At 65.2% G+C, this 54,823-nt stretch carries 55 protein-coding genes (1 of these 55 only partly in view); 23 read left to right on the top strand and 32 right to left on the bottom strand.

Features of this window, described 5'->3' with window-relative positions:
• Nucleotides 1-67: 67 nt before the first annotated feature.
• A complete protein-coding gene (gene purM / locus ACYQ01_RS15875; RefSeq protein WP_459934831.1) occupies nt 68-1,141 on the top strand; it encodes a phosphoribosylformylglycinamidine cyclo-ligase in 1,074 nt (357 codons plus the stop codon).
• Nucleotides 1,142-1,209: 68 nt separating this feature from the next.
• On the opposite strand, the gene ACYQ01_RS15870 is transcribed toward purM, so the two are convergent.
• From ACYQ01_RS15870 to ACYQ01_RS15855, 4 genes are all read right to left on the bottom strand, one after another.
• Entirely contained in the window at nt 1,210-2,484 is a 1,275-nt protein-coding gene (locus ACYQ01_RS15870; protein WP_459934830.1) for a radical SAM family protein, read from the bottom strand.
• Nucleotides 2,485-2,845: 361 nt separating this feature from the next.
• Entirely contained in the window at nt 2,846-3,841 is a 996-nt protein-coding gene (gene trpS, locus ACYQ01_RS15865) for a tryptophan--tRNA ligase (RefSeq protein ID WP_459934829.1), read from the bottom strand.
• The gene (locus ACYQ01_RS15860) at nt 3,838-4,497 is read right to left on the bottom strand and encodes a site-2 protease family protein (RefSeq protein WP_459934867.1); all 660 of its coding nucleotides are present in this window, start codon (nt 4,495-4,497) and stop codon (nt 3,838-3,840) included. The genes trpS and ACYQ01_RS15860 overlap by 4 nt, the downstream gene beginning before the upstream one ends.
• Before the next feature lie 205 nt (nt 4,498-4,702).
• On the bottom strand, nt 4,703-5,317 hold the full coding sequence (locus ACYQ01_RS15855; RefSeq protein WP_459934828.1) for a TetR/AcrR family transcriptional regulator: 615 nt from the start codon (nt 5,315-5,317) through the stop codon (nt 4,703-4,705).
• Between the two features lie 399 nt (nt 5,318-5,716).
• Between ACYQ01_RS15855 and ACYQ01_RS15850 the strand changes: the two genes are divergently transcribed.
• From ACYQ01_RS15850 to ACYQ01_RS15840, 3 genes are read left to right on the top strand one after another with little or no spacing between them, the layout of a single operon-like run.
• A complete protein-coding gene (locus tag ACYQ01_RS15850) occupies nt 5,717-7,939 on the top strand; it encodes an FUSC family protein (protein ID WP_459934827.1) in 2,223 nt (740 codons plus the stop codon).
• A 22-nt stretch (nt 7,940-7,961) separates the two neighbouring features.
• A complete protein-coding gene (locus tag ACYQ01_RS15845; RefSeq protein ID WP_459934826.1) occupies nt 7,962-8,174 on the top strand; it encodes a DUF1656 domain-containing protein in 213 nt (70 codons plus the stop codon).
• A gap of 5 nt (nt 8,175-8,179) precedes the next feature.
• A complete protein-coding gene (locus tag ACYQ01_RS15840; protein ID WP_459934825.1) occupies nt 8,180-9,262 on the top strand; it encodes an efflux RND transporter periplasmic adaptor subunit in 1,083 nt (360 codons plus the stop codon).
• An 86-nt stretch (nt 9,263-9,348) separates the two neighbouring features.
• Here ACYQ01_RS15840 and ACYQ01_RS15835 read toward each other — a convergent pair whose 3' ends face one another.
• From ACYQ01_RS15835 to ACYQ01_RS15805, 7 genes are all read right to left on the bottom strand, one after another.
• A complete protein-coding gene (locus tag ACYQ01_RS15835; RefSeq protein WP_459934824.1) occupies nt 9,349-10,032 on the bottom strand; it encodes a hypothetical protein in 684 nt (227 codons plus the stop codon).
• 5 nt (nt 10,033-10,037) lie between these two features.
• Nucleotides 10,038-11,261: an HD-GYP domain-containing protein gene (locus ACYQ01_RS15830; protein ID WP_459934823.1), complete on the bottom strand. Its 1,224-nt coding sequence runs from the start codon at nt 11,259-11,261 to the stop codon at nt 10,038-10,040.
• A 97-nt stretch (nt 11,262-11,358) separates the two neighbouring features.
• A complete protein-coding gene (locus ACYQ01_RS15825; RefSeq protein WP_459934822.1) occupies nt 11,359-11,802 on the bottom strand; it encodes a 3D domain-containing protein in 444 nt (147 codons plus the stop codon).
• 357 nt (nt 11,803-12,159) lie between these two features.
• Nucleotides 12,160-13,203 (bottom strand): DHH family phosphoesterase, encoded by a 1,044-nt coding sequence (locus ACYQ01_RS15820; RefSeq protein WP_459934821.1) that lies wholly within the window; start codon nt 13,201-13,203, stop codon nt 12,160-12,162.
• On the bottom strand, nt 13,190-13,720 hold the full coding sequence (locus ACYQ01_RS15815) for a bifunctional adenosylcobinamide kinase/adenosylcobinamide-phosphate guanylyltransferase (protein WP_459934820.1): 531 nt from the start codon (nt 13,718-13,720) through the stop codon (nt 13,190-13,192). Before ACYQ01_RS15815 ends, ACYQ01_RS15820 begins: the two co-directional genes overlap by 14 nt.
• Nucleotides 13,717-14,463 carry a cobamide remodeling phosphodiesterase CbiR gene (cbiR, locus tag ACYQ01_RS15810; RefSeq protein WP_459934819.1) on the bottom strand — a complete coding sequence of 249 codons (747 nt, stop codon included), beginning with the start codon at nt 14,461-14,463 and terminating at the stop codon, nt 13,717-13,719. The genes ACYQ01_RS15815 and cbiR overlap by 4 nt, the downstream gene beginning before the upstream one ends.
• A 3-nt stretch (nt 14,464-14,466) precedes the next feature.
• Entirely contained in the window at nt 14,467-14,847 is a 381-nt protein-coding gene (locus tag ACYQ01_RS15805; RefSeq protein WP_459934818.1) for a hypothetical protein, read from the bottom strand.
• Between the two features lie 328 nt (nt 14,848-15,175).
• On the opposite strand from ACYQ01_RS15805, the gene gnd reads away from it, so the two are divergent.
• From gnd to ACYQ01_RS15785, 4 genes are all read left to right on the top strand, one after another.
• A complete protein-coding gene (gnd, locus tag ACYQ01_RS15800) occupies nt 15,176-16,084 on the top strand; it encodes a phosphogluconate dehydrogenase (NAD(+)-dependent, decarboxylating) (protein WP_459934817.1) in 909 nt (302 codons plus the stop codon).
• 4 nt (nt 16,085-16,088) lie between these two features.
• Nucleotides 16,089-17,651, top strand: a complete 1,563-nt coding sequence (gene zwf, locus ACYQ01_RS15795; protein WP_459934816.1) for a glucose-6-phosphate dehydrogenase — start codon at nt 16,089-16,091, stop codon at nt 17,649-17,651.
• Nucleotides 17,648-18,430 (top strand): 6-phosphogluconolactonase, encoded by a 783-nt coding sequence (pgl, locus tag ACYQ01_RS15790; protein ID WP_459934815.1) that lies wholly within the window; start codon nt 17,648-17,650, stop codon nt 18,428-18,430. The genes zwf and pgl overlap by 4 nt, the downstream gene beginning before the upstream one ends.
• 125 nt (nt 18,431-18,555) lie before the next feature.
• Nucleotides 18,556-20,826, top strand: coding sequence for an ATP-binding protein (locus tag ACYQ01_RS15785; protein ID WP_459934814.1), 2,271 nt, complete (start codon nt 18,556-18,558; stop codon nt 20,824-20,826).
• A 57-nt stretch (nt 20,827-20,883) separates the two neighbouring features.
• On the opposite strand, the gene ACYQ01_RS15780 is transcribed toward ACYQ01_RS15785, so the two are convergent.
• From ACYQ01_RS15780 to ACYQ01_RS15770, 3 genes are all read right to left on the bottom strand, one after another.
• Complete coding sequence (locus tag ACYQ01_RS15780) at nt 20,884-21,474, bottom strand: hypothetical protein (protein ID WP_459934813.1); 591 nt, start codon at nt 21,472-21,474, stop codon at nt 20,884-20,886.
• Nucleotides 21,464-22,384, bottom strand: coding sequence for a TIGR00269 family protein (locus tag ACYQ01_RS15775; RefSeq protein ID WP_459934812.1), 921 nt, complete (start codon nt 22,382-22,384; stop codon nt 21,464-21,466). The genes ACYQ01_RS15780 and ACYQ01_RS15775 overlap by 11 nt, the downstream gene beginning before the upstream one ends.
• A gap of 87 nt (nt 22,385-22,471) precedes the next feature.
• The gene (locus ACYQ01_RS15770; protein ID WP_459934811.1) at nt 22,472-22,669 is read right to left on the bottom strand and encodes a hypothetical protein; all 198 of its coding nucleotides are present in this window, start codon (nt 22,667-22,669) and stop codon (nt 22,472-22,474) included.
• A 129-nt stretch (nt 22,670-22,798) separates the two neighbouring features.
• On the opposite strand from ACYQ01_RS15770, the gene ACYQ01_RS15765 reads away from it, so the two are divergent.
• A complete protein-coding gene (locus ACYQ01_RS15765) occupies nt 22,799-23,173 on the top strand; it encodes a response regulator (RefSeq protein WP_459934810.1) in 375 nt (124 codons plus the stop codon).
• Nucleotides 23,174-23,329: 156 nt separating this feature from the next.
• Here ACYQ01_RS15765 and ACYQ01_RS15760 read toward each other — a convergent pair whose 3' ends face one another.
• Complete coding sequence (locus ACYQ01_RS15760) at nt 23,330-24,556, bottom strand: ABC transporter permease (protein WP_459934809.1); 1,227 nt, start codon at nt 24,554-24,556, stop codon at nt 23,330-23,332.
• 193 nt (nt 24,557-24,749) lie between these two features.
• Here ACYQ01_RS15760 and ACYQ01_RS15755 point away from each other — a divergent pair, with 193 nt between their 5' ends.
• The gene (locus tag ACYQ01_RS15755) at nt 24,750-26,174 is read left to right on the top strand and encodes a lytic transglycosylase domain-containing protein (protein WP_459934808.1); all 1,425 of its coding nucleotides are present in this window, start codon (nt 24,750-24,752) and stop codon (nt 26,172-26,174) included.
• 290 nt (nt 26,175-26,464) lie between these two features.
• On the opposite strand, the gene ACYQ01_RS15750 is transcribed toward ACYQ01_RS15755, so the two are convergent.
• From ACYQ01_RS15750 to ACYQ01_RS15710, 9 genes are all read right to left on the bottom strand, one after another.
• Entirely contained in the window at nt 26,465-26,731 is a 267-nt protein-coding gene (locus ACYQ01_RS15750) for a hypothetical protein (RefSeq protein WP_459934807.1), read from the bottom strand.
• Nucleotides 26,732-27,184: 453 nt separating this feature from the next.
• Nucleotides 27,185-28,204 carry an endolytic transglycosylase MltG gene (gene mltG / locus ACYQ01_RS15745; RefSeq protein WP_459934806.1) on the bottom strand — a complete coding sequence of 340 codons (1,020 nt, stop codon included), beginning with the start codon at nt 28,202-28,204 and terminating at the stop codon, nt 27,185-27,187.
• 2 nt (nt 28,205-28,206) lie between these two features.
• Nucleotides 28,207-28,638, bottom strand: coding sequence for a Holliday junction resolvase RuvX (gene ruvX, locus ACYQ01_RS15740; protein WP_459934805.1), 432 nt, complete (start codon nt 28,636-28,638; stop codon nt 28,207-28,209).
• On the bottom strand, nt 28,635-32,198 hold the full coding sequence (locus tag ACYQ01_RS15735) for an FAD-binding and (Fe-S)-binding domain-containing protein (protein WP_459934804.1): 3,564 nt from the start codon (nt 32,196-32,198) through the stop codon (nt 28,635-28,637). Before ACYQ01_RS15735 ends, ruvX begins: the two co-directional genes overlap by 4 nt.
• Before the next feature lie 198 nt (nt 32,199-32,396).
• Entirely contained in the window at nt 32,397-33,023 is a 627-nt protein-coding gene (locus tag ACYQ01_RS15730; protein ID WP_459934803.1) for a tetratricopeptide repeat protein, read from the bottom strand.
• Nucleotides 33,020-33,412: a hypothetical protein gene (locus tag ACYQ01_RS15725; protein ID WP_459934802.1), complete on the bottom strand. Its 393-nt coding sequence runs from the start codon at nt 33,410-33,412 to the stop codon at nt 33,020-33,022. The genes ACYQ01_RS15730 and ACYQ01_RS15725 overlap by 4 nt, the downstream gene beginning before the upstream one ends.
• A 2-nt stretch (nt 33,413-33,414) precedes the next feature.
• The gene (locus ACYQ01_RS15720) at nt 33,415-34,086 is read right to left on the bottom strand and encodes a YkgJ family cysteine cluster protein (RefSeq protein WP_459934801.1); all 672 of its coding nucleotides are present in this window, start codon (nt 34,084-34,086) and stop codon (nt 33,415-33,417) included.
• A gap of 134 nt (nt 34,087-34,220) precedes the next feature.
• Nucleotides 34,221-34,409 carry a ferredoxin gene (locus ACYQ01_RS15715; RefSeq protein ID WP_459934800.1) on the bottom strand — a complete coding sequence of 63 codons (189 nt, stop codon included), beginning with the start codon at nt 34,407-34,409 and terminating at the stop codon, nt 34,221-34,223.
• A gap of 174 nt (nt 34,410-34,583) precedes the next feature.
• Nucleotides 34,584-35,201 carry a hypothetical protein gene (locus tag ACYQ01_RS15710; protein ID WP_459934799.1) on the bottom strand — a complete coding sequence of 206 codons (618 nt, stop codon included), beginning with the start codon at nt 35,199-35,201 and terminating at the stop codon, nt 34,584-34,586.
• Between the two features lie 120 nt (nt 35,202-35,321).
• On the opposite strand from ACYQ01_RS15710, the gene ACYQ01_RS15705 reads away from it, so the two are divergent.
• The 6 genes from ACYQ01_RS15705 to ACYQ01_RS15680 all read left to right on the top strand — a co-directional run bounded on the left by ACYQ01_RS15705 (nt 35,322) and on the right by ACYQ01_RS15680 (nt 40,897).
• Complete coding sequence (locus tag ACYQ01_RS15705) at nt 35,322-36,305, top strand: glycosyltransferase (protein WP_459934798.1); 984 nt, start codon at nt 35,322-35,324, stop codon at nt 36,303-36,305.
• A 361-nt stretch (nt 36,306-36,666) separates the two neighbouring features.
• Complete coding sequence (locus ACYQ01_RS15700; protein WP_459934797.1) at nt 36,667-37,062, top strand: CBS domain-containing protein; 396 nt, start codon at nt 36,667-36,669, stop codon at nt 37,060-37,062.
• A 123-nt stretch (nt 37,063-37,185) separates the two neighbouring features.
• Nucleotides 37,186-37,605 carry an iron-sulfur cluster assembly scaffold protein gene (locus ACYQ01_RS15695; RefSeq protein ID WP_459934796.1) on the top strand — a complete coding sequence of 140 codons (420 nt, stop codon included), beginning with the start codon at nt 37,186-37,188 and terminating at the stop codon, nt 37,603-37,605.
• Between the two features lie 142 nt (nt 37,606-37,747).
• The gene (locus ACYQ01_RS15690; protein WP_459934795.1) at nt 37,748-38,191 is read left to right on the top strand and encodes a DMT family transporter; all 444 of its coding nucleotides are present in this window, start codon (nt 37,748-37,750) and stop codon (nt 38,189-38,191) included.
• Between the two features lie 398 nt (nt 38,192-38,589).
• Nucleotides 38,590-39,765, top strand: a complete 1,176-nt coding sequence (locus ACYQ01_RS15685; RefSeq protein WP_459934794.1) for an alpha/beta hydrolase family protein — start codon at nt 38,590-38,592, stop codon at nt 39,763-39,765.
• A 28-nt stretch (nt 39,766-39,793) separates the two neighbouring features.
• Nucleotides 39,794-40,897, top strand: a complete 1,104-nt coding sequence (locus ACYQ01_RS15680) for a hypothetical protein (protein ID WP_459934793.1) — start codon at nt 39,794-39,796, stop codon at nt 40,895-40,897.
• Nucleotides 40,898-41,039: 142 nt separating this feature from the next.
• On the opposite strand, the gene ACYQ01_RS15675 is transcribed toward ACYQ01_RS15680, so the two are convergent.
• A complete protein-coding gene (locus ACYQ01_RS15675) occupies nt 41,040-41,477 on the bottom strand; it encodes a putative zinc-binding protein (protein ID WP_459934792.1) in 438 nt (145 codons plus the stop codon).
• 136 nt (nt 41,478-41,613) lie between these two features.
• The gene (locus ACYQ01_RS15670; RefSeq protein ID WP_459934791.1) at nt 41,614-42,267 is read right to left on the bottom strand and encodes a flavodoxin family protein; all 654 of its coding nucleotides are present in this window, start codon (nt 42,265-42,267) and stop codon (nt 41,614-41,616) included.
• 220 nt (nt 42,268-42,487) lie between these two features.
• Between ACYQ01_RS15670 and aroL the strand changes: the two genes are divergently transcribed.
• A complete protein-coding gene (aroL, locus tag ACYQ01_RS15665) occupies nt 42,488-43,018 on the top strand; it encodes a shikimate kinase AroL (protein ID WP_459934790.1) in 531 nt (176 codons plus the stop codon).
• A 130-nt stretch (nt 43,019-43,148) separates the two neighbouring features.
• Here aroL and ACYQ01_RS15660 read toward each other — a convergent pair whose 3' ends face one another.
• Nucleotides 43,149-44,483 (bottom strand): ATP-dependent 6-phosphofructokinase, encoded by a 1,335-nt coding sequence (locus tag ACYQ01_RS15660; protein ID WP_459934789.1) that lies wholly within the window; start codon nt 44,481-44,483, stop codon nt 43,149-43,151.
• A 323-nt stretch (nt 44,484-44,806) separates the two neighbouring features.
• Nucleotides 44,807-45,010, bottom strand: coding sequence for a hypothetical protein (locus ACYQ01_RS15655; protein ID WP_459934788.1), 204 nt, complete (start codon nt 45,008-45,010; stop codon nt 44,807-44,809).
• 174 nt (nt 45,011-45,184) lie between these two features.
• On the opposite strand from ACYQ01_RS15655, the gene ACYQ01_RS15650 reads away from it, so the two are divergent.
• On the top strand, nt 45,185-45,805 hold the full coding sequence (locus ACYQ01_RS15650; RefSeq protein WP_459934787.1) for a hypothetical protein: 621 nt from the start codon (nt 45,185-45,187) through the stop codon (nt 45,803-45,805).
• A gap of 12 nt (nt 45,806-45,817) precedes the next feature.
• A complete protein-coding gene (locus ACYQ01_RS15645; RefSeq protein WP_459934786.1) occupies nt 45,818-46,342 on the top strand; it encodes a hypothetical protein in 525 nt (174 codons plus the stop codon).
• 96 nt (nt 46,343-46,438) lie between these two features.
• Here ACYQ01_RS15645 and hflC read toward each other — a convergent pair whose 3' ends face one another.
• The gene (gene hflC, locus ACYQ01_RS15640) at nt 46,439-47,284 is read right to left on the bottom strand and encodes a protease modulator HflC (protein WP_459934785.1); all 846 of its coding nucleotides are present in this window, start codon (nt 47,282-47,284) and stop codon (nt 46,439-46,441) included.
• 2 nt (nt 47,285-47,286) lie between these two features.
• Nucleotides 47,287-48,363, bottom strand: a complete 1,077-nt coding sequence (gene hflK, locus ACYQ01_RS15635) for an FtsH protease activity modulator HflK (RefSeq protein WP_459934784.1) — start codon at nt 48,361-48,363, stop codon at nt 47,287-47,289.
• Between the two features lie 37 nt (nt 48,364-48,400).
• On the opposite strand from hflK, the gene ACYQ01_RS15630 reads away from it, so the two are divergent.
• Genes ACYQ01_RS15630 through ACYQ01_RS15615 form a run of 4 tightly spaced genes read left to right on the top strand, consistent with a single transcriptional unit; the run spans nt 48,401 to nt 52,941 of the window.
• Nucleotides 48,401-49,768 carry a phosphomannomutase/phosphoglucomutase gene (locus tag ACYQ01_RS15630; protein WP_459934783.1) on the top strand — a complete coding sequence of 456 codons (1,368 nt, stop codon included), beginning with the start codon at nt 48,401-48,403 and terminating at the stop codon, nt 49,766-49,768.
• Between the two features lie 3 nt (nt 49,769-49,771).
• On the top strand, nt 49,772-51,016 hold the full coding sequence (locus tag ACYQ01_RS15625; protein WP_459934782.1) for an efflux RND transporter periplasmic adaptor subunit: 1,245 nt from the start codon (nt 49,772-49,774) through the stop codon (nt 51,014-51,016).
• 25 nt (nt 51,017-51,041) lie between these two features.
• On the top strand, nt 51,042-51,698 hold the full coding sequence (locus ACYQ01_RS15620; protein WP_459934866.1) for an ABC transporter ATP-binding protein: 657 nt from the start codon (nt 51,042-51,044) through the stop codon (nt 51,696-51,698).
• Entirely contained in the window at nt 51,655-52,941 is a 1,287-nt protein-coding gene (locus tag ACYQ01_RS15615; RefSeq protein WP_459934781.1) for an ABC transporter permease, read from the top strand. The genes ACYQ01_RS15620 and ACYQ01_RS15615 overlap by 44 nt, the downstream gene beginning before the upstream one ends.
• Before the next feature lie 86 nt (nt 52,942-53,027).
• Here ACYQ01_RS15615 and ACYQ01_RS15610 read toward each other — a convergent pair whose 3' ends face one another.
• Both ACYQ01_RS15610 and mbfA read right to left on the bottom strand, forming a co-directional pair.
• A complete protein-coding gene (locus tag ACYQ01_RS15610; RefSeq protein WP_459934865.1) occupies nt 53,028-53,810 on the bottom strand; it encodes a DUF169 domain-containing protein in 783 nt (260 codons plus the stop codon).
• Between the two features lie 193 nt (nt 53,811-54,003).
• Nucleotides 54,004-54,823, bottom strand: partial view of an iron exporter MbfA gene (gene mbfA, locus ACYQ01_RS15605; RefSeq protein WP_459934780.1) — the 3' portion only. The gene runs 137 nt beyond the window's last position; only the last 820 of its 957 coding nucleotides appear in the window; its start codon lies beyond the right edge, outside the window; it ends in the stop codon at nt 54,004-54,006.

The raw sequence follows: 54,823 nt of genomic DNA, 5'->3' as shown, positions 1-54,823 counted from the left end.
AGACCTCCTTGAATTTCACCCCCGGAAGGACTACAAGCCCCCTACCGACAGCAAGGAGTGGAGCAACATGAGCGACAGGGCCGACGCCTATCGCCGCGCGGGAGTCGACATCGCCGCGGCCCAGAACCTGGTGGATCGCATTAAGCCTCTGGCCCAAGCCACCTTCACCAAGGGTGTCCTCACCGACATAGGCGGATTCGGCGGCCTTTTCAAACCCGATCTCGCGAATATGGAAGAGCCGGTGCTGGTTTCCTCCACCGACGGGGTGGGAACCAAGCTCATGCTGGGTTTCGACTGGGACGGACACTCTACCATCGGCATCGACCTGGTGGCCATGAGTGCCAACGACATCCTCGTGCAGGGCGCGCGTCCCTTGTTTTTTCTCGACTATTTCGCCACCGGGAAGCTCGACGTGGATACCGCCGAACGCGTCATCGCGGGCGTGGCCAACGGCTGCTCCGAGGCGGGCTGCACCCTGCTCGGCGGCGAAACCGCCGAAATGCCCGATTTCTATCCGCCCGGGCACTACGACCTGGCCGGCTTCTGCGTGGGACTGGTGGACAACGCCAAGATCGTGGACGGCTCGTCCATCGGCATCGGGGACGTGTTCATCGGCATCAAGTCCAGCGGGCCGCACTCCAACGGCTATTCGCTCATTCGCAAGATCCTGGCCGAAAGCGGCCTTCGCCCACAAGATCCCCTGCCCGGCGACACCGTGACCGTGGCCGAAGCCCTGCTCGCGCCCACGCGCATCTACGTCAAGTCCGTGCTCAACCTGCTGCGCGACTTCACCATTCGGGGCATGGTGCATATCACCGGCGGCGGGTTCTACGAAAACATTCCCCGCATCCTGCCGCGCGGCGTGGCCGCCCACCTGCACATGGACTGCTGGCCCCTGCCTCCGGTGTTCGCCTGGCTCATGCGAGCGGGCAAGCTCTCCTGGCAGGAGATGCTCACCACCTTCAATTGCGGCATCGGCTACGTGCTGGTGGTGGACAAGGAACAAAGCGAAGACGTGTTGGCCCGCCTGGGGGCCATGCGCGAATCGGCCTGGATCATCGGCGAAGCCGTCAAGGCCGAGAAGGTGGAAGGCGAGGAACGCGTGATCGTCGACCCGCCCACCGCGCCGGTAGGCCTCTGAGCCGCCCCGAAGACATGAGCGCTTTCACCGCCGGACGACCCGTCCGGCGGTTTTTTTTCGTGTGTCGACTAGCTCTCTTCCCCCAGATACGGATTGAAATACCCGAACTTCAGCCACGGGCAGCGTTTGCGCAACCGTTTCATGAAGTTGCCAAGCGACATGGACGGGCCGTACCCCACCCCGCTCTCCCGCACCACGTCGGCGAACAGTTCCGGGTCGAGGTTCAGGTTGCGCAATTGCACGAAATCGGTGCGCGTGGACTCGATGAGCGATCCCAGAGCTTCGAATTCGTCCTCGGTGTCGCTCACGCCGGGGTGAAACAAAAAGTTCAGGCTCACAAAGAGGCCGGCTTCCTTGGCGTTGGCGATGGTGCGGGCCACGTCGGCGAAGGCGAACCCCTTGGGCCGGGTGTAGGCCTCGTACAGGGGAGCGCGCGCGCTCACCATGCTTATGCGCATGGAGCTGAATCCCGCCCGAACCAGGTCCTCCACCACTTCGGGGCGTGACCCGTTGGTGTTGACGTTCACGGTGCCAAGCCCCCCGGCCGCCCGGTAGCGCTTCGTGGACTCGGCCAAGAGCGCCGCCTCGGTGAGCGGCTCGCCCTCGCAGCCCTGGCCGAAAGAAAGCACGGGTCGGGCCTCGCGGCCCGAGTGCTCGATCATCACGTCCAGCACTTCGTCGGGCGTGGGGGTGAAGAGAATGCGGTTCTGGGTGGAGACGAAGCCGGACTCCGGCTCCTGAAGACTCAGACACCCGATACAGCGGGCGTTGCACGTCCGGGACGTGGGCAGCGGAGCCTCGAACCGGCCGAGGGCCAGGTTCCGGGCCGCCGGACAGCAATAGGTCAGGGCGCAGTGCGACAGATGGGAGACGAGCCGGTTTTTCGGATACTTCGCGAGCAGCGCCCTGGCGCCCTTGGCGATGCGGTTCTTGGGAATGTGGCAAAATATCTGGCGCGGGTCCTCGTCCACCTTTTTGGCGCAGACGTAGAAGCGCCCGTTGTGGAACCCCACGGCCCCATAGGCGAAAAGCGGCAACCTGGGCGCGCCGTCCAGGGTCTTGTAGGCCGTGGTGGCGGACAGCGTGTGCCCGGGACAGACAAAGGCGGCCACGGCCAGGTCGCCGGGCTCCTCCACCTGTCCGGTTTCGGGGTCCAGTCCCAGGGCGTGGCGGCCCGGCAGCAGAAAAAGCTCGCTCTCCTCGGGCAGCGCGATGAGCTCGTCCGGCCGGGGAGGCCCCAACTGGTCGCCGCGGCGCACCAGCATTTCGAGGTCCGGATGGTCGTAGACGTTGCCGCTTTCGTCGGCGAACACGAGCTTGGGGCGGATCTTGTCGCCTGCCATGGCGGCCTCCTGTCGGGTGGGATTGTGATGGGCGGTTGGGGGGGAGGGGGGAAAAAGGGCCTCCGGCGGCCAGGGGCTTCACCCCTGGACCACACCGGGGGCGAAGCTCGCCCCCGGACCCCCGCAATTTTGCGAAGGGCGACCGACTGGAGCAAGCTCCTGTCGGCCGCCCTTTGCAATTTCAGGCACAATAGGACAATACTTTCGTTAAGATACTATGAGGGCTTTGCAAAAACACCGCACGGCGGGCGCTAGCGCCGCAAAGCCCAAGGGGATCCCAAAAGGGCGCGCATTTCGTGGTCCCCCGTGGAAAACCAGGGGCTTCGTCCCTGGTCTTCACACGCCTCGGCCCGGCTGACGCCTACCCGATGAAGTTGATCTTCTCGCGCACCTCTTCCAGGGTGCGCCGCGAGGCCTCGCGGGCCTTGACGTTGCCGGCTTCCAGGATATCCCAGGCCAGACCCGGATTGCGGTCGAACTCGGCCCGGCGCTGTTGAAAAGGCTCCAGAAAGCCCATGAGGGCCTCGGACATCATCTTTTTGCACTCGCCACAGCCGATTTCGGCCTTGCGACAGGCCGCGTCGATCTCGGCGCACTTTTCCGGCGTGCTGAACAGCACATGGTACGGATACAGGTTGCATTCGTCCGGGTCGCCGGGGTCCTTGAGCCGAGCGCGCTTGACGCAGGTGAGCATGCCGGACACGGCCTTGCGCACTCCGTCCAGGTCGCCGCCAAGCGATATGGAGTTGCCGTAGCTCTTGGACATCTTGCGTCCGTCCAGTCCGGGCAGCTTGGCCTGGGTCGTGAGCACGGCCTCGGGTTCGGGGAACACCTCGCCCCACATGCCGTTGACCCGGCGGGCGATCTCCCGGGTGAGCTCCAGGTGAGGCAACTGATCCTGGCCCACGGGCACGCCGGAGGGTTTGTAGATCAGAATGTCGGACGCCATGAGCACGGGGTAGCCCAGGAATCCGTAGGTGGAGAGATCCTTGGCGTTGAGTTGCTCACGCATTTCCTTGTAGGTGGGGCAGCGTTCCAGCCAGCTCACCGGGGTGACCATGGAGAGCAGGATGTGCAGTTCCAGGTGCTCCTTGACCTGCGACTGCTGGAAAAGCACGCACTTTTCGGGATCGAGGCCGGCGGCCACCCAGTCCTTGACCAGTTCGGGGATGAACTCCTTGATGCGCCGGGGGTTGGCGTATTCGGTGGTCAGGGCGTGCCAGTCGGCCACGAAGAAATAGCACTGGTGGGTCTCTTGCAGGGCCACCCAGCTGTCGAGGACGCCGAAGTAGTGGCCCAGATGGAGCGGCCCGGTGGGCCGCATGCCGGAGGCGATGCGCTTGTTGGGTTCGGTCATAGCAGTTCCGCGATTTGCAGCAAGAGGTGATAGAGGGAGTCCATGGCCGGACCGATGAGCCCTCCCAGGAGCCCGGTGACGGCCAAGGCCAGAACGATGAAAAAGCCGAAGGGAGCCAGGCGCTCCAACTCGTAGCCGGCGCGCGGCGGCAGCAGGCCGGCCAGGATGTGTCCGCCGTCCAGGGGAGGGATGGGCAACAGGTTGAAGAGCCCGAGGGCCAGGTTCACCTGGATGCTGGCCACGCTCATGTAGGCCAAGGGCACGACCACCGAGGCGCTCCAGGGCGGCGGGACGAACTGGTGCAGCGTGTCGAGTCCTCCCAGCACCAGGGCCGAGGCCACGGCCAGGGCGAAGTTGGCCGCCGGTCCGGCCAGGCTGACCAGCATCATACCCGAGCGCGGGTTTGCGAAAAACCGGGGATCGATGGGCACGGGCTTGGCCCAGCCGATGATGCGGGTGAGCACGAAGGCCAGCGCCCCCAGGGGATCGAGGTGCTTGATGGGGTTGAGCGTCAGCCGCCCCGCGCGCTTGGCCGTGGGGTCGCCCAACAGGTAGGCCGCGTAACCGTGGGCCACTTCATGAAAGGTGATGGCGACCAGCATGGGGACGAGGGCGATGGCCAGTTGTTTGAACCACGAAACCGGATCGGAAAACATGGCCAAGCGGCTAGCATGAAGCCCCGGCCAGGGCAAGGCCGGGGGGGCGACGCGAGCCGGACCTGGAGCCGGTCGATCCCCGAGGCCTGTTCCCCTCGCGCGCCGAAAGGCGAAAACGGGCCTCGCGCCCCAGGCGGAGCGCGCGGCCGTCGCGGGTTTGACGGTGTTGCGGCGGGCGCACCCGCAAGGATTTTTCAAAAGGCTGTTAACGCCCGATGAGCAAACGTTCAAACAGGGCCTGCAACTGCTCCGCCAGGTCGGACGGATCGGTCTCGTTCAGGGAGGGCAGGACGATCACCCGCCGCATGAGCTGAAAGCCCGCGACCAGCGAAAAAAACAATGCCGCCCGTTCGGGCTCCCTGCCGCCGGCGAGAATTTCGACCAGCGGCGCCATGTGACGCAGGGCATTTTGGCGCAGGATGGCCGCAGCCTGTTCGTTGGACGCCGAACGGATGAGCAGGGAAATGCCGTCGAGCCGGTTGCGCTCCGTGGTGGAGGGCGTCACGAGCGCGCGGGCCAGGGCGCGGCACAACGCCGGAAAATCGTCGCGCGCCTTGGCGATTTCGGTCTTGAGTATGCCCGGAAACGCGAGCGCGCTTTCCACCACTTCCTCAAAAAGCTTTTCCTTCGACCCGAAATAGCGGTTCACGAGCATGGCGGTCACGCCGGCGTTCTCGGCGATTTCCCGCACGCCGGCCCCGTCGTATCCGTGCCGGGTGAAGGCCTGCCGGGCCGACTCCAGAATGGCCCGCCGGGTGGCCTTGGCGTTGCGGCGCGGCCGAGTCGGAGCGCTCGGGGCCTCGGCCTTGGGTTTTTCCATGACGTATCCTTATGCCTTGCCTGATCGATATGCAGCCCGCCGGCCACCACTTCCCACGCCTGGGCGTTTGCCCCCGCGGGCCGCCCCGACGCGGGAACGCACGGCGCGAGACAAGGTTCTCACGAAAGCCGCGCCCAAGGCAACCGCCCGCCGGTGTCGCGATTTCGCCCCGCGTGTCGGGAAACGAAGCGGGCGGTGAATTCCATGTCTACACCCGTAGACATAGGCCGGGAATAAGTCTACATCTGTAGACATCGAACAGGGCGCTCCCGTTTGCATCGGCGCGTCCCTGCGTCGGACCGGATTTCACGCCCAACGGCCGTCCGCCTGCCCCGCGACGCGTCCGCCCCCGGCGTCCTTCTCCGGCCGGCGGAACATCCTCCTCAACCGGTGCGCGAAATGCTGGCGACATTGGCACTCTCCCTGGCCGCGAAGGAATCCATAAAGACGGGCCTGGCCATGGTTCTGGCCTGCGCAACGGCCATGGCCATGGGCTGGAACAACCCCTACTGGGCATGCATCGCCGTGGCCGTGGTCAGCCTGCCCTCCGTGGGCGAATCGCTCATGAAGTGCCTCCAACGGCTCTGGGGAACCCTTGCGGGCGGAGTGGCGGCCCTGGTCCTCCTGGCGCTTTTCCCGCAGGAGCGTTGGGCGTTTCTCATACTGCTGTCCCTGTACGTGGGACTGTGCGCCTACAAGATCACCCGAGGCCGGTACGTGTACGTCTGGTTCCTCAGCGGATACGTGAGCCTGCTCATCGCGTCGTCCATCATCGGAACCACGTCGCAATTCGCATTCAACACCGCCGTGCTCCGCCTTCAGGAGACGGCGCTGGGCGTTCTGGCCTACACCGGCGTCTCCATGTTCGTCTGGCCGCAGCGCAGCACCGACGACCTGCGCGCCACGGTGAAGACCCTGCTCGGCGCGCAGGTGAAGATTCTCGGCAATTCGTTTCTGCTGTTGCGCGGTCGGGAGCGCGACGACCCGCCCGGAACGTGGCTGGACGCCGCCGACCTGCTGCTCGGCCAGTTGCGCCGCCGTCTGGCGGCTTCGGAACTGGAGCACTTCCAGGTGCGCGAAATGCGCAACTGGTGGCGACGCCTTGCCGCGACCTTCCAGTCCATGACCGACGACGCCCGGGGTTGGCGGGAAAGCGCGCCGGACCTGCGCGGCCTGGACATGCCGGACCTCGTGGCGGACATCGAGAAAATCCAGACGGAGTTGTCCGGACGCATGGCCGCCTTGCAGGCCGTGTTCGACGGGCGTCCGCCCGGTCCCATGCCACGCCTGGAACCCCGCCCGGACCGGGAAAAACTCGCGGCCCTCCCCCCCCTGCAACGGGCCGCGGTCAAAAGCACGGCCGAAACCCTTCGCCGGCTCGACGACGCCGTGCGGGCCCTGGCCGAATGCCTGCTGGCCATCACGGGCCTGTCGCGCAAGGAGCTCGCCGCCCCGGCCGTCGCATCCGCGCCCGCAACGCCCCCCCCGGACCGGGACAGCTACGCCGCTTTGGCCCGCGGCGTGGCCGGGGTGTTGCTGGCCTCGCTGGTCTGGATCGTGGCCGACCCTCCCGGGCACATGGCCTATGTCGTTTTCGTGGGGTTGTTCGTGCTGATGGGCGTTTTGGCTCCGCAGATGGACTGGGCCCAATTCTTTCTGGTGAACATGGTGGGTGTGGTCATCGCCGGCCTGATCTACGTGCTGGTGATGCCGAGCCTGACCCAGTTCTGGCAACTCGCGGCGGTCATGTTCCTGCTGGTGGCCGGCGTCACCTATATCTCCTGGAATCCCCGACTGGCCGCCTTGCGCCTGGCCGGAGTGGTTCCCTTCATCATGATGACCAACCTCCAGAACCGCCAGGCGTATGATTTCGCCCTGTTCCTGAACAATTGCGGGGCCATGGTCTTCGGCATCGTCACCGTGGCCCTGGTGTTCCACATGCCGTTCGGCAGACGACCCGAACGAGTGATCGCCCGGCTGGTGGCGCGGTTCTTTCAGCGGGCCGAAGCCTGCATGCGGGACCTGGTCTCCGATGACGACACGCGCCGGCGACGGGGACGCGCCAGCCTGGCTTCGCTTCAGTCATTGGTGGGGCGGATAGGCGGTTGGGTCAGCCGGGTCGACTTCACAGAGGTCCAGGCGGCCACCCCGCGCGATGTCGCAAGGCTGGTGGCCGGTCTGAACGCCATTGCGAGCGGCCTGAACATGATCGCCAAACCGCGCCCGGACGGGGACGGACCAGGCCCAAGCGGCGACCGGGACATGAACGCCCTGCACGAAGAGATTCTGGCCATGCTCAAAACCCTGGGAGCGCAATGCGCCCCCGGCCGCCGGGAGAAACCGTCCAGCGAACCCGCCGGCGGTCCCGCGCCGGACACGGACGGTTCGCCGAAACGGACGCGCGATCAGGTCCGGGACCACACCGCGCGCGACGGGGCAAGGACCTTCGACGAGCGCCTGGACCGAACGTTCCACGCCCTGTGCGCGCCGGCCCGGGACGAGGAGGATTGCGGCGCGTACAGACTGCTGGGCGGATACAGGGCCTTGCGCAGGGCTCTGGCCAGATACGCCGAACTGAGCGCGGGGTTCGACTGGAGCCGCTGGAACGCGGCGCGTTTCTGACCGTGACCGAGGGGGATTGTCCATGCTCCTGGCGCCAAGCGAAGTGAACATCGGCGGCGTGTACATACCGCCGCTCCTGTTGTCCTTCATTTTCGGACTGTTGATCACCTATTTCGTGGCGCAACTCCTGAACCGCCACGGCATGTCGCGGTATTTCGCGGCTCCGCATCTGGTGTTCGTGGCTTTTGTGGTGGTTTTCACCTGTCTGTTGGATTCTTTCGTCTTCATGGGATGAACGCAATGAAAATATCCGGCAAGGTCTGCGTCACGTCGCTCATCGTCATCGCCGCGACCGGTCTGCTCGTGGCAAAATACAGACACTACGTCCTCAACCCCTGGACGCGCGACGGCAAGGTGCGGGCCAACGTCATTCAGATCACGCCGCGCGTCTCCGGCCCCGTGATCGAGCTGCCGGTGGTGGACAACCAGCGCGTGGCCAAGGGCGACCTGCTCTTCGCCATAGATCCGAGAACCTTCGATGCCGCTTACGACCAGGCGCGGGCGAATCTCGACAAGACCAGGGACCAGATCAAGAACCTGGGGCAGCAGGTCAAGGCCGCGGAAGCCGCCGTGCGCCAGAGCGTGACCGGAGTGCAAAACGCCGCCTACGGGGTCACCAGCGCCAGGGCGAACTTCGAGGAGCTGGAAAAGGACCTGAAACGGTACGAAACCCTGGTCGCCAGCGGGACCATAGCCAAACGCGACTTCGACCTGACCAGGGTGAACTACGTGACCGCCCAGGCGAACCTGAACCAGGCCCAGGCCCAGTTGGAAAAGGCCCACGCCGCCAAGGCCCAGGCCGAGGCGGAACTGGCGCGAACCCAGGCCGCCCTGGGCGCGCCCGGCGACGACAACGCCATGCTGCGCGAGGCCCTGGCCCAATGCGAGCAGGCCCGTCTCAATCTGGAATTCACCCGGGTCGCGGCCCCCGCGGACGGCTACGTCACCAATCTGAACCTGCGTCTGGGCAGTCAGGCCGTGGCCAACCAGCCGCTCATGGCCCTGGTGGACGCGAACAGCTACTGGGTGGCCGGCTATTTTCGCGAAAGTTCCATCGGCGCGGTCCGAAGCGGCGACCGGGCCACCGTGACCCTCATGACCTATCCCGACGAGCCCATGACCGGAGTGGTGGAAAGCATCGGGCGCGGCGTGGCCCAGCAGGACGGCTCCACGGGCCAGGACCTGCTGCCCTCCATAAGCCCCACGTTCGAATGGATTCGGCTGGCCCAGCGCGTTCCCGTGCGGGTGCGGATCGTCGACAAGCCTGGGGATGTGGAACTGCGCGTGGGCACGACGGCCTCGGTGCTCGTGGTGACCCGGTAGAAACGGCCGCGAAGGCCGGATGTTCCCCGGCCCCGGCGATCGCTGCGGGACGGCAATCCCGGCGGCCCGGGGGCGAAGAACCCGCCTTAGAGCGCGGGCGCGATGCGCCAGCGTTCGAAGTCCTTGTCCCGCACCAGCCGGGCGGTGTGGTTCTCGAAAACTTCCATGAGACTGGCGGTGAGCCCCCGCAGGGCAAAGAGCGTGGGCGGGGCGGGCGGGGTGCGGGTAAAGGCCCGCACCACCTGGGCCATCTTGCCCTGGGTGGCCATGGGCAGGCCTCGATGGACTTCGAACGACGCCAGGCTCAACCCCGTATCCACCACGAAGGCCAGGCTGGGCAGAGCCATGCCCTGGCGCAGCATGCCGGCGGCCTGGCGGAACCGTTCGTCGATGTCGGCTCCCTGGACTTCGGGCGCTATTTCCATGAGCAAGCCTTCCACGAACCAATCGAGAGCCATGTCGAACAGGGGTTGATAGGTGGCCACCAGGGCCTTGTCCTGTCGGGAGGCGAAAAAGGGATGGCAGAACTGGGGATGCGCCGTCTCGCCCAGCAGGGCGTGGGCCATCTCGTGCAGGTAGCGCCCGAACGACGGGTCCCGGCCCAGAGCCTGGCGCGGCCAGTCCACCCGGTGGACCCGGGCCGCGAAGTCGGTGCGCACCGAAAAGTCCTCGCGCATGAACGCCTCTTCCACGGGCCAGGAAAACCGGGACTTGAGTTCGTCCAGAATGTGCGCGCGTCGCTGCGCGGGGATCGAATCGTTGACGGGCATGGCGGTCAACCGAAATGGTGGCTGGGGTTGACGCCAAGGGCCTTGTGATCGAGCACTTCGCGGATCTCCAGGCGCTTGGCCAGCCGGCCGGACCCGGCCAGGTCCACGCTGACCGGATGCATGGGACGCATCCGCTCGTCGAACACGATGGCCACCTTGGGACGAAGCGGCGTATCGGGATTGGATTCGCACACCACGGCGCATTCGCCGGAATTCAAACGCACCAGGCTACCCACGGTGTACACGCCCAAGCACTTGATGAAGCGTTCGAGAATTCCGGCCGAAAAGTCCTTGTCGCGCCTGGCATACATGGTTCCCAGGGCCTTGCCCGGAGTGACGGCCTTCTGGTGGGGACGATCCTGGGTCATGGCGTCGTAGACGTCGGCCACGCCCAATATCTGTCCAAAAAAGCTCAACTCTTTCCCGGAGATGCCCCGAGGATAGCCCGAACCGTCAACGCGTTCGTGGTGTTCGGAAATGCCCCGAATCACATGCTGCGGCAGACTCATCCGCGCACTGATGACCGTGCAGCTCTCTATGGGATGAAACTTCAGGCGGTGGAACTGTTCCGGCGTGAGCCGGCCGGGTTTGGCCAGCACGTCCTGGGGGGAGAGGGCCTTGCCCACATCGTGAAGAAATCCGGCCAGGGCCAACTCGCCCACCTGCACCCTGTTCAGGCCCAGAAAATCCCCGAAAGCCGCCGCAAGCACGGACACGCTCGCGCTGTGGCGCAACAGATAGGGGTCGGTGTCGTGCAGCCAGGCCAGGCAGACCAGGGCGTCGCGATTGCGGGACACGCTGGCCGACACCTCGCGCGCAAGGTCCTGGCAGGCCTGGGCGTCGAAGGGACGGCCCACGGCCACGGCGTCCAAGACCCGCTTGGCCACCTCCATGGCCTTGCGATGGGCGACCCTGGCGTGTTCCAATTCCTGAAGCAGGGGAACGCTTTTGTTGGTCGCGGTCTCGGCATCGAGTTCGGCCTGGGCGTCGTCCAGGGCGCGCTCCACCTCGCCCCGGTCGAAAAGGCGCACCGATCCGGCGCATTGCTTGTCCTTGTCGGTCTCGATGAAGAGCTCGGCGTACCCCTCCTCCCGGATGGCCACGATTTCCTCCTCGGACGTGACGTAGCCTTCCTGGGAATACAGCAGGGGGTGGTCGATCCAGGACAGTCCTGTATCCACCACATACATGCCGACCTGCAGGTCGTAGACGCGAAGTTTCTTCAGCATGCCTGTGTCGAGTCCAGTCGAGACGTATGTCCAGCTATAGGCACAGGCGCGAAAGGCGGTCAAGCAAGGCCGAAAGGACACGGCACGGCGGCGGTGGTCACTCCCACGAAATGGTGAGTTCGCGCGACCCCCACTGCCTGGCGGCCGACATGTCGTGGCCGAAGTAGATGTCGATGGTGTTTTCGTGGCGGGGACTCATGGTGTCCATGACCGTGTATTCGCCGTCCAGACCTTCGATGCGCACCTTCTTGTCGAAGACCAGGCCGTGCTCGAGCAGGTCGGGCGAAACGGCGATGGCCGCAATGTCCGGCGTAAGGGTTTGGCCGTTGGCGGCCTTGGGCAGTTTGCCCCGCCCGACGGACTGGGCCGTATACGCCAGGGCGCGCACGGTGAGGGTTTTGGGTTTGGGGGTGAAGGCGAACAGTTTCGACGAGGAGCAGGACGGAGGAGGACCGGAGGAGGAAAGATCCGCGCAGGCTTTTTTGCTGGCCGCGCATCCTGGCAGAACACAAAGGAAAAAGGCCAATTTCAGCGCCGCCAAGGGGATTACCAGGGGACGGGAACATTTTTTTCGCGGTCTTCGCCGCAGGGTTTTGACACTCATCATGAGCGCCTTTTTATCAGCCGGCAGGACCCGAGGGCAACCTCGAACGCAACGCGCGCGGCGGATGTTCATGTTCGAGGCTTTTTTCAGCCCCGCCGACGCGCCCCGGCCGACGCCCCGGAGCCGGGCGCCGTCGGGAGCGGCTTCCCCCGCCCTCCGGCGACTTCCGCCGATCTCTCCCCGCCCGGTCGCCGCCGTTTGAACATGAACGGATGTTCATGTTCCGGCAATGTTTCGGGGAGCGCCCCCCTTGCGCGAACGTCCCCCGCGGTTCGGCCCGCGGCGTCGCCGCTCTCAGGACGCGGCCTTGCGGGAATTCGAGGCGGACAACGCCCCCCCTCCGGCGGGAACCGCGGCCGCCTTGGAGCGGGAAATGCGCCCGAGCACGAAGGTTTCGGGGTCCATGCCCCGCAGGCGCTCCAGGGGAATTTCGGCCCGCGCGGCCATCTTGTGCCCCCCCGCGCTGCCGAAGGCGCCGAACCATCCGGCGGCGCGTTTGCCCATGTCGCGCCCGCCCAGGCCGTCGCAACGAAAGATCACCACCAGCTTGCCTTCCGAATGGCCGGCGATGGCGTCCCAGGCTATGCCGTGCACGCGCAGGAAAAAGTCCGCCAGAACCACCAGGATGTCGGGGTTGTCCACTTCCCCCACCCAGGCAAAAAAGCCGTCGCGCCCCAGATAGCGGCTGTTGGCGTAGGCCAGGGCGAAGGAGTCCAACCACTCCTTGAGAAACTCGGCATGCACGATCTTGCGCAGCAAGAGCTTGTTGGACAGTTTGGAGAGATAGCTGAACGCCTTGACGTCCACGCCGCAAAAATCGCGCTCAAAGGACTGGGTGTCGGTCTTGATGCCGTAGAGCAGGGCCGTGGCCAGGCGTTTGCCCGGCACGATACCCAAATTATAGAGGTATTCGGTGAGCAGGGTGCTCACGGCCCCGTATTCGGGACGAATCTCCATGTAGGCAGCCTCGACCGGATACTCGGGGACCTGCGGATGGTGGTCGAGCACGACATCGAAGTCGATGCCGGCGAATTCCGGGTTGTGGTGGGGCTGGGAGTCCACCATGGCGAACTTGTCGTAGTTTTCCGGCAACTCGCGGGTGAGCCGGATCAGGGGGATGTGCAGGGTGTTGATCATGGCCAGGTTGTCGGGCCTGGCGATGGGATTGATGTGGGCGATGTCGGCCCGGGCCACCCGGCGTTCGAGAATCAGGCGCAGGGCCATGGCCGAGGCCATGGCGTCCGGATCGGCGTTGATGACGATGAGCCACCGCTGGGAAGACTTGAAAAGCTTTCTGAGCCCCTCCAGTCGTTCTCCCAGCAGTCTAAAGAAGGCCATGAGACGCGCCTCCCTTGAGGTTGAGTTCCAGCCCGGCCACGGCCAGGGCCACTTCGTCGGCCAGGGCGGCCACGTGCTGGTTGACCGCGCCCAGAGTGCGCACGAATCGCCTGGACAAGGCCGTGGCCGCCAGGGGACCGAGCCCCACTTCGCAACTGACCAGAAAACACGCCGGGGCCTCGGGACCGCGAAAGCCTTCCAGGCCGCGACACAGGTCCCGCGCGCGGTCCTGACCGGCCTCCATGCAGGCGAACACCCAGAAATCCAGGCTGTCCACCAGCACGGCCGTGGCGGTCCCGGCGGCCCGGGCCAGGCTTTCGGGCAGGGCCAGGCCGGGCTCTTCCACCGGCAAGCGGGGATCGCGGGCCAACCGGTGTTCGAGAATCTGGCGCCGAAAGGCCTGATCCTGGGCAAGGCCCATGGCCAGCACCCGACGCGGACCGGAGAGGGACGCGAACCGGGCGTAGGCCAGGTTCGACTTGCCGGACTTTTCCCCGCCGAGAATCAGGCGGATCATATGGTCAAGCCCCAGCGCATCGTGAACGCGTAAAACGTTTCCAGGCTTTCCCGCAAGTCCGCCTCGGAAAAAACTTCGAAAAGCACCGGCGCTCCGGCGGGCAGGAAGTCCAGACAGGCCCGGAGCGCCCAGGCCTGGGAGGGAGCCAGGCGGGCCAGGCTCAGGTGCTCGTGCGTTCCCACGGCCAAGCCCGGTGCGTAACAATGCACCAGCTCCACCCGGCCGGCCAGCCCTCGGGCGGCCAGAAGCCGGTGCTGCTCGAAAGCCAGCAGATGCCCCACGTCCAGGCACACGGGCAAATCCAGGTCCAGGATGACCGGCCAGTGGTCCATGAGATCCTGTCCGGGCACGTTTTCCAGGAGCAGCCGCCATCCCGGAGCGCGTTCGCGCCACACCCGGGCCAAACCGGCCATGTCGTCCGGGGAGTCGGGCGGGTGGAGCACGCCGCCCCAGGGCTTGTGGGGCGCGGCCATGTCCATGAGCCGGGCCAGGATGTCGTAGACCGCCTCACCGCCCCGTTCCCAGGGCAGGTCCACGGGCAGATGGACATGCGAGGCCAGGCTGGTGGACGGACCGATGTCCTCGGGAGTGTAGTCCAGGCACGCGCGATAGCGATAAAAGAGCAAGGCCGCCTGATGGAGGGAAAGCTCGAGCTCGGCCAGGCGAGCCAAATTTTCCGCCAGGGGCAGGGGCCAGAGCCAACTGGTGGCCGCCAGGGGCCAGGGACCGAGGTAAAATTGCATAGGTTATTTCTCTTGAAGACCGACGGCAATGCGATTAGGATCTTTTCGTTTTTGACGCAAATTAACAAAACGGTCAATTTGACGAACGGTCGTCGGACGACCGAAACGGAGTGTCATGCCATGCGCCGCATTCGCAACGCTGTGCACCATCTTTTCAACCCCCTTCATGTCTACTGTCGCCTCAAGGACATCGGTCTGTCCAAGCCCGTGGCCCACAGGGTAAGCAGAGTGTACGAACGCTATGTCTTCCGCCTTTTTTTCTAGCGCCCCTTTGTAAGCGATCTTCCCGGCTTGCCCCGGGCCGCTCCGGACAGACGCGTTCGCGCCGCCGGGCGGCGCTTCCCCGTCCGTTGCCGATGCGAGAAGGCCTGCGCGAATGCGCATGCCTTTGGGCGTTGTTCTCGCGGGGACGTGTCGGCTTTTTTTCGGACAGGGCGTCCGGCTCGATCACGCCCCGGACATTTCGTTCGCCGTCCGGGCTCCCGCATGGCCTATCCGCTCGACCCTACGGGGAAATCCCTCCCGCGCCCGCGCGCGACGGAGGGCGCTCCGCGCTTTTGTCTTGAAAAAATCGGGCGATTTCAACATGTTTTCTGAACGTGTCCCTGGCGCGCGGCCGCTCTTCCCTCTGGCGTGGGGCGGGCAAATGCCGTAAGGGGAACATGGTGAAAGAAAACCTCCGCCGGCGGGCCGGACCGCAAAGGAGTACGCGATGCAGATCGGCATGATAGGCCTTGGCCGCATGGGCATGAACATGGCCAAAAGACTGCTCGGCGCGGGGCACACTGTGGCGGCCTACAACCGCACTCCGGCCAGGACGGAAGAAATCGCCCGAAGCGGCGCCCTGGCCGCCGGCTCGCTGGAAGACCTGGTGTCCCAGCTCGCCCCTGCGCGCGTGGTCTGGCTCATGCTGCCGGCCGGCCCGGTGGTGGACGAACACGTGGACGCCCTGGCCGCCTTGCTCGCCCCCGGCGACATGGTGGTGGACGGCGGCAACAGCCGCTTTCAGGACGCCGCACCGCGCGCCGAACGCCTGGAAGCCGTCGGGGTCCACTTCGTGGACGCCGGGGTGTCCGGCGGAGTCTGGGGCCTGAGCGAAGGCTACTGCACCATGGTGGGCGGCTCCGAGGAATGCTTCTCCCGTCTCGTCCCGATCCTGGAGAGCCTGGCTCCCCCGGGAGGCTACATGCACTGCGGCCCAGTGGGATCGGGCCACTTCGTGAAGATGATCCACAACGGGGTGGAATACGGCATGATGCAGGCCTACGCCGAAGGTTTCGCCCTGCTTCAGGCCTCGCCCTACGGCGAGCGTCTCGACTTCGCGGCCCTTTCCGCCCTGTGGAACCGGGGCAGCGTGGTGCGCTCCTGGCTTCTGGAATTGTGCGAGGCCATGTTCCGCCGCGATCCCGGCCTGGCGGGCATCAAGCCCATTGTGGAGGATTCGGGCGAAGGCCGCTGGACCGTGGAGCAGGCCCTTTCCCTGGCCGTCCCCGCCCCGGTGCTCACCTTGTCCGTGATGGAGCGATTCCGCTCCCGCCAGGAAAACAGCTTCGCCGACCGCGTTCTGGCCGGGCTGCGCCACGAATTCGGCGGACACGGCGTGGTCAAGAGCGGAGAGTGAGGCCGTGCCCTCCAAAACGCCCCCGAGCGCAAGCCCCTCCGGTCCGGGCTGCCTCACCGCCACAGCTCCCGATCCCTGCCTGCTGGTCATCTTCGGCGCTTCGGGCGACCTGTGCGCCAGAAAGCTCCTGCCCGCCCTGGCCCGGCTGGATCAGGTGGGACGCCTGCCCAAGCCCTTCGCGGTGGTGGGCGCGGCCCGCACCGACATGACAACCGAAGCCTTCCGCGAAAAGACCCGACAAGCCGTGATCCAGGCCCACGGGACCGACTTTCCGGCGCTGGAAACGTTTCCCGCCCTGACCCGTTACCACCGTCTGGACTACGACAACCAGGACGACTACCGATCCCTGGCCGAAGACCTGATCCGGCTGGAAAAGGAACTCGGCCTACCGGGCAACAGGCTGTTCTACCTGGCCATTCCCCCCGAGCTCTATCCGGTGGTGGCCGCCCGCCTGGGCCAGGCCGGGCTGGCCTGCTGCGCGGACAACACCGTTCCCTGGACGCGTATCGTTGTGGAAAAACCCTTCGGCCGCGACCTTCCCACCGCCAGGGAACTCGACGCCACCCTGCACGCCCATTTCACCGAAGAAGCCATCTTCCGCATCGACCACTATCTGGCCAAGGAAACCATCCAGAACATCTTGTCCCTGCGCTTCGCCAACGCCGTGTTCGAGCCGGTGTGGAACCGCAACTACGTGGAATACGTCTCCATCATCGCGGCCGAGAGCCTGGGCGTCGAGCACCGGGCCGGCTACTACGACCAGGCCGGAGTGCTGCGCGACATGTTCCAGAACCACATGATGCAGCTTTTGGCCCTGGCCGCCATGGAGCCCCCTTCCATCTTTCAGGCCGAACGGGTGCAGGACGAAAAGGTCAAGGTCTATCGGAGCTTGCGTCCCTTTGCCGTGGAAAGGGGCTTCGAAGGACTGGTGCTCGGCCAGTACGGCGGGGGCGTTTCCGGCGGGGGAAGCCCCCTGGCCGCCTACCGCGACGAACCGGGCGTTCGTCCGGACTCGTCCACGCCGACCTTCGCCATGCTCAAGGTCCACGTGGACAACTGGCGCTGGCAGGGCGTGCCCTTCTATCTGGCCTCGGGCAAGGCCCTGGCCCGCAAGCTCACCCGCATCGTGGTGCAGTTCAAGGAAGTGCCCCACTCCATCTTCCGGGGCGTGCTGGGCGAACACGTCACGGCCAACCGCCTGGTGCTGGAGACCTACCCCGGAGAGCGCATCGACATGCACTTTCAGGTCAAACCCGGCGGGCCGCGCTTCTGCCTGGACACGGCGTCCATGTCCTTCGACTTTCGCCGGGGCTACCAGGGACCGCCGCTTGATTCCTACGAAAAGGTGCTCATCGACTGCATGCTGGGCGATCACATGCTCTTCTGGCGTCAGGACGCCGTGGAGCTGTGCTGGGGCTTTCTCACCCCCATTCTGGCCATGTGCGAAACCTGCGGCGACCTGGAGAGGCGTCTGCTCTTCTACCCCGCGGGAAGCTGGGGCCCCCCCGAGGCCGGCATGGTGCACCTCAACTTCCTTCGCGACACCCAGGCCGGGAGTCCGGGATGAACGTCCCTCCCCGACGCGCTCCCGAGGGCAAGGCCCGAGGCGGCCTTCCCCCCGATGAACGCGCCCCGGCCGCGTTCACCCTGTTCGCCGATCCCCGGTCCCAGGCCCGGGCCGCGGTCGACCTTGCCACCCGGGCCCTCCTCCGGGCCGAGGCCGAACGCGGGGCGGCCAGTCTGGCCGTTTCCGGCGGGACCACGCCGGCCCTGTTTTTCGAGGAACTGGCCGGGGCCAAGCTGCCTTGGGACCGGCTCCAGGTCTTTTTCGTGGACGAACGCTGTGTGGAACCCCACGACGCACGCAGCAACTTCGCCCTGCTGGCCCGCACCCTGCTGGCCCGCGCGCCCCTGCCGGGCGGCAACGTCTGGCCCATGCCCGGACGGCTGGCGCCCGAAGAAGGCGCCAGGGCCTACGAAGCCCTCCTGCGGCGAATCTTCGCCGAACGCCTGGGCCAGCCCGGCCCCGGCCTGCCGGAGTTCGACTGCCTTCACCTGGGCATGGGCGGCGACGGGCACACGGCTTCGCTTTTTCCCGGCCAGGCCATTCTCGGCGAGTCCGCACGGCTCGTCGTGGCCTCGTATCCCGAACGAGCCGATCCGGCCGTTGCCCGGCTCACCATGACGCTGCCTCTTCTGTGCGCCGCGCGGGAAGCGTTTTTTCTCGTTTCCGGCCCGGACAAGACCGCTCTGGCCAGGACCATCGCGGCCGGAGCCGGCGGGGAATCGCTTCCCGCCGCACTGGTGCGACCGCGTCGCGCCCCGATCTGGCTGGCGCGTCCGTAACGACGCCGCGGCCCCACGCAAAGGCGAAAGACCTGGGCGGCGCGCCGACGGACCGCGCGCCCGCAACGCATACCACCCGTCGCGTATTTCCCGCTTGGGCGCGCGCAAACCCTTTCGGAGCATCGGTGAAACTTCTCAAGGACTCCCTGGGGCTATGGCTGGTTCTCGTGGTGTTGGCCGCAACCCTGCCCATTCTCTGCGTCATCGTGTTCGCGGGCATGGAACACCGCCAGGTGGAACTCGACCACGCCGAGACCGGCGCCCTGCGTCTGACGCAAGCCCTTGCCGACGAGCAGGAGGCCACCACCACCGGCATCTGGCAACTGCTCTCGGCCCTGGCCCTCTTCCCCGAGGTGAAGGACAAGAACATAGCGGCCTGCGACAAGGCCTTCGCCGACCTGGTGTCCCGCAACTCCTCCCTGGCCAACGTGGCCCTGCTCGACACCAACGGCAACGTGCTGGCCTCGGGCCTGCCGTTTCGCCCGAACACGTCCTACGCCGGTCTGCGCCACGTGGAGGAAGCCAAACGGACCCTGACCTTCGCGGCCGGGGAATACCAGGTCGGCCGGGTCAGCCGGATCCCGGTCATGGCCTACGCCCTGCCGGTCTTGAACGACCAGGGGGAATTGACTGCGATACTCACGTGCAGCCTGGACCTCAAACGCTACAGCGCGCTTTTCGACCGGGCGATCCTGCCGCCGGACTCGGTGTTCATCATCGCCGACCACGCCGGAACGCGCCTCATGGTCCACCCGGAGAACACCCACACGCCCGCCGGGTTTCGAATCGCCGCTCCGCTCTGGGAACGCTATCTGGGAAGCGATGTCGAAGGCCTGAACAAGCATTCGGGCTCCGACGCAATCATGCGCTACTACGCCTTTCGCAAGGTTTCCCTGAGTCCGGGCCAGCCCGCCTATATGACCATGTTCGTCGGCGTGCCCGAGGCCTTCGCCCTGAACCGGGCCGACCGGGTCACCAGGCGCAGCCTGTTTCTGGGAAGCCTGGCCATGACCTTTTCCCTGCTTCTCGCCTTCCTTTTGTCCCGGCACGGCATCCTGGCAAAGATGGACCGCCTGGCCGAAGCGGCCAGACGCATCGGAGCCGGCGACCTCGACGCCAGGGCCGGTCCCAAGGTGGGCGGCGGCGCGTTCGGCCAGGTGGCCAAGGCCTTCGACGACATGGCCCAGGCCCTGCAAATCCGCCAGCGGGAACTCGCCCGGGCCGAAGCCCGGGCCAGGGACGCCAACACCTCCCTGCAAGACATCATCGACTCCATGCCCTCGGCCATCTTCGGCGTGGACGACGACTGCCGGATCACCCTGGTCAACCGGGTCGCCGAGCGCAGCGTCGGCCAAAAAGCCCCCATGGTTCGCGGACGCGACATGGGCCAAGTCTGCCTGAACCTGGCCGGCTTGCGCGAACGCACGCTCCAGGCCCTGCGCGGCAATGACCCGGTGCGTCTGTCCGGGCTTCGCGACCAGACCGAAGAAGGATGCAAGATTCTCGATGTGCTCATCTATCCCCTGACCGGCGACGAACGCCCCGGAGCGGTGATCCGCATCGACGACGTGACCCAGCGCGAACGCATGGCCGAGCTCATGGTCCAGACCGAAAAGATGATGAGCGTGGGAGGACTTGCCGCAGGCATGGCCCACGAAATCAACAACCCCCTGGGGGGCATCATGCAAAGCGCCCAGGTGCTGGTCCGCCGGCTGATGGAGGACTCCCCGGCCCGCCGCAGGGCCGCCGACGAGGCCGGATGCGACCCCCGGGCCCTGGAGCGCTTCTTGACCCTGCGCGACGTGCCGGAGCTCCTGCAGGGCATACGCGAGTCCGGGGCCAGGGCCGGGGCCATCGTGTCCAACATGCTCGAATTCAGCCGCGGCAACGACGCCAGACGATCGAGCGTCGAGATGCACCTCTTGCTCGACAAGGCCGCGGAACTGGCCGCCAGCGACTACGACCTCAAGAAAATGTACGACTTCAAAAAGATACGGATCGTACGCGAATACGAGGACGCCGTTCCCCCTGTGGTGTGCAGCCGCACGGAGATCGAACAGGTGTTTCTCAATCTGCTCAAGAACGCGGCCCAGGCCCTGTGGACCGGACGCGACCAGGAGCGCGAACCCGTCATCACCCTGCGCACGGCCAGGGAGGAACGCCACGTCCGGGTCGAAGTGGAGGACAACGGGCCGGGCATGGAAGAAAACGTGCGCCGCCGGGTGTTCGAACCCTTCTTCACCACCAAGGAGCCGGGACAGGGCACCGGACTGGGCCTTTCCGTGGCGTTTTTTCTCGTGACCACCCACCACGGCGGCAGCCTGGAGGTGACCTCCGCTCCGGGCCGGGGGGCGCGTTTCGTCCTGCGCCTGCCCCTGTCCCCCAAGACCGCCTGACCGGGCGAAACGAACCGGACGCGCGGACCGCCTTCCGCGCCCCAAGGCGGAAGGCGCCTACTTTTTGCGATAGACGAAGGGCACCACGCTTTCGAGCATGTCGTCAGCGGTGCGGTGCGAACCGTCGGGTCCCACGCTGCGCAAGGTATCGTTCGGGCACCAGCCGTCGCCCCGGGAGCAGACATATTCGGCCTCGTTGAGAAGTATCGGCATTCCCCAGACGTCGTGAAAGGTAAGGGGCTCCTCAGGCGGGGCCTGCGGGCCCAGGGCTGCGCGCCAGACGCTTTTCAGCGCGCTTTCGTTGTTGGCGATACAGGGAGAGTCGGCCGGCAAGGCCGGAAGGTCCGCCAGACCCACACAGGGGTCCTCGGAATTGGGCCGGCCCGTGATCGTGGCCAAGAGGTCGTTTTGCCGCACCTTGGCCAGGTAGGCCACCAGTCCCAGGCGTTTGAGGGTCACGCCCGTTGTCTCGACCTGTTCCAGGCGTACGGCCTCCCGGGCGGCCTCGGCCCTGGCCGGCATGGCGGCCTCGCGCACGCCCAGCCACACCAGGGCGCACATGAGCAGCGCGCCCACGCAGACCCCCTGGCGCGCGGCCCGGCGCAAGGTCTCGCGGCGGCGTCCGGCCATCCAGTCTTCAAGCGTCATGGGCGGCTTCCCGCTTGGCTGCCAGTTGTCCGCGCAGCCGGCACACCGAACACACGTTCTGCGAGGACGGAAACCCGCACACCTCGCACGACACCAGCTCCTGCTCGCTGGGAGCCCCTCGCTGGAAACAGGGCTGTCCCCGTTTGAGAAAATGCTCGTAGAACTGCATCTTCATGCCCGGACTCTTGCGCTCCAGGTCGGCCAGAAGACGCTTGTGCCCGGTGAAGCTGGCCCCGACCGAATAGGGACAGGGGACCGTGGTGTGCTCGATGCCGTTGAAGAAACACCAGGCCGCGCTTTCGTATTCCGTCACCCGGCACAGCGGCTTGATCTTGCGCACGAACTTGTCCTGCGCGTCCAGGCGGGGACCTTGCCCGGCCAGGTAGTGGGGATCCCAGCGCAGGGTGTTGGCGAAGAGCCTGGCCACCTCGTCGTCGAGATTGTGTCCGGTGGCCAACACCTCGAATCCGGCCTCATAGGCGTAACGGTTGAAGAAGTGGCGTTTGATCTTGCCGCAAACCGAACACACCGGCCGCCGGATGTGGCGTTTCACCTCCGGGATGGCCAGGCCGTGGGCCGCTGTTTCCAGAACGTGCAGTTTGATGCCCCGGCTGTGGCAGAAAAACTCCACCACCTCGCGGGCCTGGGCCGAGGATTCGGGGATGGCGAGATCGATGAACAGGGCGGTCACATCGTAGCCCAAGCGGTCCAGGGCCAGCAGCAGCCCCAGGGAGTCCTTGCCCCCGGAGACGGCCAGAACGGTTTTTTCCTCTTTCTGCAGGAGTCTGTGCTCGTGGATGGCGCGTTCGATCTGGCGCAAATAATAGGTTTCAAAGCACGCGGGACAAAAGCCCGTATGGTGGCTTGGCAGGGCGACCTGGGCCAGATCGCCGCAGCGGCGGCATTTCATGAAGGCTCCTGGTTGGGGTTGGGACCTGGAAAGCGAAACGAGCGGGGTGGCGTCGCCACGCCAGGCGACGCCCGCGCCGGCGCGGGATTACCCGCGCGAAACCACGGGACGTATGCGAATCTCGTCGTCGGGACCGATCCTGCGATCCGCGGTGAGCAGCTCGCGGCCCCGTATGACCAGAACCTCCGTGGACAGAAGTCCCAGCTTGCCCAGCAGTTGGGTAACGGTGTTCAAACGCGGAAATTCCAGCCGTTTTTCATCGGGCTCCAAAATAACGATCACCATGGGCCAGCCATAGCTCCCCTGCCCTCCGGGGGCAAGAGGAGCGGGGGAAAAGCGGTTGACCCGGCGGGAGTTTCTGAGCATACATCAAAAGGCGACGGCGCGGTGCGCCAAACCAGGGAGGCCAAAGCCATGAACGCCAAGAAGATCCTGGTGGTGGACGACGAAAAACACATTCGCATGCTCTACCAGGAAGAACTGGAAGGCGAAGGATACGAGGTGGCCACCTCCGACGGGGAGGAACCGATCCTCGATGTGCTCAAACGGGAAGATCCGGCGGTGGTCGTGCTCGACATCAAGCTGGGATCTTCGCGTTCCGGGCTCGATCTTCTGCAGGAAATCCGAGGCCAGGACACGACCATTCCGGTGATTCTCTCCACGGCCTACGATTCGTTCCAGCACGATCTGAAATCCATCGCGGCGGATTATTACGTGGTCAAATCCGTCGACCTCACGGAACTCAAGTCCAAAGTGGCCCTGGCCATGTCCAAGGCGGCCAAGGGCTGACGATGCGGGCGCGCGATCCCCCGGCGAAATGCCGGGCGGATCGCGCCAGCCCGAGGTGCACTGGTTTTTTCAGGCGAGAAACGCGGCGACGTGCGCGCGTGTGGCGCAAGCGTTACCGTGTGGCGTGTTTCTCCCTCCCTCCTCCTGTTTCCAACGTCACGGCCGGGCGCGCAAAACGTCCAGCACCTCCACGCGGGCGGCCTGCCAGGCGGGGTAGGCTCCGGCCGCCAGGCCCAACAGGGCCGATCCGGCCAGGGCCTGGACGATGAGCCAGCCGTCGTAGACGTAAGGAAGCCCCCCCAGGGCGTACACCACGGTCAGCCCGACCAGGGCCAGGGCCACTCCGGCCGCTCCCCCGACAACGGACATCACGCCGGCCTCGAAAAGAAATTGACGTACGATGTCGCGCCTTCTGGCTCCCAGGGCGCGGCGCACGCCGATCTCCAGGCGTCTGGCCCGCACGAGCAGCACCATGATGGACAGCACGCCCAATCCTCCCACCGCGAAGGAGAGCGTCGAGCTGATGACGCCCAGCACCTCCACCAGATCCAGGGCCTGGCGCTTGAGCTTCATGGTGTCCTGGGCGGTGAGCACGGTGAAGTCTTCGAGTTTGCCCCCGCCGACGATGTGGCGCTTGCGCATGAGAGCCGTGGCCGCCCGGCGCGTGGCTTCGAAATCCGTACCGTCCGCCAATTGCAGGAACACTCCGCTCACCCAGTCCTGGTTGGCCATGCGCCTCATGTAGGTGGAAAGCGGCACGAAAACCTGTTCGTCCTGGTCCGAGCCGGACAGGTCGACGCCTTTTTCCTCCATGACGCCCACCACCAGCAGGGCCTGACGGTAGCAGTACACCAGCGTGCCCACCGCCTGATCGGGATCGCGAAACAACCGCCGCGCGATGTTGGCCCCAAGCGCCACCACCTTGGCCCGGGCGGCCTCCTCCTCCCCGGTGAAAAAACGCCCCCGGGCCGGGTACATGTTGCGCACCCGGGGATAGTCGGCCCAGGTGGCCACCAGCCTGGTCTGCACCGTGGTGGCCCCGTGGCGCATGGGCATGTTGCGCATGATCACCGGCACGGCCAAGGTTACGCCCGGCAACTGGTGCGTCAGGGCGAAGGCGTCCTCCAGGGAAAAGGACGACGCCCCCTTGTCCAGGCGCACCCCGTCCCCGCCGCGGGAAAAACGCACCTGCCCGGCGAACACGGCGAAAAGATTGGGCCCCAGGCGTTCCACCTCGATTTCCGCCTGACGCACCATGGCCTCGGAAACGTGGCGCACTCCGGTCAGGGCCAGGGCCCCCAGGAAAATCCCCAGCATGGCCAAGGCGGTGCGCAACTTGTGAACGGCCAGGGCCTGCAGGGCGATCTTGAGACTCAGAAACATGCTGGAACCTCTAGCCTCCCACGCGCCGGTCGGCAACCCGGCCGCGAAGTCCGCTCTCCGCCGTCCGTGAAAAATTTGACGCACCATCCGGGAAAAATACGCCGGTTGCTCTCCATAACACCTTGAAGTTGTTGCATCGGTCCCGGCCTTGCATTGGGAGGCGTCATGGACACCCCAGGAGGAGGAGACCCGCATGTCCCGCAGACTCTTACCCCTTATCGCGCTTTTGTTTCTCGCCGGCTGCGCCGGAACCACATCCGTGCCGGTGGACAGGTCTCCCCGCTCCAATCTCGAACCGGAAATCGCCGGGCTTGAAGCCCTGCGCCAAAGCCGGGGACGCCCCCTTTCCGGGGCGGAACGCCAGGCCCTGGCCTCGCGCCCGGAGATCAAGTTCCGCCTGACCAACGAGGAAAACGAAGAAGTACGTCTGTTCTTCCAGTACTATGCCCGGGACAAGCGCGGCTCCACCCAGCGTTGGCTCATGCGCGGCGAACCCCACCTGGAGTACGTGCGCGCCGTTCTGGCCAGTCACCGCCTGCCCCAGGACCTCATGGCCCTGCCCTTTATCGAATCCGGCTACAACGTGATGGCGGTCTCGTCCTCCGGGGCCGTGGGCATGTGGCAGTTCATGCCCGCCACGGCCCAGCGCTTCGGCCTGACCGTGGACTGGTGGCTCGACGAACGCCGCGACCCCTACCTGGCCACCGTGGCCGCCGCCCGTTATCTGAAGGCCCTGTACAAGCAATTCGGCGACTGGCAACTGGCCCTGGCCGCCTACAACGCCGGGGAAGGCAGCATCTCGCGGGCCATGACCCGCACCGGCAAGCAGTCGTTCAACAGCCTGGCCAAGAGCGGCCCCCTGCGCGACGAAACCAAGCACTACGTGCCCAGGTTCCTGGCCATGCTCAAGATTCTGCAGAACTCCAAGCGCCTGGGCTTCCATCCCCCCAGCATGCACGCTTCCAAGGATCTGCAAGAGGTGCGCGTGCCCGGAGGCTCCGACCTGGCCGGCATGGCCGACGCCATGAACCTGTCCTGGGAGCAGTTCCACGCCCTCAATCCGGCCTATCGCCGCAAGGTCAGCCCCCCGGACCGCTCCACCGCCGCCTGGGTGCCCAAGCACCTGGTCCGCACCTGCCAGGCCTACCTGTCGCGTCCCGGCGACCCCGGATCCAGCCCGGCCGTGCGCATGGCCCGGTTCGGCGACACCTGGTGGAGCCTGTCGCGCGATACCGGCATCCCCGCCGCCACCCTGCGCGAAGCCAACAAGGGGGCGCAACGCCCCGCGTCGGGCAGAGTCGTGCTCATCCCCGTGGCCGCCTGCTCCCTGGACGCCGCCGCCCCCGAACTGCGCCACGAAAAGCCCGCTCCCCGCATGAACGCCGCAACCGCGGTGGCGCAAGGCAGCTCCCCCTCCTCGCTCTACATCGTGCGCAACGGCGACACCTTGTCCTCCGTGGCCAGAAAGGCCGGGGTGAGCGTGCAGGACCTGGCGGAATTCAACAAGGCCAACCCCGAAGAGCCCCTGCTGCCCGGCACGCCGCTGATCATTCCGGCGGCCGGACAATCTCCGGCCCAGAACAAGCCCATCGCGTACAAGATCGCCAAGAAGTATTAGGGGAAAACGCTGGCGAGGAAATCCGAGGGACCTGGACGCACATGGCCCCAGGCCCGGCGCGACGGGTCGGGAACCGCTTGCGGGCGAAGAAGCCGCCCGGTTCCGGGCCGCCCGACGGACGGGGCAAAAATACCAATCGGCAGGCTTCGACCCGGCCCCCGCGGCGTCCAGCGAAACGGCGCGAGGCCCGCACGGCGAGACTCCCGCGCGGTCCCGCCCTCAAGACGCCAGGGACGCTCCCTGGCCGATCACGCTCGGAGCGCGGGGCCATGAGCGTCCCTGAGGACGAATCAACGGATCATGGCGCGCAAACGAATGAGCCGTTCGTAGAATTCCTCCAGGCGCGTGGCAAGTTCGCGGCGGGCCGCCTCGGCCTGGTCCGGCTGGTCGAAGATCATGTTCAGGCCTTCGCGGGTGTTCTTGGGACATTCCGCGTCGCCGCCGAGCATGACTCGGAACCGATACCCTCCGGGACACGCTCCGCTCGTCGCCTCCCCGGCGGTTTCCTTGGCTTCCACCATGGAAATTCCCTTGATGTGGGCCAATGGCACCAGCATCCCGTCAAGCTGCACAAGATTTTTGAACTTCCCTTCTCCGCACCCCATAGGTTCGCCCTCCATCCAGAAACCCTTGCTGCTGACCCGGCCAGGACGGCCTTGTGCTTCCCTACAGCCCCCTTTGCAACTCGTCCGGCGGTTCACTCGGCGTGCGTCCGATCCGACGTGTCGGTTGACGCCGCCCGGCTTTCGCCCGGCCGGACCCCTCCGCGTGTCCGGGGCGAAACCAAGCGAGGCTCGAAGCCCCCTGGTTCCCCTCCCCGAAAGAACGTGTCGTCTCGACGCCGCAGGGCCAACGCAAACAAGCCCGCCGCACGCGTCGAAACCCACGGCGTGCGGTTGGCTTGCGTCTCCTCTGACGGCTCGGGAAAGTCTTTGGCGCTTTCGTCGTCAAAAGGCAACCGGAAATACAGGCCCAGAGCGTTGGCGGCCCCCGATACAAGAGTCGAAACGTCAGGGACGGCGGCCTTTTCTCAGTTGATACTTGCTGACCGCGTCGTTGTGTTCATCCAGGCTGCGGGAAAAGAAGTGCGTCCCGTCGCCCTTGGACACGAAGTAGAGCGACCCATCCCGTTCCGGTTTGGCGACGGCCCTGAGGGATTCCACCCCCGGGTTGCAGATGGGGCCGGGCGGCAACCCGGCATGCTGATAGGTGTTGTACGCATTGGCGGGATCGTCCAGGTGGGAGCGCTTGAGATTGCCGTCGAACCGGTCGCCCAGACCGTAGATCACCGTGGGATCGGTCTGCAGGAGCATCCCCCTGTCCAAGCGGGAGACGAAAACCCCGGCGATGCGCGCCCGCTCCTCGGCCCTGCCGGTCTCCTTTTCCACAATGGAGGCCAAGACCACCGCCTCGAACAGGCTCTTGCCCTTGGGCGGGCCGGTCGGCCAGGCCTCGGGCAGCTTCCGGGCAAACTGGCGCAACATGGCTTCCACCACCTGCCGGGCATCGTTGCCGGGCTTGCGGGTGAACAGGTAGGTATCGGGGAAAAGAAAGCCTTCCGCATTGTCCGCCGGCACGCCGTACTTTTCGAGCAAGGTCTTGTCCCGGCTCGCGCGTTCGAAGCTCTCGACCGAGCCCAGGCCCGCCAGGTCCACCAGCCGGGCGATCTGGCGCAGGGTCAACCCCTCGGGCACGCTCACCTTGTGCAAAATGGCCTGGCCGCTGACCAGAAGGGCCAACACCCGGCTCGGGAGAAGGCCGGTGGACAGCTCGTACTCCCCGGCCTTGAGGTGTTGCCCCTGCTTGGTGACGCGGGCCAACAGCCTGAAGTACAGGGGGTTTGTGATCACTCCGGCCTCATGCAGGCTGGCGGCGATACGGTCGAAGCTCTCCCCGGGCTCGATGAGCACGTGCGTTTCCTGCCCGGGCGTCTGGGGCGGGACGGTGAGAAACTCGTAGGCCTGCCAGCCCGCCGCCCCCCCGACCAAGAGCGCCAGGAGAAAGAGCCCGCCCAGAAGTTTGGCCAGCACGCCTAGACCCGCACGTCCCGGGCCGCCGCCGGATCGGCCAGGTAGCTTTCCAGAATGCGGACGGCCGCCTGCTGGTCCAGGGCCGGACCCAGTCGGCTCGTCCTGACCCCGGCCTGGCGCAGGTCGTCTTCGGCCACGGCGCTGGAGAGAGTCTCATCCATCAACGACACCGGCACCTCCACCCGCCGAGCCAGACTGCGGGCGAAGTTCTCGCACTGGCGCGCGACAAGGCTGTCGCGCCCCGGGGCCGGCGCCGGCCAGCCCACCACCACGGCCTCCACGCCCTCGCGCGCCACAACGTCCACCAGTTCGGCGAACAGGGCCTGGCGCGTGCCGCGCGTCAGCGTGACCAGGGGAAAGGCCATGGCCCCGCCGGGGTCGGTCACGGCCAGCCCCACCCGCTTGAGCCCGAAGTCCACGCCCAGCAGCCTCATGGCTCGGTCGGAGCCACCACGCGCCGGCGGCCTTCGATCCGGGCCGCGCCCAGGGCGCGCCGGAAGGCCTTGCGCCATTTGGGGCCGTCCCACACCTGGGCCAGGTATTCCAGGGAGTGGAACACCGGCTGTTTGCTTCCCAGGCCCATGAGGCAGCGTTTGATGCCGATCTTGCACGACGGACATCCCACCACGATGGGTTGGGACTCCGCCGGGGCCTCGCCCAGGTCCTTGGCCAATTGTTCCTGCTTGCGATGACGAATGCGGTTGTAGAGATCCGGCGTGGTGAGCGCTCCCAGTCCCGACTCGCCGCAGCACCCCGGAGAGAGGTCCACTTTCGCGCCGGTGAAGCCGGCCAGGGCCTGGCGATACATATCCGTGGCCTTGGCCAGGGGCACGCCGGCCCATTCGGCGTGGCAGGCCCCGTGGTAGATGAGCCGCCCGGGCGGGGTGATCCCCTGAGCGGACGGATGGGGGCTGCGGGTCATGAGGAACTGCGCCACGTCCATCTGGATCAGGGCCGGTTCCACGATCTTCCAGATGTCGTAGCCGGCCAGGGCCTCGCGGCAGGTGCCGCAGGCCGTGAGCACGGCCTTGGGGGCCAGCCCCTCGTTCTTGGCCTTGACCAGCACCTCGCCGATGGCCTCGGTGTTGCGGGCCTGGTTCTTGCGGTAGGCGTCCTGGTAGCCGGAGACCAGCAGGGGGTAGCCGCAGCACAGGTGCCGCTCGGGCATGACCACGGCCACGCCGGCCTTGAGCAGCAGATGCATGGCCGCCAAGCCGATGTTGCGCCAAAACAGTCCCGCGCCGCAGCCGGGAAAGTAGAACACGGCTTCGTCCGCGCCGCCCGCGGGCACGAAGATGGAACCCTGATCCAGGTGGATGGTCTCGGCCAGGCCCTTGAATCCGGTCACCGGGCCGGGTCCCTGGAAGAGCGGGTTGGAAAACCGCGCCCGCATGGGACCGGGCACCAGCCCGAGCATCCGGTTGGCCGCCATCTGGCCCCAGGCCGCCGCCTTGGCCGCCTTGGGAGCGCGTTCGTCCACCTTGTCGGCCAGAAAGTGCAGCACCCTGGATTTGATCGCGTGCCCGCCCGCGCCTTTTTCTTCGAGAAAGCCGCGCATGTCGAGAATGGCCCCGGCGGTGTTGATCTTCACCGGACAGGCCGCCGTGCACTTGCCGCAGGTGGTGCACCGGTCGGTCATGGTGCGCAGGCGTTCGAGCAGCTCGGGCAGGGGTTTGCCGTGGTGCACCTGGGAATAGTAGATGGCCTCGATGAGCGCGCCCAGGCTGATGTTCTTGTTGCGCGGATGATAGATGAGCCCCCGTTCCGGGTTGTACATGGGGCACACCTGCTTGCACTTGCCGCACCGCGTGCACACCTGCACGTGGGTGAGCAGGTTGATGAGCTTGTCCTTGTCGGGCAGCGCGGTCTTCTTGATGTCGCGGATGAGCCGGTTGAACGAGAAGGTGTAGGGCTCCACGTCCATGCCCCGGGTCATCAGCTTGCCCGGGTTGAGCACGCCCTGGGGGTCCACCTCCTGCTTGTAGGCCCGAAGCGCCGCGATCTTGTCCTCTTCGAGAAAGGCGATCTTGGTGATGCCGATGCCGTGCTCCCCGGACACCGCGCCGCCGAGCTTCATGACCTTTTCGAACACCTTGTCCGCGGCTTCCATGGCCTGGGCCAGCATTTCGGGGTCGTTGGAGTTCACGGGCAGGTTCACGTGGCAGTTGCCGTCGCCGGCGTGCATGTGGGCGGCCACGATGATGCGCCGGGCCATCATGTCCTGGTAGATGGCCTCGATTTCTCCGTAGAGTTTGGGATAGCGGCCCTTGAGGTCCGAGAAGAAGAAGTAGCTCTGCACTTCGAGTTCCTGGTCGTTCAAGTCCGCCGTGGTGGTCTTGCCGCGCAAGACCTCGGCGGCGAACTGCATCTCCATGGAGATGAATTCGTCCCCATCGGGAAAGCCCGGCAGACGGGTCACTTCCTGCAGGCTCTTGCGGTAGATCTTGGCCAGGTAGTGCAGGTTCAACTGTTCGAGGAACTCGGCGAAAACCGGGACTTCCTTCAGCGGAATGACCACGTCCTCGTTGATCTTGAAGCCCGACGTGCGCTTGGCGATGGCCGAAAGCTTGTGCCGGTCCTCCCAGAAGTGCTCGGCCTCCTTTTCGTCGCGGGCCACGAAGGCGTCCACGCCCTCGTACCGGGCCACGATGTCGAGCACGGCCGTGGCGGCCTGGTCCAGGGCCTGCTGGTCGTCGGCGTCGAGCTGCAAAATGAGCACGCTGATGGGGTCGCCCTCGCACCGGGTGGACTTTTTCTGGTACTCGATGGCCTTGACGTACTTGGAGCCAAACTCCTCCAGGGCCGAAATCTTCACCAGGTCGCCCTCGCTTCGAATCTTGTCGCGAAGCGCCACCACGCCCTGGATGGTGAGCATGGCGTTGTGCATGGACCGGCCGTAGAACTCCAGCACCATGACCTTGGAATGGGCCGGAATGGGATAGCAGATGAAGCAGGCCTCGGTGAAGATGCCGTCCACGCCCTCCTTCTGCACGCCGGGCAATCCGCCCAGGTACTTGTTGGACACGTCCTTGCCCAGGCCCGGCCCGCGGATTTCGGCCCCGCTCAGGCGGATGGTGTCGAGCACCTGGCCGTTCTGGCCGGCCACTTCGAAAACCGCCGTCTCGCCGGGCAGGATCTTGTGCCGGGGGTGGTCCACCCGGCGCACCTCCACGAGTTCGCCGGACGGGGTGACCATCTTGTAGGAGAGCAGGTTGTCGAGCGTGGTGCCGTACTCGAAGGCGTAGGGACCGCCCGCGTTTTCGGAAATGTTGCCCCCGATGGACGAGGCGGCCTTGGAGGCCGGGTCCACGGTGAAGAGCAACCCCTCCTTTTCGGCGGCCTGGATGGCCTGCAGGGTGATGACGCCGGACTGCAGGCACATGATGCGGTTCACCGGATCGATGGAAAGAATCTTCTTGAGCCGGGTCATGGAAAGCACCACGGTGCGGCGTCTGGCCGGCACCGCGCCGCCGGTCATGCCCGAGCCGCCGCCCCTGGGGATGATGGAGAATCCCATCTCCACGGCCAGACGGACGATGCGGCGCACCTGTTCGGTATCTTCCGGGGCCAGCACCATGAGCGGCAGTTCCATGCGCAGGTCCGTGGCGTCGGTGGAGCACTCCACGATGTTGTGCGGTCCGTCGAGAATGGCGATCTCGGGCAGGAACTCGGTGAGCCGGGAGCGCAGTTCGTCGCGAAAGGCCATGTCGTCGTCGTAGAGCCGCCAGAACGCCTTGATGGCCTGGGCCAACTGCTTCTGGTACTCGGGAGTGAGCATGGTGGACGAGCGGTTCATGCGCTGCTCCACGGACTCGCGCACGTCCGCGGGGTCGATATAGGGATTGTAGCGCACGAGAAAGAGCTCACTGGCCAGGGAAACGGCCAGTTCCTGCATGTCCTCGGGCCACTGGGCGAATTCCGTCTTGGAGATTCCCAGCACCCGCGAGATGAGCCTGGGCAGGGGAAGCGAAATATGGGGGTTTTTGTCTGGCATGTGGTGGCACTCTTGTGGGGGAATGGAAGACAGTAAGGCGAGGCACAAATAATCACCCCGAACGCGGAAGGCAAGGCGTTTCCCGGGGGGAGAGCGTCAAAAAAAACGGGCGGGGCGTCCGGGCCGGACGTCCCGCCTGAAAACCCGTCGGCCGAGCGTGTCGCGTCCCGGTGAGGGAAGCGACGCGGCGCGCGACCCCTAGGCGGAAAGCTTGGCCTCGATGTCGGCGATGAGGCCGGGATGGACCTCGAAGTTGCACTCCCGGGCGCGGTTCACGCAGTCCATGGCTTTCTGGGCGTCGCCCTTTTCCAGGTAGGCCAGCGCCAGATTGTTCCAGGCCGGGCCGAATTTGGGGTGCAGTTCCACGGCCTTGGAGCTCATCTCGATGGATTCGTCCAGTTGGCCGGACATATACAGGGCGCTGCCCAGGGTGGCGTGGGCCTGCACGAACTTGGAATCCAGCTTCACGGCCTTGCGCAGGGCCTTGACCGCGTTGTCCACGTCGCCCAACTGCAACAGGCAGAAGCCGATGTTGCCGTGCGGCACGGCGAAACGGGCCCGGGCCTGCACGGCGGCCTGGTTCATGCGCAGGCAGGCGTTCAGATCGCCGTCGCGCATGGCCAATCCGCCCAGTTGCACGTAGGCCTCGGCCATGGTGGGCGCGCGTTCGGCCGCGCGCAAGAAGCTGGTTTTGGCTTCCTCGTAGCGGTGCTTGGAAACGTAGGCCACGCCGAGGTTGTAGTGGGAGTTGGCGCACTGGTCGTTTTTGGCCAGCTTGTCTTCGAGATCGGCTATGTAGTCGTCGATGTTCTGGGCTTGGGTCATGGCGTATTCCCCGATTTCTTGGTTTGCAGAAAGGCTTCGAGCTGTCCCTCGCGACGCAGAAGCTCGGCGTACCAGAGGCAAAACGATAAGATCCCCCGGAATCGGTTCGATCCGTTGATCACGCCCACGGCCATTTCCCAGGCCCCGGCGGTCCAATCCGTGCCGGTGGGGGCGTCCTTTCCAAAGGAGTTTACGAACTCGCGCATCAGATCGGTGGAGGTGCGCCTCGTGTCGTCCACCCGAATGTCGATGGGATCGAAGGGCTTCTGAAAAGGGTCCCAGTTGTCATAGCCCATCTTCTCGATGAACTTGCGCCGCCTGGGCGGAATGGCGTCGTAGATGGCCCGTTTCTGGGCCTCTTCCTCCGGGGTAAGGGACTGTCCGGGCACGGCTACTCGTCTCCCTTGGGTTCCTTGAGGCCGAAAAATTCCTCGTCGTAGGTGGTGAGCATGGCCATGGAGACGGGCACGAGCATGTCGCCCAGATAGTCGTACCGCCCGCCCACGCGCTCGGCGATCTGCTGGGAAAGGGCTTCGAGCCGTTCGCGCAGCTTGGCGATCTTCACCGCGGGATATTTGCCGCCGGGCGTGAAACCCGACTTGCCGCAGACCTTCAGGCTGCCGCCCACGTCCAGGGGGGCGCCGTACAGGCGACAGGTCAGGGGACGCGCGTCGTACATGACGCACCGGTCCTGGTCGTCGAGCAGGGGACAGCGGATGCGTTCGCGGCCGAATTCGGCCACCAGGGTCTCGTCGGGGATTCCGGCCTTGTGGGCCTTCCAGGCCTTGCGCTTGAGACGATAGTGTTCACGGTCGGCCTGATTGGCGGCGGTGATCAGGCGGTGGCGGTCGTCGCCCTTGGGAAAGCGCTCGTTGAAGGCCCGGTTGATGCGCAGAGCCTCCACCAGGGTGACGTCGAAGGGGGCGTGGCAGCAGTCGCTGCAGGAAGGCTCGCAACGCACCTCGGCCGGACACACGCTTTTGACCTTGTCGAAAACCGCGTCGGCATCGGCGCACATCTGTTCGTACGTTGCGAAAATATCAGAAAAATCAGGGATGCTCACGGGCGCTCCTCGCCGCCGGAAGGGCGGCTGCAAACTCTTTGGCTCGATCCGGGGAGGCGCAGCCTCGAAAAACGAGCGGGAGCGGGCCGAAAAGAGCCCGCTCCCGCCGTCAACAGGCAATGCGGAAAAGGAAACTATTCTTCCTCGACCGTGATGGCGTCCTGGTCGCAGACTTCGACGCAGGATTCGCAGCCGAGGCACTCTTCCCCGTTGACCACGGTGGCTTTGCCGTCCTGAAGTTCGTAAACTTCAACCGGGCAGACATCAACGCACTCGCCGTCGCCGACGCACTTTTCCTCGTCAACCGTGACCTTGTAACCCATGGTCCTAACCTCCACTCTACAGTTGGTTTGTGTCCTAAAACGCCGGGAATGCGGCAAAGCCTGGAATGGAACTCAGCCTACAACCCAATATCCCGAGAATTCAAACCGTTACAACTGTGACAGGGTCACCCTGCCCAAGACAAGGCAAGCACTAGCCACGAAAACAATGCGCTGTCAAGCGCGCTCATGCCTCCAGGGGCCTCCGGGCAGCCATGTTTCCATGTCCGGGGCGGGATTGTCGGACAGGTAGCGCGCCGCCGCCTCCGCGCTTTCGGCCCCGCCCGCGAGCACCGCCTTGTACACGTCCACCCCGCGCACCGGCTGGCCCGCGCCCAGGCCGGACTTCACGCGCAGGATGCGCTCCCGGAGTTCCCCGGTCAGGACCGCCTCCAGCTCCCTGGCCAGGGAGTCGGCCAGACCGGCGTACGGGTGGTCGTCCGGGACCAGCCAGCAGTCGATGTCCCACAGCAGGTCCCGGTCGTCCCGGTAGAACACGCGCCAGTAGTACCCCGGGTCGGACGTGCCCATCACGTTGAGGTATTCCATTTTCTCGACGCCCGGGAGCGCGGCCAATTCCCCGGCCACGGCGAATCCGGCGCGCGGGTCCGGGCTCGGGGCGTATATCTCGAAATCGATGTTGGGTTTGGTCATGAGTCCGAAACGCGCCGAGCCCACAAGGAGCGGACGTCCGGCCCGCGCCCAGAGGGTTTCCAGCCCCAGACGGTCGATCACCCGGCGGGCCGAGCGGGAAAGCTCCCTGGCCCGGCCGAGCAGGTCCTGTGGCGTCTCCATGTCTTCCTCCTAAATTTTGCGAAAAGAGTCGCGGCGCGACCCTAAAGTTTCCCCTGGTCGATCCGATAAGACGAGCGGAGTCTGCTGGATTGGACTACTTCAGCCAAGGATAGGCACGACATGAACAAGATCATCCCCCTGCGCCCGGACCGCGTCCCTATCCGGCCCATTCTCCTGCTGCTCACCTCCCACCGGCTGGACTGCCTGCTGGTGTGCCTGCGCAGCCTGGAGCGCTACACCAACTTGGCCCGTTTCAAGAAGATCTACGTCGTGGCCAACGCGGTGGAGCCAGATCACGCGGCCATACTCAACCGCTTTCGCAACACGCGCGACAACGTGTCCGTGATCCACTGCTCCCCCAGGGGACTGATCCCGGCCGTCAACACCGTGCAAAACGCCATACTGAGCGAGCACCTGGACGACGTGGTGGTCAAGATGGACGAAGACGTCTTCGTCACGCCCCGCTGGCTCGAACATCTGCTCGAAGGCTACACGCTCCATCGCTCCCGGGCCGACATCCCCCTGGTGAGCGCCCTGTGTCCCGTGAGCCCTCCCGGACGTTTCGCCCTGGGCCGCTTTCTCAAGGTGGCCTACCCGGCCGAACGGGCCATGTACGCCGGCCCCGTCATCGAGGAGAACTGGGTCTACCACCGCTGGATGTGGCAAAAGGTGGTGGACGAACACTTCGTGGAAAGTTTCGCCGCCAGCGGGCAGCCGCCCTACTTCTATCCCGGTTTCGCCACCATCAACTGCGTGGCCTTCGACCGCCGGCTGATGGAAAACGTGCTGCCCCTGCCCGTGGCCAAGGTCACGGGACAACCCTCCTCGGACGAAGGGGCCATCAACCGGGTCCTGCGCGACAACAGGTGGAAGACCGCCGTGGTCAGCCGGGCCGTGGCCCATCACTACAGTTTCTCGCGTTGCGAGCACTATCTGCGGGCCCACGTGCCGCTGGATCGCGTGTGGGACTATCTTGAAACCGTGCATGCCGCCTACCAGGCCCGACCGCGTCTGACAATCTCGCGGGGACTGCGCGCCGTGGGCCGGGCGGACACGAGGACGCTCGCCGCGCCCAGCCCGACCGGACACTTCGCCGCAAGCTAGGGCGGCGTCCACGGCCAGACGTATGCCGTGGAACGGCGTTAAACGTATTCCTTTTCTCCTTGAAAAACAGGGGCACGCTTTTCAAGGACGCGCCGGCGTCGCAGCGCCGCTTTGCCCGACCGGATGTCCGACCTTGCGCTCCAGACGATAGTGAATCCGTTCTTGCTACGCGAACGGGAACAATGGTAATCGTCTCAATCGAAGAGACCGGGATTGACGGGGCGACCAACCGCCGCCCTCCGCCGGCGAACGCCCCGGGCCAACTCCCGGAGCCGACCCGAAAGGACTAAGCGGACGGCGCGAGTCATGTCCCCGAACGGGACCTTCTTTACGTTTCGCATCCGCAACCAAGGAGCGCCCCATGTACGTGAAGAACGCGATGTCCACCCGTATTCTGTTCGTCGACCAGGACGCCACGGTGGCCCAGGCCATGCGCATCATGGCCGAAAACAACCTCCGTCGTCTCATGGTGGATCGCCAGGACGAAAACTCCCCCTACGCCACGGTCACGATCCGCGATTTCATCGCCAAGGTCATCACCAAGGGCGTGGACCCCGGCGAGATCAAGGTCCGCGACATCATGACCGAGGCCCTGTATTCCGTAACCCCGGACAGCACCCTGGAAGACGCCGCCCAACTCATGCAGGGCAAGAACGTGGCCGGCCTGCCCGTCATCGACCAGAGCGGCAAGCTGGTCGGCGTCATCGCCATGTGGGACATCCTTATCGCCCTGGGCGTGCACTGCCTTTCCAGGTAGGACTTGGCGCGCCCCGGCGCACGGGACCCGGCGAGGCCGCGCCTCGCCGGGGTTTTCGACGTTTCGGACGACCGGGGCCCACGGCATCGAGGCAGGCGCACGCCGGGCGCGACAGAGGGACTCATGACGTCACGTGAATCGGATACCCAAGGGTGCGGCCCCGCTTCGACCAAGTATCAAAAGCGCGAGAAAACATACGCGTACGATCATCTGGTCCGGCTGCTCGACACCTATTCCGCCAAATCGGTGTACGGCAGCGCCTTTTGCAAACGCCCCATCACCGTGCAACTACTCATCCGGGACGCGGTGATCGTGGACATGGGCGTGGAAATGGACGGTTGCGCCTACTGTCGGCAGTGTCTGGGCGCGCTGGTCCACATGGTCAAGGGACTGGACGTGGGCGCGGCCTGGAACGTCACCGCCGACGCCTTGCGGCGAAACCTCGAAGAACCGGACCCGGACATCGACTGCGAAGTCTATGTGGTGGCGGCCCTCAAGCTCGCCCTGCGCAACTGGGAAAAGCAGATCGTCTCGCACCCGTGAGGATGCGCAGCGGCGCGGCTCCGATCCTTTTTCCCTGCAATTCGTCCCCCTCCCGATTCGACACCCTTATGCCGCGACCCGTATCCGGCGGATGCGCATCCGTCGTCCCGGTCCCGCCCCCCCCTTTTTGGAGGATTGTTTCATGAAAAGCCTGCTTCTCGTTCTGGCCTTTTCGGCCGGATGCTGCATTCCCATCCAGGCGGGAATCAACGCCCTGCTGCGCCGCACCCTGGGCGACGCCATGCAGACTTCCCTGGTCTCGTTCGCCGTGGGCACGCTCGCCCTCTGGCTCTACAGCCTGCTGGCCCGCCACACCTGGCCCAGCCTGGGCGAACTGGCCGGCGTCCCCCTGTGGCAGTGGACGGGCGGTCTGCTGGGCGCGGCCTTCGTCACCTGCACCATCGTCCTCAGCCCCAAGCTCGGAGCCGCCACCATGACCGCCTTCCTGCTGCTGGGGCAGCTCGCGGCCTCGGTGGCGCTCGACCATTTCGCCCTGGTGGGATTTCCCGAGCATCCGGCCAGCTTCTGGCGGCTTGTCGGCGTGGGACTGCTGTTTCTCGGGGCGTGGATGGTCCGAACGTTCTGAAAGGCGCTTCTCCCCGCGCTCGGCCCTTGCCAGGCGGACGCGACGCGACCGCCCCTCGCGCTTGTTTCGTCTTCGCCAGGATCAGGCAGATCCTTCCGGGTTCCCGACCCAAACGAAACGCCCCGGGGCCTGCGAGAAAATAACGCCGAGCGCTCGCCTGTCGAGGGACTTTACCCGAGACGGGGGAACCGCTACAGCAGCAATGCCTACGGGATCTCCAACCGCCTTTTCGGAAAGGACCGGACGCCATGAGACGCCTTTGCCCTGCGCGTGTTTTCGCCACCGTTTTCCTTCTGCTCGTCCTGGGGACGGCGACGTTTTCCTCCCCGCGCCCGGCCATGGCGGACTCCGCTTCCGACGCGAAAGCCCCCGCCGCCGGGCACGGCCGGGAAGTCGACATGCACACGCCCTATGTCCGCTACCACTTCGACGATGCGGACATGGACTTCACCTTCGGCTCCTTGGTGCTCGGGGCCACCGGCAACCAGGGGTGCGAAATCGGCGAGGCGTTCGCCACGGCGGCCAGGATCAAGGACGGAGACGCGGCCAGTTGGCAGGCCGCCTGGCTGGACACGGCGGCCAGGGCCGAAGCCCGGGGCGAAAAGTCCCTGGCCGGCGGACACAAGCAAAGCGCCCGGATCTTTCTCGCCCGCGCGGCCAACTACTACCGCTTCGCCACCTGCGCCATGCTTCCGGACGACCCCCGCCTGGCCCAGACCGCGCGCAAAAGCCGCGAAACCATGATCAAGGCCGGCAAGCTCTACGAACCGCCCCTGGAGTATTTCGAAATCCCCTTCGAGGGCACGGTGCTGCCCGGATTCTTCCGCAAGGCGGCCTCGGACAAGACTCCGCGCAAGACGCTCATCACGCTGGGCGGAGGCGAAACCTTCGCCGAAGACCTGATTTTTTCCATCATGCCCCAGGCCTTTGAACGCGGCTACAACTTCGTCACCGTGGACCTGCCCGGACAGGGCCTGCTCCCCATGGCCGGCAAGGTCTTTCGTCCCGACATGCACGTTCCCGTCAAGGCTCTGGTGGACCACGTGGCGGCGCGCCCCGACGTGGACAAGAACCGCCTGGGCCTCTACGGCATCAGCGGCGGCGGCGGTTTCGCCCCCCAGACCGCCCAGCACGACCCGCGCATCAAGGCCCTGGCCATGAACAGTTGCGTGGTGGACGCCCACGCCCTGTTCGCCACCATGACCCCGGTCACCACCGCCACCGCGGAAAAGGTCAAGACCTGGTCGAGTTTTCACGCCAACACGGTCAAGGCCATCGCCTGGCGCTGGGGCGTTTCCGGGGACAACATTCCCGGCCTGGTGGAGGCCAATCGGGGCTTTTGTTTCGACCCGACCACGGTGCATATCCCGGCGCTCATCCTGGTCGGCGAGGGCGAATACCGGGGCGACGAGGTCAGACGTCAGCAAAAACTTTGCCTGGAAGGCCTGACCAACGCCTCCAAGGCCCTGGTGGTCACCCCGCTGAACGAAGGCGCCTCCAACCATTGCATGCTGGAAAATCGCGGTCTGGTGGGCCAGGTCCTGTTCGACTGGATGGACACGGTGTTCAAATAGCCGGCCAGCGGCTTGCCAAGGAGACCCCATGCCCCACCGGCTTTCGTTTCCGCTCTTGATTCTGGCCTGTCTGCTCGCCCTGCTGGCGGGGTGTTCGTCCCTAGGCCCCGGCAGCGTGGGCCGCGACCGTTTCGACTACAACACCGCCCTCAACGAATCCTGGAAGCGGCAGATCCTGCTCAACGTGGTCAAGATCCGCTACGTGGAGCCGCTGTTTTTCGTGGACGTGGGCCAGATCGTGGCCGGCTATTCCCTGGAAACCGGAGTGAGCGCGGGGTTTTCCCGCCAGATGTTCGACTTCGACGCCAACCACGCCAACGTGGGCAAGCTCGATCTGGGCGCGACCGCCAAGTACACCGACCGCCCCACCATCACCTACACGCCCATGACTGGCACGCCCTTTCTCAAGGGGGTGATGTCGCCCATGCCGCCGCTCAACGTGCTCATGAGCATACAGTCCGGCGTATCGGCCGACTTTCTCTGCAAGTTGGGGGTGGGCTCTATCAACGGGATCCGCAACGAAACCATCGGCGCGGCGGGATATCGCCCCCCCGATCCCCAATACGCCAAGGTGGTGGCGCTTCTGTCCGAGCTGCAACAGGCCGGGGCCATCCGCGTGCAGGCCGAGGGCGCCGATCCCAACACCCCGGCCCGGGGGCGGGTGCGGGTGGCCTTCGGGGGCCGGGGGCTGCCTGCCGACGTGCTGGCCAAGGCCGGCGAACTCAAGGCCCTGCTGGGCCTCGACCCGGCCGTGGAGCTCTACGACGTGGTCCAGGCGCCCACGGCGGATACCCCCCGCCAATTCGCCCTGCAGACCCATTCGCTCATGCACATTCTGGCCGCCGTGGCCGTGCGGGTGGAGATCCCGGAAGAAGACATCAGGGCCGGACGGGCCATCCCCGGCGTGCGCGAAAGCGTCGGCGCGCTCACCCCGCAGGGGCTCGCGGTGAAAAGCAGCGCGACCAAGCCCGCCGACGCCTTTGTCTCGGTCTTCTACCGGGGACGCTGGTTCTACGTCGAAGACGGCAACCTGCCGACCAAGCGGGTGTTTTCCTTCATCATGTTGGCGTTCACCCTGCTCGATGGGGGCAAGCGCGACTCCACGCTCCAGCTCACCCTGCCCGCCCAGTGAGCCAGGCCGGGGACCGGACCCGCTCCGCCCGGCCAGCCGATACCGCGTCCATGAAAAACATGCGTCTGTTTTTCAAGAAGAAAAACAATACGCTCAAGTCCTTCTCCACACGACCCGCCGACGCGTGCTTCGCGGACGCCCTCTAGAACTCGCCTTCGGGCCACGTGCAGCACGACGACGGCCCGCGCAACAACTGGCGGCAAAACGACACCGCGCTCTTGGCCGCCATCTTCAGCTTGGCCACGTCCTCCGGGTCGAGGGGGACGGAAAGATCGGTGTGCCGGTCTATGCCGTGGTCCGTGACCACCACGTACCCGGTGAGCGGCACGTCCGCGCGCTCGAACACCGCCCTGGCGCACCCGGCCGAGCAGCCGTCCAGCACAAGGGTCTCGCCGGCCTGACGGGCGCGGGCCACGAAGTCTTCGAGCCCTCCGCCCACGCCGGCCAGGCAGAACATCTTGCCAAAGCCTTCGCCGGAAAGCTCCACCGCCACCCGGTTGGCCAACTGGCCCACGTTGCACCCCCCCGAACAGGAGAGAATCATGAGTGTGTTTGATTTGTCGTTTGCGGAGTCGGACATGTCGGCTTTCCTCCTGGGAAGTCAGGTTGACCGGCGCGCGCCGCCGGGCTCGCGACCTGCGCAAGCCGCGACGGAAGCGACGCCTGGGGACGTGGTAGAGGAAAACGGCCGTTTCGTCAGCCGGGAGTTTGCCCGCTCAGCACCTGGCCGCCTCGGCCAGGCGCGCTCCCAGATCCCGAGCCCGGGCCTGGTCCAGGGGAAAGACCTCCTCGCGGCGTTTGGCCTTGGCCACCGGGTCCCAACAGGTGGACAGGTATTTCGAGTAGTCGTCGAACTGGTAGGTGTCCGTGCACAGGAACAGCTCGCAGGAGCCAAGCGTGCGGGCCACGCTGCCGCGCGTGCGTTCCAGCAGCACGTCCTGCCTGAAGGCCGGGATGTCCGACTCCTTGATGTTCATGGTGTAGACGAACGCCGTGGGCAGGACGCGACCGAAAAGGGAGGCGTAGCCCGGCGTGTAGGTCAGGAAGGGAAAGAGCAGGCGCTCCAGAAAGGCGCGCATCTGCCCGGTTTCGACCCCGAAATACAGCGGCGATCCCAAAAGGAGCGCCCCGGCCTCGCGGACGCGCGCCAGGATCGGGGTGATGTCGTCTTGCATGGCGCAACGGCCGTAGCTCTTGCCGCCGATTTTCTTGCAGGCGAAACAACTGGTGCAGCCTTTGTAGTCCAGGCCGTAGAGGTGGACACATTCGGTCTCGGCCCCCCTGTCCTTGGCGCCCTGCAAGGCCTGGTCGAGAAGCGTCGCGGTGTTGCCCTTTCTTCTGGGGCTGCCGTTGATGGCGAGTACGTTCATGGAACCTCCTGGTTCGGAAATACTTCCGCACTGCATGCCTGATAGCGCCGGGGGGGCGCATGCGCAATCGCTTCCCGTGAGGATACTCGGGCACCGCCGGGAAACCATGGCCGCGCGAAGCGAAAGGCTGGGCCGTGCGGCCCTTCCCCTCCCCAGGCGCGGCGCGCGGGGATTGCCCAGGGGCCGCCCGGGTGCTAGACCCCCGGGCCAGGAGGACGACATGGCCCTGAAACCCGACAAAAACGTCTATCTTATCGGCCCCCGGGCCTGCGGAAAAACCACCCTGGGCCGGATGCTGGCCAAACGCCTGGAGCGGCCTTTCGTGGACCTGGACGAGGCCTTTGTCCGGCATACGGGCAAGACCGTGGCCCAGGTGGTGGAGACCGAGGGCTGGGAGGACTTTCGCGCCCTGGAAAGCGAAGTGCTGGCCAATGAGGCCGACACCGGCGGAAAGGTGGTGGCCACGGGAGGCGGCGTGGTGCTCAAGGAGCCCAACCGACGCGTGCTGGCAAAGGGCGTGGTGATCTATTTGCAGGCCGACCCGGAACGCGTGGTGGCCACGCTGTTGGCCGAACTCAATCCCGACCAGCGCCCGGCCTTGACCGATCTGCCCCTGGAAGAGGAAGTGCGGCGCACCCTGACCGAACGCGAGCCCTTTTATCTGGCCTGCGCCCACTTTGTGGCCCCGGAAAGGCCCCTGGAAGAACAACTCGAACGCCTGGAAGGCGAACTGGCGCGCTGGCCGAGCTAGAGCGGTCGGGCCCGGGGCGGGCGCGCACCGTCCGCACGCCGCAGGTCCCAGGTGGGCGCGCGGCGCGGCTTCAGGCGGACACGGGCCGCCGGTCCCCGCGTCCCCGCGCCGGCATGGGCATGGCCCCACGCTACATGTCGCAACGCAGGTCGCTGTCCTCGTGCATGGGCGACACGGAGAACTGCCCGGTGGATTCAAGCACGGCGCGCCAGTAATCCGTGGAAAGATTAAGCTTTTTGCGCCGGCGGGTGACAAGCTCCAGCGGCAAGTGCACGTAGCGTCCATAGAGCTTGCTCACCACCATTCCGGTCTTGCCGGCCATGGCCGCATGCACGGCGAACTGCCCGAGAAAGCCGCAATAGACCCGGTCGTTGGCGTTGGCCGGCACGGACCGGATGATATAGCTCGGATCAATGTTCTTGAGCGTGTGGGGAATGCCCCGCTCGCCCAGATACCTGCCGATCTCGTCGGTGAGCAGCCCCGTGATGTCCGCCAGGACCGGATTGCCCGAGGCGTCGGTCTGGGCGGTCTGGGCCAGGAGATGCTGGCCCGCTCCCTCGGCCACCACGATGACGGCGTGATGACGGTCGGACAGGCGTTTTTCCAGCGCGGGCAAAAGCCCGTGCTCCCCGTGGAGCTGGAAGGGGTCCTCGGGCACGAGCACGTAGTTGACTTCCTTGAGCGCCAAGGTGGACTGGGCGGCGATGAAACCGGATTCGCGCCCCATGACCTTGACCAGGCCGATGCCGTTGAGCACGCCCAGGGCCTCGGTATGGGCGCAACGGATGGCTTCCGCCGCTTTTTCCACGGCCGTGTCGAAACCGAACGACGACGTGACCAGATTGATGTCGTTGTCGATGGTTTTGGGAATGCCGATGATGGCGATCTTGGTGCCGCGCTTTTCCACCTCTTCGGAAATACGCATGGCGGCCTTCATGGTGCCGTCGCCGCCGATGATGAAGAGCACGCCGATGTTCAGGCGCTCCAGGGCGTCCACGATATCCTCGGGCGGCTGGGGACCGCGCGAGGAGCCCAGCATGGTCCCGCCGAACTGATGGATGTCCGAGACGTTTTGCGGGGTCAGCTCCACCACCTCGTGTCCGTAGCCCGGAATAAATCCCTGCAAGCCGAAACGAATGCCCAGGATGGCGGCCAGGTTGTAGTTGTGGTGGGCTTCCATCACGATGGCCCGAATGACGTCGTTGATGCCCGGGCACAGCCCGCCGCAGGTGACGATGGCGGCTTTCACCTTGGCCGAGTCGAAATAGATGTGGCTTCTGGGTCCGGCCGCTTCGAAGACCGCGTCCCCGTCCTTGGCGTCTTCGAGTTCCTCCGGCGAGAGGCGCACTCGTACCTTCTGCTCGTCGGAGACAAAACGGCAGTAGGGCAGGGGCGAAGGCGTCTTGGCCGGTCCCAGGGTCTTGATGCTGACAAGGTAGGGCGTATTCTTGGCGCGGCTTGGCATGGGCGGCTCCGTGCGACGGTTTGGAAAATTCGCTTCGGTATAGCCCAGGCCCGGAAAAAATCAAAGGTTCGCCTGGCGTCTTTTCCGGATTGTCCGCGGGGCGAATCCCCCCTTCCCGCCCCGGGCAGGGAATCCTTTCGGACATTTTTGTAATATCAGACCGTTCTGTAACATTTCAGACAATTTTGAAACATCCTTTCCTCCCCTTTTTCCGCTGATCCGGGACGGACTCCCCAAAGCGCGCGACCCCGGGGCGGAGCCGCGCTCCTCCCCGGGGTCGTCCGGTTGACGCCGAATATCCGGCGAAACTTTCGCGTCGATCGCTACAACCGGCCGCACATGCGACGGTAATTGTCACATTCCTGGCGGCAGGTGAACGGACAGGGTTCCTTGGAGAACCACTTCCGACTCGGGCACCAGTAGGAGCCCCGAAACGGTTCGTTGCAGCCCCCGGAGAGGCCGGTCTTTCTGGCCTTGCCGCCGAAACGGATGGTATCGCCCGAGGTGGTTACGTTCCACAGCGCCATAGCGGTGTCCTCCTTGGCGTGGCGTTCGTTGTTCGGAAATGTTCTTGCACAAAACGGACCAACGGCGCGCACTGGCGGGGGGAGCGAAAAGCCGCTACAGACCTCCCCAGGACGTTCCCGCAGGGGGGACGTTCGCCCCGCAACCCGAACCGCGCACCGAACCAGGGGGATTTCGTGGGCATACTCTCCGCAAGCGGCAGCTTCACCCGCTACGCCATCGTGGAGGACGTCACCGGCCAGCTCGCGCAGGAACTGCCCGAGCGTCTGGCCAAATACGCCTTTCGCGACATCGACGACACCTCGGACGAACGCTCCTACGGCTTCGTCTGCCTGGAAGACTGGCTCGACAGCCACTGGCGGGCCGCTCCGCCGGAAAAGGCCCACTACATGGCCTTTTCCATGCGCCTGGACACCAGGCGCGTCAGCCCCGCCGTGATGAAAAAACACCTGCTGCTCGCCCTGGCCGCCGAAAAGCAGGCCCTCAAGGAGCAGGGAAAGAATTTCATCTCCAAGGATCGCAAGCAGGAAATCAAGGACCAGACCCGCCTCAAACTCATGGCTCGGGCCCTGCCCGTGCCGGCGGTGTTCGACGTGGTGTGGAATCTGCGTGACAACAGGGTCTATCTGGCCACCACCAACTCCAAGGTTCGCGCCCTCTTCGAGGACCTCTTCACCCTGGCCTTCGACCTGCACCTGGAGCCCTTGACCCCGTACTTTCTGGCCCTGCGCCTGGCGGATCCGGCCAAGCGCCAGGCCCTGGACGATCTCGAACCCAGCCCCTTCGCGGCCGGTTAAGGAGGGCTCAGCATGGATCTTATCAAGGCCGCCCTGCAGGATGTGGTGCTCGGGCAGGATTTTCTCACCTGGCTATGGTTCAAGAGCGAAAAACAGGGCTGGCTCTTCAAGCAGGCCGACGGGCGCGAATTCAACGTCTATCTGGAGCAGCGCCTTTCTGTGCGCGGCGGATCGGGCGAGAACGTGGAAAAAGCCGTCGTGAGCGGCCCCCACGCCGAGTTCACCGAGGCCAAGCTGGGGCTTCGCAACGGCAAGCTGGTGGACAAGGCCCAGATCCGTTTCGAACGCGAAGGCGAAACCTGGATGGTGCAACTCGGAGCCGACGACTTCACCCTGTCGGGACTTCGCACCCCCAAGATCGAAACCCGCCTGGAAGAAGGCGACGACCCGGACGCGCCCTTTCTGGAAAAAATGTTGCTCATCGAGATCTGCCTTGAATTTCTCGACACCCTATACAAACAGTTTCTCTCCGTACGGCTCACGCCGGACTGGAACGACGAGATCCGCTCGTTTCGCGGCTGGCTGGGGGAAGGGTAGAATCGACTTTCCCGCCGCCAGACAAAAAGGCTTCGAACCTTCCCGGTCCGAAGCCTTTTTGCATGGTGCGCGGCGCGCTTGAACGCGCCGGCGCTGCTACTTCAGGTACTTGAGGAAGCCCGACGAGGGCGTGAGCACCACCCTGGAGTTGTCGTGCAGGGACTTCCGGTAGGCCTCCAGGCTGCGCTGGAAGGCGTAGAACTCCGGCGACTGGCCAAGGGCCTCGGCGTAGATCTTGGTGGCCTCGGCGTCGCCCTGGCCCCTGGTCTTTTCCGCATCGCGGTTCGCGTCGGCCAGGATGACCGTGCGTTCCTTCTCGGCCCGGGACTTGATCTTGGCCGACTCCTCCTGCCCTTCGGAGCGGTAGAGCTTGGCCTGGCGTTCGCGTTCCGTACGCATGCGCCCGAAGATGGCCTTTTCGTTTTGGGGCGGAAGGTCCGTACGCTTGATGCGCACGTCCAGAATCTGAATGCCCATGTTCTTGACCGCGTCGTTGACGTTGCTGGTCACGATGGCCATGATCTCGGCCCGCTTGGCCGAGACCACTTCGTCCAGGGTGTAGTTGCCGATGGCCACGCGCACCTCGGCGTACACCAGGTCGTCCAGGCGGGACTGGGCCCGGCTGGTGGTGCGAAGCACCCGGTAGAACTGCAACGGGTCGCTTATGCGCCACTTGGCGTAGTTGTCCACCACCATGGTCTTCTTGTCCTTGGTGAGCACGTCCGCGGACTTGGCGTCGTATTGCAGAATACGCGAATCCAGGGTGACCACGTTCTGAATGAAGGGCAGCTTGAAGTGCAGCCCCGGCCCCAGCGGCCCGGCCACGGGCTTGCCCAACTGCAAGACGATGGCCTGTTCGGTCTCGTCCACGGTGAACACGCTCTGCGAGGCCACGAGAAGCGCCACGGCGCACACGACGGCGATGACGATGGTCTTGCGCATGGTTACTCGCCTCCCTTGGCCTTGGCCTTGGCCTTGCCCTGCCCCAGGCGATCCAGCGGCAGGTAGGGCACGGTCTGCTTGAGGGCCTCGTCGGTCATCACGATCTTCTCCACGTCGGGATTGGAAAGGATTTCCTCCATGGCTTCGAGATAGAGGCGCTCACGGGTCACGTCCTTGGCCTTGTTGTACTCGGCCAAAATGGACGTGAACCGGGCCGCCTCGCCCTGGGCCTTGCGCACCACGGATTCGCGGTAGGCCTGGGCGTCGTTGAGCACGGCCGCGGCCTGGCCGCGCGCCTTGGGCAGGATGTCGTTCAGGTACGATTCGGCCTCGTTGATGACCCGGTTCTTGTCTTCCAGGGCGCTGGCCACGTCCTTGAAGGCGTCCATGACGTCCTTGGGCGGGTGCACGTCCTGCAACTGCACGGCGGTGATGGTCACCCCGCAGTTGTAGCGGTCGAGCACGGACTGGAGCAGGGCCTTGGTCGTGTTCTGGATTTCGAGCTTGCCCGTGGTCAGGGCCGAATCGATGTTGTTGTTGCCGATCACTTCGCGCATGGCCGCCTCAGCCGCGGCCTTTACGGTATCGCCCGGATCCTTGATGCGAAAAAGCCATTCCACCGGGTCGCCGATCACGTACTGCACGATGAATTGCACGTCGATGATGTTCTCATCGCCCGTGAGCATGAGCGCTTCCTCGGGCACGGGCCGGTACTGATAGCCCACGCCGTCCTTGGAGCCCGTGGACCGAAACCCCACGGACACGCTCCGGTTCTGCGAAACCTTGGGGGTCAGCACGCTTTCCACCGGAAAGGGGATGTGGTAGTGGGGGCCGGGCCCGGCTGTGCGCTCGTAGGCGCCGAAACGGCGTACAACGCCCATTTCATCTGGCTCGACGATATAGATGCCCGAGAGCAGCCAGAGGATGACCGCCGCCAACACCAGAAGTTTGGGGCCGCCGGGAATGTTGAGGTTGAAATTCGTCAAGCGCTTGAGATCGTCGCCCAGATTGCGCAAATCCGGGCCCGGGCCATACTGGCGCTGCCGTTTTTCTTGTAGCTTCTCCCAGTCCCAATTCATCGGGAACACTCCTTAAAACACGTAAAGAACGTGGACTATGAAACCCATTACGTCAGACATTTTCCGTGCATACGACATTCGGGGGATCGTGGACAAGGATTTTGACCCCGAGTGGGTGGAAGTTTTTGGCCAAGCCTGCGGGACCTATTTCCTGAAAAACGGCCTCACCCGGGCGGTGATCGGCCACGACGCCAGGCTGTCCTCGCCCGGCTACCAGCAAAGCCTGGCCCTGGGGCTTTCCCGCGCGGGCGTGGACGTCATCGCCCTGGGGCTCGTGTCCACGCCCATGCTCTACTACGGAGTTAAGAAGCTTTGCACAAGCGCCGGGGTCATGGTCACGGCCAGCCACAATCCTCCCGAGTTCAACGGGTTCAAGGTCGTGGCCGGCGAGTCCACCATCTATGGCGACGAAATCCTCGAACTCTACCGCATCATGGCCCGGGGACGCTTCGACCAGGGCCAGGGGCTCATCAGCGAGCACGACATCGCCCCCTCCTACATCGAGGAACTCTCCTCCCAGACGCGGCTCACCCGCCCCCTCAAGGTGGTGGTGGACGGCGGCAACGGCGCGGCCGGCCTGGTCACGGCCGAGGTGCTCAGGCGCAGAGGAGCCCGGGTGACCGAACTCTATTGCGAGCCGGACGGCCGATTTCCCGGCCATCACCCCGACCCGGTGGTGGAGGAAAACGTGGCCGAACTCATCCGCACCGTGCGCCAGATCGGCGCCGACTGCGGCATCGGCCTGGACGGCGACGGCGACCGCCTGGGCGTGGTGGACGAAACCGGCACGCTCCTGTTCGGCGACCAGTTGCTGGCCATCTACGCGCGCGAGACCCTGAAGGATCATCCCGGCGCCACGGTCATCGGCGAGGTGAAGTGCTCCCACCTGGCCTACAAGGACATCGCCGACCACGGCGGCGTCCCGGTGATGGGGGCCACGGGCCACTCCCTGATCAAGGCCCGCATGCGCGAGACCGGAGCCAAGCTGGCCGGCGAAATGAGCGGACACATGTTCTTCGCCGACCGCTACTACGGCTTTGACGACGCCACCTACGCGGCGCTTCGCTTCTGCGAGGTGCTGGACCGCCACCCAGGCGTCCCGGCCAGCCGATTGCTGGAAGGTTGGCCCAAGACCGTCAACACCCCGGAGATTCGTTTCGACTGCCCGGACGCTATCAAGTTCGCCGTGGTGGAACGGGCCAAGGAGTATTTCCGCTCCCGCTACGACATGATCGACGTGGACGGGGCGCGGGTGGTCTTTCCGGACGGATGGGGGCTGGTCCGGGCCTCCAACACGCAACCCGTGCTGGTGCTGCGCTTCGAGGCCGAAAGTCCCGAACGCCTGGCCGAGATTCGTTCCCTCATCGAAACCCCGCTGGCCTCCTGGGTGGCGGAAATGAGCTGAGGCGTGCGCTTTCGGAGAACCATCGCCGCCGCCGCGATCCTGGCTCTGGTCGTGGGACTGGGAGTCTGGCTGTCGGGACGCAAGTCCCTGGACCCCGTCGTCCTGGCCACGGGCGAAGTGAAGCGCGGCGAAGTGCGCAAGGTCTTGCAGGCCACGGGCATCGTCAAGGCCCAGGTGGGCGCCATTGTGCGCATCGGAGCCAGGGCCACGGGCACGATCCAGGAAATGCGCGTGCGTGTGGGCGACGCGGTGCATGCCGGAGAGGAAATCGCCCTCATCGACGACCGCGAACTCATGGCCCAGCGCGATCAGGCCGAAGCCACCCTCGAAAAGGCCAAGGCCGAGGAACTGCGCGTCGCCGACATCTACCCCCGGCGCATCGTGGAGTCCGAAGCGCAGTTGAAGCTTTCCCAGGCGCAATACGACTACGCCAAGGCCAACGCCGCGCGCCAGGCCCAACTCTTCGACCAGAAGCTCGTCTCGCGCGATACCCTGGAGACCGCCCAGCGCGAAAACCTGGTTTCGGCCAACACCGTGCGCGCCCGCAAGGCCACCGTGGAGCTCAACAAAACCGAGTTCACCCGGGAAAAGGTGAAGGCCCGCAAGGCCGTGGAAGAGGCCGCGGCCGCCCTGCGGACCGCGGAAACCCGCATCACCTACACCCGCATCGTAAGCCCCATCGACGGCGTGGTCAGCCAGGTGAGCGCCCAGCAGGGCGAGACCGTGGTGGCCGGTCTCCAGGTGGCCAACCTCATCACCGTGCTCGACCCCGCCCGGCTGGAAATGTGGATCTACGTGGACGAAACCGACGTGGGCCAGGTTAAACCCGGCATGGCGGTGGAATTTCGCGTGGACGCCTATCCAGGGGTCCTGTTCGCCGGCAAGGTGGACACCATCTATCCCCAGCCGGAAATCAAGGACAACATCGTCTATTACCAGGCCCTGGTGCGTCTTTCCCCGGAAAACGCCACCAGGCTCCGCCCCGAAATGACCACCCAGTGCCAGATCGTGGTGCAGGTCAAGCCGGACGTGCTCACCGTGCCCAGCGCGGCGGTGAAATGGGTGGACAACGAGCAGGTGGTGTTCGTGGTGGAGGACGGGAAAGCCGAACCGGTCAAACCCAAACTGGGCGTGACCGGCCTGTCGGAAACGGAAGTGCTTTCCGGACTTTCGGCCGGGCAGGTGGTGGCCACGCGAATCGTGCTTCCGGGCGCGACCAAAAAGCCGGCCTCCGCGGCTCACAGGTAGGCGCTGCGTGGCGGAGCGAACGGGCATGGTGCTCGAAGACGTGACCAAAGCCTATGCGCATGCGGGCGTGGTGACCGAGGTGCTGCGCGGCGTGTCGCTGTCCATCGCGCCGGGCGAGTTCGTGGCCTTGCAAGGGCCGTCCGGGTCGGGCAAATCCACGCTCCTGCACATTCTTGGCCTGCTCGACCGGCCCACCTCCGGGCGCTACCTGTTTCAGGGCCAAGACATCGCCGGCCTTTCCGACGACACCCTCTCCGGGCTGCGCAATCAGTCCATCGGCTTCGTGTTCCAGAGTTTCTACCTCATCGCCTACGCCACCGCCCTGGACAACGTGCTCCTGCCCGGTCTCTACGGCCCCCGGCCCCAAGCCGAATCGCGCAAGCGCGCCCTGGCACTCCTGGACCGGGTGGGCCTGGCGGACAGAGCGGGCCACAAGCCCTCCCAGCTTTCCGGCGGACAACAACAACGTGTGGCCCTGGCCCGCGCCCTGGTCAACGACCCGGACGTCATCCTGGCCGACGAACCCACCGGCCAACTCGACTCGTCCACCTCGGCCGAGATCATGGACCTGCTCGCCCAGGTGAACGCCCAGGGCAAAACCATCGTCGTGGTCACCCACGACGAACACACCGCAGCCTATGCCACACGTCGCGTCCTGGTCGCAGACGGCCGCCTGGTCTGAGCTCCACCGACGGGCCCGCGCGGGATATCGCGCCCTGGCTCTGGCCCTGCAAGTGCTATGGGCCTACAAACTGCGCTCGTTTTTCGTGATTGCGGCCGTGGCCCTGGGGATCGCCGCGCTCACCATCATCATCGCCGCCGTGGACGGCGCCAGACGCAAAGCCCTGGAAATAGCGGAATGGTTCGGCCCGGACGCCGCGCTCGTGTTCGGCGGCAACATCGAAACCCGGGCCGTGGGGCAACGCACCCTGACGCTCACCCCGCGCGACGCCCAAGCCATCGAGCGGTCGCTGCCGGGGGCGTATCTGGTGGTGCCCATGCGCTCCAAGGGGAAAGTGGTGCTGCGTCACGGAAACCGCAACTTCACCACTAACGTGCTGGTCGGCGCCACGGCCGGGTACGCGCAGGCCTGGAACTGGCCCCTGACCGAAGGGCGCGACCTTACCGAAGAGGACGTGCTCCATTCGGCCAAGGTCTGTCTGCTGGGCGATCAGCCCGCCCGGGAATTGTTCGGCGACGCCAACCCCATCGGCCAGATCATACTCGTGCAGGACCTTCCGGTTCAGGTGGTTGGCCTGCTGGAATATCGCGGCTTTACCCCGGGCGGCTCGGGAGGTTCAGTGGACGATCGGGTCATCATGCCCCTCTCGACCCTGACCCAGCGTTTTCACCTGGATCGCAACACCTATCGCGCCTTGCGGGTCAAGTTTCTCGATCCCGCGCACATGAACGCCCACGTGGAAAACCTGCGCGCGCTTCTGCGCTTCAACCACAAACTCCGGACCGAAGACCCGGACGACTTCACCATTTTGTCCGCCGAGGAGATTCTCAAGTTCCTCACCATGATCACAGGCGGCATCCTGGTGTTCCTGGGGGTGACCGCGAGCACGGCCATGGTTGTGGGCGGCTTTGTGCTGGCCAACCTGCTCTATCTTTCCGCCAGCGAACGCCAGGAGGAAATCGGCATCAAAAAAGCCATGGGAGCCACCGCTTCGGCCATCCTGCTCCAGTTTCTGGCGGAATCGGTTCTGCTCACCCTGTGTGGCGCCGGACTGGGCGTGGGGCTCGGACTGGCCATGGGACAACTCCTCGCACGCCTGGGCGTACTGCAAATCGTCCTCTCCGCCAAACTTTTTTTGTTGGCCACCGTGGCCGCGCTGGGCATAGCGCTGGTCTTTGGACTCAAACCCGCACGCTTCGCCGCCTCCCTGGACCCCATCGAAGCCCTGCGCGGCGGCCTGTAAGGCCGCCCTGGGGCAAGCCCAATGCCGGAATTTTCAAACCGAAGGGCATCAACGCCCGCGCACCGGGATGGCCGCCGTTGCGAAACTCAACCCTTGGCCTTGGTAAAGACGATGAGCGGACAGTTCTTGCAGATGTCCGCGCCAGGGAAAGGATGCCCCAAGCGCGTGATGGACGCCCCTCCAGTGGTGTTCGCGCGTTCCATCATGCGCTCCACCAAAGCCGGCATATGCGCGCCGGGAATGGAAACGTTCACCTCGCCGCGCTCCATCTTCCCGGCGTTGTAGTTGCCGCTGCACGCCAGATACAGGTTGGCCGCGCCGGATTCATACACTCGCACATTGCCGCCGCAAGCCGCGGAATTGGCCGTGATCACGCACTGCATGGGATGCACGCCCTGACTGGCCATCCAATCCGTGACCAAATGGTAGGCCTGCATGTTGTCACAGCAGAAATGCACCACGTCGGGCGCCTTGGACGCCAAGCCCAACGGTTCAAGCCCGATGGCCAACAGGTTTCGTCCCTGAAAGGTGGCTTTGTCCGCCACGATTTTTTCCGGCGGCAAGGCCTTCGAGGAGTACTTTTGGTGGCTTTTTATTTCCGCCTCGTCCATGCCTTTCCATCCGAACACGTACTTGGCGTTGCCGCAGCCGAGTTTCTCCGGTTCCAGCAACACTCGAATGCCTTCCATGCGCGGTCCGAGCTCCGCCTGGCAAAAGGTGACCGGTTTGACCGGCAGATGATATTCGCCGGCCTTGGTGAAGTCCTCAACGCCCTGACGGTCGAAAAAATAGGTGATGGCCACGGGATGGTGCATGAGGCGAAGCTGCCCCATGAGCGCTTCCTGCAAAAACGCCGGGGAAGAATTCATCATCGAAACCTCTCGGAGTGTCTTCGCGCATGAACGACATGCGTCGAAGGGTTAGTCTTCATTATGTTACGATAAACATAATTGTATCAGCCATCAAGCTTTTTCCCAGTCCCGACCAGGACTTAGACGGATACGTTTCCAAACATGCACAAACCCTCGCGCCAGGGCTGGTGAAGCGCGTTCCTTCTTCCTGTCAGGCATTGCCGATGAGCAAGCCCGCCGCAAAAACCAGCGCGCCGCCGAGTCCGACTTGCAGAGCGGCGGTGGAGACCGCAGTGTCCATGTAGCGCGCGCGAATCCAAGTTATGGAGCCCAGCTCGACGGCGACCACAGCGAAAGCCAAAAGCAAGGCAACATGATAATTCGGTATGGCGAACGGTAAGGTGTGGCCTATGCCACCAAGCATGGTCATAAGTCCGCAAATGAAACCGCGCAGCCAGGGATGGCCGCGTCCCGTGACACTGCCGTCATCGGAAAGGGCTTCGGCAAAGCCCATGCTGATCCCCGCCCCGACCGAGGCGGCCAGTCCCACAAGAAACGCTTGCCACGTGTCGTGCGTGGCGGCCGCGGCGGCAAAAACCGGCGCCAGGGTGGAAACGCTGCCGTCCATGAGACCGGCCAATCCCGGCTGCACGATCTGGAGCACAAAACGCCGTCGTTCGGCCCAAGCCTCGTCGGCCAGGGTTTTGCTGTCCAAGGCGCGCTTTTGTATTTCCTCCACCTTGGCTTCATGCTTGCGCTCGGCCTGAGCCAGGTCGTCGAGCAAACGTCGCACATCGACATCCTGACTGCGCGCGGCCGCTTTTTCATAAAATCGGCGGGTTTCTTCCTCCATCCGCGCGGCCTGGGAACGCACCACGTCCAACCCGAGCGGGCGAGTGAGCCACACAGGCTTGCGGCCCACGAAACCCGAGACATCCTGGCGGCGGATGAGCGGAATATGGTCGCCGAACTTGCGGCGGTACAGCTCGGTGAGCAGCCTGCGGTGCCCGACTTCCTCCTGCTGCATGGTG

Source organism: Fundidesulfovibrio butyratiphilus, from assembly GCF_054657235.1.
The sequence above is the reverse complement of the archived record's forward strand: the minus strand, read 5'-3'. Positions and strand labels throughout refer to the sequence as shown.

What these genes read in the sequence shown, in the direction of transcription:
- ACYQ01_RS15815 (WP_459934820.1), bottom strand. Translation starts at nt 13,720, where the DNA reads ATGATCCGCCTGATTCTCGGCGGGGAAAAGTCCGGCAAGTCGAACCTG.
- ACYQ01_RS15830 (WP_459934823.1), bottom strand. Translation starts at nt 11,261, where the DNA reads ATGCTGAAGAAACTTCGCGTCTACGACCTGCAGGTCGGCATGTATGTG.
- ACYQ01_RS15755 (WP_459934808.1), top strand. Translation starts at nt 24,750, where the DNA reads ATGTCCCGCAGACTCTTACCCCTTATCGCGCTTTTGTTTCTCGCCGGC.
- ACYQ01_RS15805 (WP_459934818.1), bottom strand. Translation starts at nt 14,847, where the DNA reads ATGCGCATTCGCGCAGGCCTTCTCGCATCGGCAACGGACGGGGAAGCG.
- ACYQ01_RS15690 (WP_459934795.1), top strand. Translation starts at nt 37,748, where the DNA reads ATGAAAAGCCTGCTTCTCGTTCTGGCCTTTTCGGCCGGATGCTGCATT.
- ACYQ01_RS15855 (WP_459934828.1), bottom strand. Translation starts at nt 5,317, where the DNA reads ATGGAAAAACCCAAGGCCGAGGCCCCGAGCGCTCCGACTCGGCCGCGC.
- ACYQ01_RS15860 (WP_459934867.1), bottom strand. Translation starts at nt 4,497, where the DNA reads ATGTTTTCCGATCCGGTTTCGTGGTTCAAACAACTGGCCATCGCCCTC.
- hflC (WP_459934785.1), bottom strand. Translation starts at nt 47,284, where the DNA reads ATGCGCAAGACCATCGTCATCGCCGTCGTGTGCGCCGTGGCGCTTCTC.
- ACYQ01_RS15710 (WP_459934799.1), bottom strand. Translation starts at nt 35,201, where the DNA reads ATGGAGACGCCACAGGACCTGCTCGGCCGGGCCAGGGAGCTTTCCCGC.
- ACYQ01_RS15765 (WP_459934810.1), top strand. Translation starts at nt 22,799, where the DNA reads ATGAACGCCAAGAAGATCCTGGTGGTGGACGACGAAAAACACATTCGC.
- ACYQ01_RS15670 (WP_459934791.1), bottom strand. Translation starts at nt 42,267, where the DNA reads ATGAACGTACTCGCCATCAACGGCAGCCCCAGAAGAAAGGGCAACACC.
- ACYQ01_RS15695 (WP_459934796.1), top strand. Translation starts at nt 37,186, where the DNA reads ATGACGTCACGTGAATCGGATACCCAAGGGTGCGGCCCCGCTTCGACC.
- ACYQ01_RS15780 (WP_459934813.1), bottom strand. Translation starts at nt 21,474, where the DNA reads ATGACGCTTGAAGACTGGATGGCCGGACGCCGCCGCGAGACCTTGCGC.
- ACYQ01_RS15685 (WP_459934794.1), top strand. Translation starts at nt 38,590, where the DNA reads ATGCACACGCCCTATGTCCGCTACCACTTCGACGATGCGGACATGGAC.
- ACYQ01_RS15645 (WP_459934786.1), top strand. Translation starts at nt 45,818, where the DNA reads ATGGATCTTATCAAGGCCGCCCTGCAGGATGTGGTGCTCGGGCAGGAT.
- ACYQ01_RS15820 (WP_459934821.1), bottom strand. Translation starts at nt 13,203, where the DNA reads ATGGCCTTCTTTAGACTGCTGGGAGAACGACTGGAGGGGCTCAGAAAG.
- pgl (WP_459934815.1), top strand. Translation starts at nt 17,648, where the DNA reads ATGAACGTCCCTCCCCGACGCGCTCCCGAGGGCAAGGCCCGAGGCGGC.
- ACYQ01_RS15870 (WP_459934830.1), bottom strand. Translation starts at nt 2,484, where the DNA reads ATGGCAGGCGACAAGATCCGCCCCAAGCTCGTGTTCGCCGACGAAAGC.
- aroL (WP_459934790.1), top strand. Translation starts at nt 42,488, where the DNA reads ATGGCCCTGAAACCCGACAAAAACGTCTATCTTATCGGCCCCCGGGCC.
- ACYQ01_RS15770 (WP_459934811.1), bottom strand. Translation starts at nt 22,669, where the DNA reads ATGGTGATCGTTATTTTGGAGCCCGATGAAAAACGGCTGGAATTTCCG.
- hflK (WP_459934784.1), bottom strand. Translation starts at nt 48,363, where the DNA reads ATGAATTGGGACTGGGAGAAGCTACAAGAAAAACGGCAGCGCCAGTAT.
- purM (WP_459934831.1), top strand. Translation starts at nt 68, where the DNA reads ATGAGCGACAGGGCCGACGCCTATCGCCGCGCGGGAGTCGACATCGCC.
- ACYQ01_RS15660 (WP_459934789.1), bottom strand. Translation starts at nt 44,483, where the DNA reads ATGCCAAGCCGCGCCAAGAATACGCCCTACCTTGTCAGCATCAAGACC.
- ACYQ01_RS15620 (WP_459934866.1), top strand. Translation starts at nt 51,042, where the DNA reads ATGGTGCTCGAAGACGTGACCAAAGCCTATGCGCATGCGGGCGTGGTG.
- ruvX (WP_459934805.1), bottom strand. Translation starts at nt 28,638, where the DNA reads ATGAGGCTGCTGGGCGTGGACTTCGGGCTCAAGCGGGTGGGGCTGGCC.
- ACYQ01_RS15630 (WP_459934783.1), top strand. Translation starts at nt 48,401, where the DNA reads ATGAAACCCATTACGTCAGACATTTTCCGTGCATACGACATTCGGGGG.
- ACYQ01_RS15730 (WP_459934803.1), bottom strand. Translation starts at nt 33,023, where the DNA reads ATGACCCAAGCCCAGAACATCGACGACTACATAGCCGATCTCGAAGAC.
- ACYQ01_RS15775 (WP_459934812.1), bottom strand. Translation starts at nt 22,384, where the DNA reads ATGAAATGCCGCCGCTGCGGCGATCTGGCCCAGGTCGCCCTGCCAAGC.
- ACYQ01_RS15845 (WP_459934826.1), top strand. Translation starts at nt 7,962, where the DNA reads ATGCTCCTGGCGCCAAGCGAAGTGAACATCGGCGGCGTGTACATACCG.
- ACYQ01_RS15735 (WP_459934804.1), bottom strand. Translation starts at nt 32,198, where the DNA reads ATGCCAGACAAAAACCCCCATATTTCGCTTCCCCTGCCCAGGCTCATC.
- ACYQ01_RS15615 (WP_459934781.1), top strand. Translation starts at nt 51,655, where the DNA reads ATGCCACACGTCGCGTCCTGGTCGCAGACGGCCGCCTGGTCTGAGCTC.
- ACYQ01_RS15750 (WP_459934807.1), bottom strand. Translation starts at nt 26,731, where the DNA reads ATGCTGGTGCCATTGGCCCACATCAAGGGAATTTCCATGGTGGAAGCC.
- cbiR (WP_459934819.1), bottom strand. Translation starts at nt 14,463, where the DNA reads ATGCAATTTTACCTCGGTCCCTGGCCCCTGGCGGCCACCAGTTGGCTC.
- ACYQ01_RS15700 (WP_459934797.1), top strand. Translation starts at nt 36,667, where the DNA reads ATGTACGTGAAGAACGCGATGTCCACCCGTATTCTGTTCGTCGACCAG.
- trpS (WP_459934829.1), bottom strand. Translation starts at nt 3,841, where the DNA reads ATGACCGAACCCAACAAGCGCATCGCCTCCGGCATGCGGCCCACCGGG.
- ACYQ01_RS15680 (WP_459934793.1), top strand. Translation starts at nt 39,794, where the DNA reads ATGCCCCACCGGCTTTCGTTTCCGCTCTTGATTCTGGCCTGTCTGCTC.
- ACYQ01_RS15715 (WP_459934800.1), bottom strand. Translation starts at nt 34,409, where the DNA reads ATGGGTTACAAGGTCACGGTTGACGAGGAAAAGTGCGTCGGCGACGGC.
- ACYQ01_RS15840 (WP_459934825.1), top strand. Translation starts at nt 8,180, where the DNA reads ATGAAAATATCCGGCAAGGTCTGCGTCACGTCGCTCATCGTCATCGCC.
- ACYQ01_RS15610 (WP_459934865.1), bottom strand. Translation starts at nt 53,810, where the DNA reads ATGAATTCTTCCCCGGCGTTTTTGCAGGAAGCGCTCATGGGGCAGCTT.
- ACYQ01_RS15655 (WP_459934788.1), bottom strand. Translation starts at nt 45,010, where the DNA reads ATGGCGCTGTGGAACGTAACCACCTCGGGCGATACCATCCGTTTCGGC.
- ACYQ01_RS15850 (WP_459934827.1), top strand. Translation starts at nt 5,717, where the DNA reads ATGCTGGCGACATTGGCACTCTCCCTGGCCGCGAAGGAATCCATAAAG.
- ACYQ01_RS15705 (WP_459934798.1), top strand. Translation starts at nt 35,322, where the DNA reads ATGAACAAGATCATCCCCCTGCGCCCGGACCGCGTCCCTATCCGGCCC.
- ACYQ01_RS15675 (WP_459934792.1), bottom strand. Translation starts at nt 41,477, where the DNA reads ATGTCCGACTCCGCAAACGACAAATCAAACACACTCATGATTCTCTCC.
- gnd (WP_459934817.1), top strand. Translation starts at nt 15,176, where the DNA reads ATGCAGATCGGCATGATAGGCCTTGGCCGCATGGGCATGAACATGGCC.
- ACYQ01_RS15835 (WP_459934824.1), bottom strand. Translation starts at nt 10,032, where the DNA reads ATGCCCGTCAACGATTCGATCCCCGCGCAGCGACGCGCGCACATTCTG.
- ACYQ01_RS15760 (WP_459934809.1), bottom strand. Translation starts at nt 24,556, where the DNA reads ATGTTTCTGAGTCTCAAGATCGCCCTGCAGGCCCTGGCCGTTCACAAG.